The sequence below is a fragment of the Lysinibacillus sp. OF-1 genome (assembly GCF_028356935.1).
In the GTDB taxonomy this organism is placed as follows: Bacteria; Bacillota; Bacilli; order Bacillales_A; family Planococcaceae; genus Lysinibacillus; species Lysinibacillus fusiformis_D.
In genome coordinates this window covers 634185-691855 of record NZ_CP102798.1, presented here as the reverse complement: position 1 = coordinate 691855, position 57671 = coordinate 634185, and the positions used below count along the sequence as shown (strand labels likewise).

The following is a 57671-nucleotide window of genomic DNA, read 5'->3' as shown; positions in this document are numbered from 1 at the left end:
TTATACAATAGCTCCTCTTCTGCTCCAGTTGCTTCTACGATACGCTCAACTGTTGCTGCACGGTTCTCACGTTTACGAAGGAAGCGATAAACGATTTGATAAAGCTCTTCCTCTGATTGTGCACACTTATGACATACTTCTCGGACCCCTGTATAATTAAAAAATTCATTACATTTTGGACAATTACGAACCTCAGCCATCTGCTTTTCCTCCTCTTTCAAGAAATCTTATCTACGAATGCTATACCCATCATCTATTATACATAATACGTTGGAAAATTCATCCTTCAATTAATGTGAAGTATTGGACATTTTTAGCACCCGCCTGCATTAGCACATCTGCGGCATGCTGAATGGTTGTTCCTGTAGTTTTAATATCGTCAAAAAGAAGGTAATCTTTATGCTCTACTTGTGAGCCTACCTTTACACGAAAAAGAGGTGCTACATGTATGCGCTGCTCTCTATTTTTGGAGCTTTGTGTCTCTGTTGTTGTCTTTTCTAATAGCTGAATGTACGGAATAAAAGCTGCCTTTAATAGTTCCTCTGTGTGTGAGAAGGTACGCTCCTGTTGCTTGAGGGGATGCATGGGAATTGGTAGAATCATCGCTTTCTCTTTTCTAAATCGAGCATAAAGCTCCTGTCGAAATACTTTTGCAAGAGCTACATCCTGAAGAAATTTAAACTGATGTAAGTAATCTTTCATCGCGTCATTATACTGATAGAGTGCTGTAGCTGACTGTGAATGTTCAAAGCGAGCAGCACACCTATCACATATAGTCGGTGAAAACTGCTTTGTTAACAGAATTTTCCAGGATATGGTTGATGTCAACGGCTGCGAGCAAATTAAGCAATGCGATTCTATTTTATTCATTGGGGAAATCCTTTTCTATTATATAAAGCAATTTTTGCACATGCCTCATCCATCTCTATTGTGATGCCGTGATGAAAGAACAAGACCTCACCAGCAGGAAATTGTCTATCCCGCCCAACACGACCCGCAATTTGAATAAGAGCGCTGGCAGTAAAAATCAATGACTCTGCTCCGATTACTGCCACCTGTACATTGCTAATTGTAATGCCTCTTTCTAATATAGTTGTAGTTAATAAGCCTGGAACTTCTTTATTTCTTAGCTTCAGCACCTTTTCCTTTCGCTCCGAATCTGCTGCATGCACAGCTACTATCTTTTCATCTAGCAACTGAAAAAGGGGTTCTGCTCTATTCATTAAGGCGATTGTTGGAAAGAAGATTAAAAATGGCTGCTTTTGGCTAAGACGTTCCTCTGTCCATTTTTTTAACCTTTTGGGGATTGTACCTCGCTGGAAGCTTTTATCATAGCCCCATAAAGCACGCACTTGAGGAACTGGCAATGGATGATTGTGATAGCGTTTTGGAATAAAGGAGTAGCTTTCTTGCTGAAAGGCATGTAGTAATGATGGTGATGGGGTTGCTGTAACAAATACAATAGGAGCATGTTCTTTTTTAGCCTTTCCTACTGCTCTTTGTAGGGTTTCATCAAATGTATAAGGAAAAGCATCTGCTTCATCGACAATGATAACATCAAAAGCCTTGTCAAATCGGTAAAGCTGATGGGTCGTTGCTATAACCATCTGGGCATAGCCATGTTGTTGTAAGACACCACCGTATAATGCATGAATAATAGTTTCAGGGAATACTTGCTGGAAGCGTGGCGTCAATTCCAACACTACATCTGTGCGTGGTGTTGCAATACAAACACGTAGCCCTCGCTTTAGCGCATCATAAACCGTTGGAAAAAGCAGCTCGGTTTTTCCAGCACCACACACTGCATGAATTAAATGCGAACGCTTTGCTGTCACACTTGCTAAAGTTTCATTTGCAGCCTGTTGTTGAAGTTCCGTGAATTGCCCTGCCCATTTGAATAAATGCTTGTACGTCTTAATGGCTTTAGGACCAATCCAAACCATCAAATTCGTACAGCTGCTCACCCTCCCCATTTTGATACAATGCCGACAATATAAACATTGTTGCTGGCATTTTGAGCAATCAAATAGAGTGAATAATTGCGGGTTTGTATTGTGGCAGCGATTGCAACGAATAACTGGCTTCATTTGAATTCCTTCTATTAAATTAAAATATTTTCGCTCGATTGCGTTATCAATATGTGCTGATGAATATGGAGAATGATTTTTTAACCAAATGCGACCTTCATGGAAATCACGTAATGCTGGTGGTAACAGCCAACCTTTATATTTCATAATTTCTCTCCCTCCATAGAAAAAAGCCTCTACTTTGCTGTAGAGACCTTCTCATAGAAATTTTATTTTTTTGTCCAGCCTAAGCCCATCGATCCTTCACCTAAATGTGTGCCAATGACAGGGCCGAAATAGCTTAATTTAAAACTTACGTTCGGGTACGCTTCTGCTAATTGCTCTAGCCATTCTTGTGCTTCTGCTTGGCAATTGCCGTGTATGACAACAGCGTCCATAGCTTCATACTTTCTCGCATCCTCTGCTAGCAATTCCTCTACACGTTTTAATGCTTTTTTACGTGTTCGGATTTTTTCAAAAGGCACAATCACCTTGTCTACAAAATGTAGAACAGGCTTTACTTGTAATAAGCCGCCGATCAAGGCTGCCGCAGAAGACAAACGCCCACCACGTTGTAAATGAGCTAAGTCGTCTACAATGAAGTAAGCACGGATATACTGCTGCATGTCCGCTAATGCCGCCAGTATGTCTTGCGCTGAATGGCCCTCTTTCGCCATTTCAGCAGCTTTTAAAACATAAAAGCCCTGAACCGCACAGGAAATTTCACTGTCAAAGGCATGCACTTTTATGCCTTCTACCATTTCACCTGCCTGTACTGCCCCTTGATATGTTCCACTAATACCACTTGATAAATGGATCGAAATAACCTCGTCATAATCCTTCGCTAGCTCGTCAAAGAGAGCAACAAATTCTCCGATTGGAGGCTGTGTTGTTTTTGGGAATTCTTTTGCTCCACGCACCTTATCGTAAAACTCAGATGCTGTGATGTCTACTTCTTCTGCAAATAGTTCACCTGAGATATTAACACTTAAAGGTATCATGTGAATGTTTAAGCGTGCACGTTCCTCAGCTGAAAGATATGCAGTACTATCTGTTACGATTGCCGTCCTCATCCATGTCCACTCTCCTATGATTCTTAGTTTACAATCTATTTCTTCTTGGTGCAATTGTTGTTGTTTGTTCGCTGTCGCACAGGATACGGAATGAAAACAAAAAGAAATGAATGTAAAATGAATGACGAACGTGAGATTCACGTTTTCGTTATTCATTTCGCATTCATTTTCTATGTATAGTAGGCGTATCTTCACTCAATTCTTATATTGAATGAAGATAGCTCCTGTTAGTTGCCTGTACTAGACTGTGAGTCATCACCAATATAAAAGACACTTGTAACCTTCCAATCATCGTCTTCCTTCACAAAGACTGTTACTTGACGTCCTGCACTTTCGTGTTCAACATTTGTCTCAATCTGAAGAGAGTGCATTTTCATGTTGGCAAACACCTGAGCCTCTTCTGGTTCATATTTAGCAATCGTTACGTTTTCTACATCACGCTTAATATCAAATTGATCGAATACTTCTGTTGCATATGTTTTTTCTTCATCGTATTTAAAACCCTTTGGATTTTTCGAGATTGTCTTCATATAACGCTCGATTTCTTCAGCATTTAATGCAGCAATATACTCATCGAAAGATGCTAAAATTGCCTTTTCATCTGCTGCTGGCACATTTTCAGCTTTTTCCACATTACCACCCATCATCTCAAAGCCTACTGTACCATCTTCTATTACTTTTTCTCGATCCTCGTCACTCATCTTCTCTTCTTTATTACCACATGCAGTTAAAGTTAATACGAATAAGATTAACACTGCTAGAAAACTTTTCTTTAACATCAAAAAACCTCCCGCGCATATTGTAGCATATAAATGCTGTAGTAGGAATTTTGTTGTGCTTTTTCAACATTTAGGTGCTACATCTTTCTTATGACGCATTTGCTTGTAAAATGTTGCACGTTCTGTTAGTTTTCATGTTTATACGTATAAACAGTCCCGTTTAGCAATGTTACAAAATTGTGAATAGCCTCTTCATGATTTCGTAAACCTTTATAAATAATTACCAAAAAACAATAAAAAACTGTTTTAAAAACTACTTCAATAGAAAGTAGCCTTTAAAAACAGTTTTAGCACTTATCGTACTTCCACCCAACCATTTTTAATGGCTGTTACAACAGCTTGTGTACGGTCATTAACATTCATTTTTTGTAGAATACTTGAAACGTGGTTTTTAACCGTTTTTTCAGAGATAAACAATGTCTCACCAATTGTACGGTTTGATTGACCATCTGTTAATAGCTGTAATACTTCACATTCACGTTTAGTTAATAAATGGAATGGACGGCGAATTTCCGTTTGGTGGAAGTTCCCTTTATTTTCGTGTTCAGACAGGCGTTTGAACTCAGCTACTAGGTTTTTTGTTACTTTTGGATGTAAATAAGATCCACCATTAGCAACGACTTTGATCGCTTCAACGATTTCATCGGCATCCATCTCTTTTAACATATAGCCAAGAGCACCTGATTTTAATGCATGTGTGACATATGTTTCATCATCATGGATCGACAGCATAATCACTTTCGCATCAGGAAAATCATTGATTAACTCTGACGTTGCTTCTACTCCATTTTTACCTGGCATGTTAATATCCATTAATACAACATCTGGTTCGTTTTCAGCATATAACGTAACCACGTCAGTACCATCATCACCTTCAGCTACTACATCAAACGTATCTTCAAAATCTAAAATGCGTTTTACTCCTTCGCGGAATAGCTGGTGATCGTCTACAATTATAATCTTTGTCATTTGTCTTTACCCCCTAAATTTCTGCAACATTGCATCACTCTACTTCTAACGGTATTTTAAATAAAACCGTTGTCCCTCGATTGATTTCACTAGTAATCGTGATTGTACCATTTAAAATTTCGATACGTTCTTTCATTCCTAAAATCCCAAAGGAATGGTCTTTCACTACTTGTGGATCAAAGCCAATGCCATCATCTTTCACAACGATATTGACAGCTTCTTTTAACCACTCAAGCTTTACCCAAATGTCTTTACATTTTCCATGCTTCATGGCATTTGTTACGCATTCCTGCACTAATCGGAAAATGGATACCTCATAATTTGAAGGTATACGTTTTTCTGTACTTCTCGATTGGAAATGAACTTCAACACCTGGATTATATTCAGTTACTGTCGATAAATACTTCTTTAATGTCGGAACAATTCCCAAATCATCAAGTGCCATTGGTCGTAGATCATAAATAATACGTCGCACCTCAGATAAAGCATTTCGCACCGTTTTCTTTAAATCAGCAATTTCAGCCAATGCATTTTCAATACCCTTTTCACGATACGTTCTATCTATTAAATCAGTGCGCATTAGTACATTTGCAAGCATTTGAGCAGGTCCATCATGAATCTCTCTCGATAAACGCTTACGCTCTTCTTCTTGAGCTGCAATAATACGTATCCCAAAATCTTGCTTCATTTTTGCTTGTTCAAGCGCTAAACCAACATTTTTTAAATCTGAAGTTAAGTAATTCAAAATGACATTTACCTGATTGACAATATGATCAGCACGTTCAATCGTATCGAGTAATCCTCTTAATCTTCTCTCTAGATCATCTCTTTTATCGCGTAGCTGTTTTTCTTGCGTTCTAATAACGGAGAGCTTTACCTGGAAATCATGTGCAGTTTCATATGCTTCTCTAACTTGTTCTTCGGTATAATTATCAAAAGCTTTACTTACTAATACAAGTCTTTGCTTAGCAAGCTGCGTACTTTTTTCCAGAGCATCGCCTTCATCAATTACAATTGATATTTGTTTTCGAACAATTTCCAGCTCTTTTTGCATATCTTCAAAGCTTCTTCGGCTTTGTTCACTTATAATAAAGATGTCATCCTTTGAGCTCATGATTGTATCTAACATTCGATTGAAAATGTCATCAAGCGACTTTAAATCGAAGGTATCATTTGAAAACATAGTATACTCCCCAGTCTAATGTCTTATGATTACTCACTATTTTAATAGACCAATTTCATATATTCCATAGTCTACACCCATTATAGCATTACCATGCTAAAATTTAATGCTTTTTCTACACGAAAATTATAGAATAGAACTCTAATTAAAAGGAGATTGATACGGATGAGAGAAAACTATTTAACAGTAAAAGGATATGGTGAAAGCGAAATTGTTATTTCCAAATCCCGCTTTCTCACTTATATAGAACGTGCAGAAACGGAAGAGGATGCAATTTCCTTTATAGATCGTATAAAAAAAATGCATCATAATGCAACACATAACTGCTCAGCCTATATTATTGGTGAGCATGATCATATTCAAAAAGCGAATGATGACGGGGAACCTAGTGGTACGGCTGGCGTCCCTATGTTAGAGGTCTTAAAAAAACAAGGCTTAAAAGATACGGTCGTCGTAGTTACTCGCTATTTTGGAGGTATTAAGCTCGGTGGCGGTGGTCTCATTCGTGCTTACGGGAAAGCGACAACAGAGGGTCTCATTGCTGCACAAGTAGTTGAACGTAAACTTCATCATTTCATGAAGGTAGCCATTGATTACACATGGCTAGGGAAAGTCGAAAATGAAATAAGAGGTTCATCTTACTCTTTAGAGGAAATACGGTATTTAGAGGGTGTCGAAATCATTACTTCTGTGTTAAAAGAGGAAGAAGAGCAGTTCCGAAATTGGATTACAGAAATCACAAATGGACAAGCATCCATTACATTCGAAGATGCTCAATTTATAGAATTTATTGTCAAATAAATAGTTTTAATTGTCGAAACTAAATATGCATAGTATAATTTTTTTGTTAGGCTATTTTTATTGACCATTCGTTTGCTTTATTGTAATTGAATAAAATTTAGCTTTATCGCATTATTATTCCCAATAATTAGAGGAGAATATATCTAATATGAAAAAAAGATCTGTTAAACCGTACAAAAAAAGATCTTCTAAAGCTTCCTTAATTATAAAAGTTACACTACTATTAGTTGCCAGCTTGGTGATTTGTGTAACGGCTTATGGTGTTTACCTTACAAAACAGGTAGAGCATGCTGCAAACTCAGCATACGAGGAATTAGAAGGTCGACAGGTTTCTACTCAGCGAGAAGAAAAAGTAGAGCCAGTACATGATAATGTATCTATTTTATTTGTCGGGGTTGATGATAGTGATAATCGTGGACAGGGTTCTGAAAACTCACGTTCCGATGCACTTATTTTAGCTACGTTAAATAACAAAACACATACAATTAAAATGTTAAGTATTCCTCGTGATTCTTACGTTTATATTCCTAAGGTCGGTTATAAAGATAAAATTACTCATGCTCATGCCATGGGTGGAACACTTACTACTATTGAAACAGTAGAACAACTATTTGACATTCCAATCGACTATTATGTGCGTATGAACTTCAATGCCTTCATTGACGTTGTCGATGCACTCGGTGGTATTGAAGCAGAGGTACCTTATGCTTTACACGAATTAGATGAATTTGATAAATTCACAATCAATTTACAGCCAGGCTTACAGCATTTAAACGGTAGTGAGGCTCTTGCCCTTGCAAGAACACGTAAGCAAGATAGTGATATTGAGCGTGGTAAACGTCAACAAGAAATTCTTTCAGCTATTATCAAAAAAGTTGCTTCTGTTGGTTCCATCACAAAGTATGATGATGTCATTAAAGCCCTTGGTGATAACATGAAAACAGATATGACATTCACTGAAATGAAATCCTTCATATCTTATTTATCAAAAGGTGCTCCACGTATCGACTCTTTAACATTGGATGGTACAGATGACATGTCTACTGGTATATATTATTATCAGTTAAATCAGGATTCTGTAGATGAAGTGAAGGAAATCTTCAATAACCATCTTGGACGAAATGAAAGTTCATCAAGCCTAACAAGTGGCAATACTTCAGGAACAGACAGTGCTGCAAGCGATGATAATTCAGCCGTTGAATAACCAGTAATGACTTTCCAAAGCCCTTAGACAAGCCATCTTGTCTAGGGGCTTTTTATATTACTTCCCCAATGATTAAACTGCTCTTTTCATTTACCCTGTCATGAACTAGTTAAACAAGCCTATTTTAGCTTTCCTCCCTTTCTATTTCCTATACATTCTAATGGTAATGTCCGTCCGTAATAGTTCACTCAAAGTTGCTATTTATGCTTATCAATAAGAAAGACATTGAGAAGCGCTCTTTTAAGCTATACATCCAAGTAGCCAGTTTCTTTGGCAGCAAAAGTAAGCCTCACCTGCATGAACAATGTTTTTAGATCTCTTAAGGTTTTTCCATCACAATCCATGCTTTTGCTTCGCGTCCGCAAAGACACATTCAATCTTCTCTTTGCGCTTTGCATAAATTGGTTTGCTGTCATAGGAATGTCGTAAATGTTCAGCTTCCTCTAAATATAATTCCCAAATATGGTGTTGAATGAGTTATTTTCTGTACATTGTGATGCATGGTTATATTGGCAATACGCCATATTCGTTGCGATTTCTTTCATTTTCGTACTAAATGCTTCTTAGGTACTTATTAATCGATCGTTAACATCTCTAATCGTTCACGATGAAGTATTTTATGTAGAAGCTGATTGGTGCGAAGTAGTGGCAATAACAAAGCGAGGGAAGCAGCTCGCCCCCGCCTTTAGCATCAATCGACGGTTTTAATAAAAAAAGACTGTAGATAAACTCAATTTTTTTGAGTTTATCTACAGTCTGAGCAATCATACAAAATGTATGATTGCTTTCGTTTTATTTACTGAAAATCCGTACAAAGTTTAATAATGGTCTATAGTTTTTACCTGCTAGCCCAATGACCTCAACAAAGATTTCAATGGCTGTTAAAATAACAGCTACAAGTAAAATAGCTCCCCATAATTTTGCCATAGAGAAGATGATCGCTGCTAATCCAAACATCATCGCGATGCCATAAATAATTAATACAGTTTGACGATGTGTAAAGCCCATATCCAGTAAACGGTGGTGTAAGTGAGATTTATCTGGATCAGACCATTTCTTCTTCATGCGTACACGACGAACAATCGCAAAGAATGTATCAGAAATTGGTACACCAAGAATAATAATTGGAATGATTAAAGCTACGAATGCAACATTTTTAAAACCAAGTAATGCCAACACGGAAATCATAAATCCGAGGAACAATGCCCCTGTATCACCCATAAAAATTTTCGCTGGGTGGAAATTATAAAATAAGAAACCAAGTGAAGCTACAGCTAAAATGGCTGCTAGCGCTAAAACAAACATATTGCTCATAATAAACGCCATGATTGCTAATGTAATGAGTGCAATTGTAGAAACACCTGCTGCTAGGCCATCTAAGCCATCAATTAAATTAATAGCATTTGTAACCCCAACAATCCAAATAATTGTTAATGGGATACTTAGTAAACCAAAGTCTAATGTACCTAAGAATGGTAAATTAACCATTTCAATTTGAATTCCACCTACAAAAACAACAATTAGTGCGGCACCTAGCTGACCAATCATCTTTGCCTTGGCAGAAATCTCACGCATATCGTCAATAACACCAGTGGCAACGATAATACAAGCACCTATAATGATAGCTAACAAAGATTCGGGACTACCATGTTTAGTATGGATTAAAAATGAATATAAAATCGTCACACCAATTATAAACGCAAGGAAAATGGCTAAGCCGCCAAGTCTTGGCATAATTCGAGCATGTACTTTTCGGTAGTTTGGTGCATCAACAGCACCTATTCTAAACGCTAAACGTTTCACTAATGGAGTTAACAAAATGGATGCAACGAACGCTGCTATTAAAGACACGTAAAGCATGTCTCTCCTCCTCAAATAAATAATCTACATTGAAATCCAAATTGATTATAGCATGAACAAGCATTGAAATATACTTTTTCTAAACATTTTCCACGATTTCACAAATATTTTGTACATTTTAGCATTCATAGATTCCTATACAGTCAATTGTAGTCACCATTCGCAAAATTTGATAAAATAATGAAGTGTCTAGCATGTAGACAACTTTAAAGGAGCGTATATTTCATGTTCTCAATTTTCAAAAGTAACAAAGAGCAAACTAGTGCTCGTCAATTAAAGCGCTACTATAAAATAGTAGATCAAATTAATAATCTTGAAGAAACGTATGTTAACAAGTCAGATGCTGAATTAAGAGAAATGACTTTTATTTTCAAAAATCAATTAGAACAAGGTGAGCCTATTACATCAATCATCCCGGACGCCTTTGCAGTTGTACGCGAAGCCTCAAAGCGTGTATTAGGTATGCGTCATTTTGATGTACAGCTTATCGGTGGTCTTGTATTGACTGAAGGCAATATCGCTGAAATGCCTACAGGTGAAGGTAAAACACTCGTTGCTTCCCTTCCCTCTTATGTACGAGCATTAGAAGGTAAAGGCGTTCACGTTATCACAGTAAATGATTACCTTGCAAAACGAGACTATGAGTTAGTTGGTCAAATCCATCGGTTCCTTGGCTTAACTGTTGGTTTAAATGTACCGATGATGGAGCAAGATGAAAAAAAATTAGCTTACAACGCAGATATTACATACGGTGTTGGAACTGAATTCGGTTTCGATTACTTACGTGATAATATGGCCCATAGCTTAGCAGATAAGGTTCAACGACCATATCACTTTGCCATTATTGATGAAGTAGATAGTGTCCTGATTGATGAGGCCAAAACACCTCTCATTATCGCAGGTAAAATGGCATCGAATAACGAATTACATCAAATTGCTGCCATGCTAGCCAAACGTTTCAAAGTCGAGGAAGATTATGATTTTGATGAAGAAACAAAAGCTACTTCCTTAACAGACAAAGGTATTGAAAAGGTTGAGGCTGCCTTCAATATTGATAATCTGTATGATTTAGAACATCAAACACTTTTCCATTATGTGATTCAAGCAGTTCGTGCACACGTCATGTTTAAACGTGATGTAGATTACATCGTTAAAAACGACAAAATTGAGCTTGTTGATATGTTTACTGGCCGTATTTTAGAAGGTCGCTCACTCTCTGATGGCTTACATCAAGCAATTGAAGCCAAAGAGGGCGTTACCATCACGGATGAAAATAAATCAATGGCGCAAATTACAATTCAAAACTATTTCCGTATGTATCCGAGACTTTCTGGGATGACGGGTACAGCGAAAACACAGGAAAAGGAAATTCGAGAAGTGTACGGTATGGAAGTTGTGCAAATTCCAACCAACCGTCCACGTCAACGTGTCGATCAGCCTGATATTATTTTTAGCACCCAAGAGGCAAAATATAAATATGTTGCAGCTGAGACTAAAAAACGTCATGAAAAAGGTCAACCAATTCTCATTGGTACAACATCAATCTTACAGTCCGAAACGGTTGCTGATTATCTAAAAAAAGAAAAATTAACTTTCCAATTACTCAATGCAAAAACCGTAGAGCAAGAAGTAGAGCTTATTTCACAAGCAGGTCAAAAAGGTCGTATTACTGTAGCAACAAATATGGCTGGTCGTGGTACAGATATCGTGCTAGGGGAAGAAGTGCATGATCTTGGTGGTTTATATGTAATGGGTACAGAAAAGCATGAAAGTCGACGTGTAGATAATCAGTTACGTGGTCGTTCAGGTCGTCAAGGAGACATAGGCGAAAGCCGCTTCATTCTCTCTATTGAAGATGATATGTTCCGTCGTTACGCAAAAGAAGAAGTTGAAAAATTCTCTGCAAAAATGGTCACAGATGAAAATGGCATTATTCAAAACAAAGAGGTGCAGGAGCTTATAGATCGTACGCAGCGCATTGTGGAAGGTTCTCAATACGGCATGCGTGAATACAACTTAAAACTAGATGATGTTATTAATGATCAACGCACGGTTCTTTATGGATTACGTGACAAAATTTTAGCTGGTGAAGACTTAATGGGCGAGCTGAAAAAAATGCTACGTGAAACAGTTGATTTTGCTGTTCGTGATGCTGCACCAGAAGATGTTTCTTCTATCGAATGGGATTATGATCGTATGGAGCAAACATTAAACTCACTATTCATTACGCCTGTTACAATCGATCGTGAGGTCGGAAGAATTAAACAGATACTAGCAGATATCGAACCATCTGAACTAGAACTACTTAATAAAATCGAAAAATTCTCTGAAAATGAGCAAATACTTCAAGCTATCCCTCAAGTTATGCTTAGCTACATCGATAGTGGCTGGGTAAGACATTTGGAAGCCATGGCGCATTTAAAAGAAGGAATAGGCTTACGTCATTATCAACAAGAAGATCCGATGCGAATTTATCAACGTGAAGGACTGGAATTGTTCGGTAAAAATTTCCAAGAACTACGTCGTTCAATCATTATAGAAATTACAAGCTTCATGAAAACAATTGAAGCACAGCAGGAGGAACAATAATGGGCTTATTTTCATTCTTTAAAAAATCAGATAAAATCGTTCAAGAAAACACAATTGACTCAAAAGACTTGCTAGGTACTGTTTCTACAAATAAAGGTGAAAACCGTGATGTTGAAACAAAGCTTTCTTTCCATCCAGAATGGGACGTACCTCAGGAGCAAAAATATATCTTTAACTTCCTTGCTAATGAGCTAGAACCATTGAAACCAAATCAATTATCTCTATCTTCTATTAGTATTGAAGAAGGTCGTGGTGGAAAATGGTTAGTACGTGCATTTTTCCGTTCATCTTTACCACAAGCGATTGAGCTAGGTGAAATCGAACTATTCATTATGGATAAAAATGATGAGCTTGTAGCATCTAAAAAATTCGATTTTAAAGCACTTGGCACAATTCCAGCAGAAAGTGCTCGTCCATGGGTATTCGAATTTGACAAGTCTACCATCAAAGTTGATGAGGTTCCTGAAGAAGGCTGGAAAATTGCCTTTAACCTTGTTTCCCTTCGCGGACACCAATTAGAGCTTGATCCATCTTGGGAAAAGCAATTACCAGCAGCTCAAAAAGAGGAGCTTGAAAAAATCGTTAAAACATTACCAGAGCTAGGCGAAACAGAGGTAAACTTCACAGGTTTACAGGCAAAGCTAGCTGAAAATGGTAATTTAAATGTATCGATCTTTATCCGCAATGGCCACAATAAAGCAATTAATCTTGAACAATTGCCATTAGAAATTATTGATGCAACAGGCAAACAAATTGCCAAAGGTTCATTTAAAATGGACCCAATCTTAACTGTGCAACCAAACTCAACTAAGCCTTGGACATTTGTTTTCCCAGCAGAGCTTGTTGATGCAAATAATGCTGATCTCTCCCGTTGGACAGCGCGTGTTACACAATAACATCAAAACCCCCTTCTTTCGTTAAGAAGGGGGTTTGTTTATGTCATATAAAAAGTGATTTCTGCGTAAGCAAAAATCACTCCTTTTTTATTTCACACTATCAAAACGTTTATAAGCTACTAGTTTAGAAGACCAGTAAGTGTAAGTAACATCTGAAATTTCTACGCCATCTGTGCCCGCGTGGATGAATTTATTATCCCCAATATAAATGCCCATATGAGAAATACCTTCTTTATATGTATTTTCAAAGAAAACTAGATCTCCTGGTACTGGGTTTTCCACAAGTGTTGTGTTGCCATTAAAATACCCCTCACTACTTGTTCTTCCTATTTTTAATCCGCCTTGATTAAAGGCATAGAAAATAAATCCACTGCAGTCAAGACCCACTGGCGTATTACCACCGTATAGGTAGGGTGTCCCAACCAATGTATTTGCCACTTCAACTGTTTTTTTATAAATAGCTTGTCCATTTGCTGTAGGATCTTTATCTGTCACTTTGGATGGTGTGCCCGTATCTGAAGTCACATTATTATGTATAGATTCGCCCCCGGGTTTCACGGCTCCTGAAGAAATCTTTAGTACTTGTCCAATGTAAATTATGTCTTTCTCAAGCTTGTTCCATTCCTGTATATCTTTAATTGACACATTATATTGCTTTGCAATTTTTGATAATGTGTCACCTTTCGCTACTGTATGAGAGCCAGCAGTAGGTTTGACAGATGTTGATGGGGTTGAAGGTTTTGTCCCCTCACTCGTTGTTTGCTTTTGAATTTCAAGCTTTTGAGCTACAAAAATCGTATCTTTCGATAGATTATTCCACTTCATAATATCCTCAATCGTAACTTGATGATGTTGCGCGATTTTGGATAAAGTATCGCCTTTTTGTACGGTGTAAGTTGCTGCTTCTGCTGTTTGTAGTGCTAAAAATGAAGTTGCGATAGTACTTAAAACAAGAATTCTCCATTTTTTTGTCTTTTGCATACCAAATTGCCTCCGTTCGTGCTAGAATATTTCCTTGTGTGTCTATCATACTAGATAACTGCTTCATGAAAAATCGGAAATACTGACTATTTTTCAAACATTTTAGTAATCCTATAGAATACGACAAAATCCGACTATATTGCAATAATATATTCATTGCCAGATTCTTGTTCCTATGATAACATACACTTCTGTATTTAAAATTTTTAGAAAGTTTTATCTTTTCAATCTTAAAGGAGTTTTTATACTTATGAAAAACATCTTGCATTTCATCAAAGGAAATTTAGCAGTAGGATTGCTATTATTTGCCTTATTCTTGGGTGCTGGGAATATTATTTTTCCACCGTTATTAGGTCAACAAGCAGGTGAAAATATCACAGTTGCTATGATCGGTTTCTTAATAACAGGTGTCGGTTTACCACTATTAGCTATCGTTGCTGTCGCCAAAGCAGGAGGCGATTTACAGCTGCTTGCCAATCGTGTTAGCCCTGCTTTTGGCGTAATCTTTACATCCATTGTTTATTTAGCCATTGGACCGTTCTTCGCTGTACCGCGAACTGGATCTGTGTCCTATGAAATAGGGATTGCACCGTTCCTTCCTGAAGCGATGAAGGGGCATTGGGCGCCGCTTTTAATCACATCTATTTTATTTTTCGCCCTAATTCTTTATCTCTCTATTAACCCTTCGAAGCTTGTCGATCGAGTAGGAAAAATCTTAACACCTGCCCTGCTTCTAGTTATTTTATTGCTCGCTGTCAAAAGCTTTATCTCTCCAATGGGAGAACCAGGGGAAGCAGCAGGAAAATATATTAGCTCTCCTTTTGCTGAAGGCTTTGTACAAGGGTACTTAACAATGGATGTTCTAAGTGCACTTGTTTTCGGTATCGTTATTTTACAAGCTTTACGTGATATGGGCATGACAGATAAGAAAAAGCAAATCAATACGACGATTTTTGCCGGTGTGGTTGCGGCTATAGGTTTATCTTTCGTTTATATCTCACTCGGTCATATTGGGAATACAAGTATTACTGCAATTGGTGCCTCTGCCAATGGCGGAGATATTATTGCAAAATCAGCGGAAGTGCTTTTTGGTAGTCTTGGAAGTATTATTTTGTCTGCTACTATTTTACTAGCTTGTATATCAACGGCTGTCGGTTTATTAACTGCTAATGCCCAATATTTCCACAAGCTCTTCCCAAAAATCTCGTACAAGACATTTTTGATTGTCTTCACTATTATTAGTGCAGCTATTACAAATGTTGGTCTTTCAACAATTATTAGTGCATCTTTACCTGTACTGTTAATCATTTATCCACTGGCGATGGTATTGATGGTTTTATCATTAGCGGACCATTTCTTTAAAGGTGGACAAATTGTTTATATTTTAGCGCTCATTCCAACTTTCCTTGTTAGCCTTTACGGTGGCTTAAAAGAAATGAAGGTAGAAATCGCGCCGTATGAAAACATGCTAAAAGCATTGCCTCTGTATGAGCAAAATTTAGGATGGCTTTTACCAGCCATAGTTGGCGCATTTATTGGCATTATGATTCATAAGCTAACTAATAACGCCTCAGCGAAATAATTTATTGGAATCTGCTTGTTGTTCATAACAAGCAGATTCTTTTATCTTATTTAATCCCCCCACAATTCCTACAGCTCATGTATAATAAAAATAGAGACTCAATTGTAAAATGTATCCATCCATTAAACGCCTAATGAGCATGGTGCATTCCTTTTTCGAGTTCTAGAAAAGAGGTGTCCAATGAAAAAATTAATGTGGTCGTTTGTATTTGTTCTAGCCTTCTTTCTAATTCCTTTCACGGCTACTCATGCTGCAAGTAATGATCAACAGCTTATGAAGGAAATTAAGGAGATCATTAAAAATACTTATGTTGGAACAATCGATGGAAACTTAGAGAAAGCCACGTCCATCTCAGAAATCATGGAGATGCTTGATCCATATTCCACTTATTTTACAAAGCAAGAATTTGAGGATTATATGAATAGCATTAACCTATCAACAATTGGGATTGGTGTTATAATTGAAGAACACGAAGATGGGATTCATATTTTACAAGTAATTGAAGGTAGCGGCGCCTTTGAAGCTGGTATTAAGGCTGGAGATATCATCATTGCCGTTAATGGTGAATCTATTATTGGTCGCTCTACACAAGAAACCTCTTCCCTCTTAATCGGTAATGAAGGGACCCAAGTGAAGGTTACAATCAAGCATAATAATGAAACGACAACGACTAAAACTATTACACGAAAAAAATTCACATTACCAAATGTACAATCTGAATTACTGTTTGGGCATGTTGGCTATATTTCGTTGGCTTCCTTTTCTGAAGATGGCGCACAGCTTGTCAAAAAAGCGCTTATTGACTTAAAACAACGTGGTGCAACATCGTTCATATTGGATTTACAAAATAATGGTGGGGGTTATGTGACAACAGCGGAAGAAATGACAGGATTATTCCCATCTGCTAAAATCGCCTATTTATTAGAGGAAGCACACGCCTCCTACACAATACCAGCAGTTCACCAAGACACAAAGTTTCCTAAAAATACTCGTATTCTCGTGAATCGCTATAGTGCTAGTGCTTCTGAAATGCTCTCCGCCTCACTAAAAGACCAAAAGGCGGCTATATTATATGGTGAAACAACCTATGGAAAAGGTGCTATGCAAGGCTTTTATACCTTACATGATGGAAGTTATTTAAAGCTAACAGTCGGTAAATTTACAGGACCTGCTAGTCAGACTATTCACGAAGTAGGGGTTAAGCCAAATATACAAACAACATCAGCTCCTATTTTCCAAGCACATTTTGATGCTCTAAAGGAGCAGTATCCAAAATATAGAAAGTTATCTACTGCAAAGAGTAATGCAACAAAAGAAAAAGTAAGTGTGAAAATCCCTGCAGTTCTTTCTTCACAAATTGCTAAAGGTCACGTTCAACTAGTTGCTTTAGGGGCAAATGAAGTATCTATAACTGCTAAAGTTGAAGGGCAAACACTTGTCGTTACCCCAGCAAAACCTTTAATAGCAGATCAAGAATATATGCTACTTATTCATGCAAATAGCAAGAGTCAAAAAGGCTACTATCAGCATATAAAAATAAACCAGTAAAAAAATTCCTCTCATCGATAGACATTTTATCGTTGAGAGGATTTTTTATATCGTTTCTTTTGTTTTCCAAAAATATAATTGTATAATATCATTTGCCAGATCAGCAGGTAATTTTTTTTGCTCTAATAAATAAATTATGATGAGTCGCTCCATTGATCCGACTAAGCTGTCTATCATTATTTTCATATCCACACTATACATCTGCAAATCTTTGTCGCAATCATGAAGATAAATTAGGTGGATAATTTGCTGTGTCAGTTGTGTTTTCACTATATGGGATTGCTCTGATTCGATAAAACCGATTTTTGTCAATTTGGGATTTTCCGTAATATAAACGAACAAGTTTAATAACTTTTGCTCTAACAGTGTGACAAATCCTTTTAAGCCGTTTTCAACAATTTCAGTTGATTGACTTTCCAGCGCTTCCAAAAATCCACTTTGGAATTGTATATTTAAATCATTATAAAGGGCATCCTTGCTTTTAAAATACAGATAAAAAGTAGGCTGTGTTACATTGGCAGCCTTTACAATGTCACTAATTTTTGTCTGATAATAACCTTTATCAGAAAATAGCTCTATCGCTTTTTCAAGTAAGATTTGTTTGCTTCGCTCTCCATTTGAATTAAATTTTCTGCCTCTTGCCATACTTTCCACCTTATCTTAGTTTAAAGTAGTCATATTGCCTTCAGTATTACAAATCAAAAGTAACTATATCTTCACAAATTGTACATATTTTATCCATGATTATACACCATTCTATTATAATACACCCACTTTTTTTTTTACTATGAACTACTATTAATATGATATTTATAATGGAAATAAAAAAGTAATTATCTTAGAATTTCTTCTAAGAGATAATTACTTTTAACATTATATTAAAATACCAAAAGGACTCAAAAATCAATTGAGCACCTTAATTAAATATCAGAAAATTCTCTTAACAATTACATACTTTGTGTAATACACATACCTTTCAACATAATTCAAAACTATTATTTTGAAAAGTCCCTTTTATTGAAAAAAATTTTTTTATTTGTTTTTTTCACTTTCAAAAGTCAATCAATACAATAGTTTTCTCCCCTTATCGCTTCTTCAAAAAAATTTTTTCTAAAAATCTAGCCATTTTACTTTTCAAAAAAAGTGTTATAATCGCCAAGAATTTAAAATTTTCAATTTTGGAGGCATATGATGGTATTACGTGATTTTTTCATTTACTTATCAGAAAACAAATTATTAAATAGCGCTGCACAAAAATATGGTCTAAAAATGGGTGCTCAAAGTGTAGTTGCTGGAACAAGCTTACCTGAAGTTGTGCAATCGATTAGAGAATTAAACAATGCTAACATTTCATGTACAGTCGATAATCTAGGCGAATTCGTCTACGAAAAATCAGAAGCAACAGCTGCAAAAAATAATATTTTAGCTGTTGTTCAAGCTATTCATGATGAAAAGCTTGATGCTCACATCTCCCTTAAACCTTCTCAATTAGGTTTAGATATTGATTATGCATTTTGCTACGAAAACTTAAAAGAAATCGTGGCTCTGGCACATCAATATAACATTTTCGTAAATTTCGATATGGAAAACTACGAACGCTTACACAGCTCTTTTGAATTATTAGAGGAACTACACAAAGAGTTTGATAACGTAGGTACAGTTATTCAAGCTTACTTCTTCGAGTCAGAAGAAAATATTGAGAAATACAAAAACTTCCGATTACGAATCGTTAAAGGTGCCTACAAAGAGCCAGAAAATGTAGCATATCAATCAAAAGGTGATATTGATCGCAACTATTTAAAACTAATCGAGTATCATTTATTACATGGTAAATTTACTTCGATTGCTACACATGACCATAATGTTATTAACCATGTAAAACAATTTGTGAAACAACATAATATTCCAAATGAAAAATTCGAATTCCAAATGCTATATGGTTTCCGTAAAGAAATGCAGCTAGATCTTGCACGTGAAGGCTATAACTTCTGCACATACCTACCATTTGGTAACGATTGGTACGGTTACTTTATGCGCCGTTTAGCAGAACGCCCACAAAATGTGGCACTTGTGACAAAACAAGTGTTTAATAAAAAAACAAATATGGCAATCGGCTTAGGAGCTGCGGCATTTGCTCTTGGTCGCCTTTCAAAAAAAGGAAAATAATCATTACAATCTAGATGCTATCCATCAGTTAGATAGTTCTATCCATCAATTTAGTGATTCTATCCATCAGTTAGATAGTTCTATCCATCAATTTAGTGATTCTATCCATCAGTTAGATAGTTCTATCCGTCACTTTTGGGAGTCTATCCATCAAATCAACAATAAAAGCGAAAACATCGTTAATCAATGTTTTCGCTTTTTTTATTGAGCTTATAGTTTTTAACGCGATATTGTAAGCTTTGACGACGAATCCCCAATGCCGCAGCAGTTTTAGAAATATTCCCCTGATGAAAATCTAACGCCTTCGAAATATAGTACTCCTCTACCTCTTTCATGTAGACGTCTAACGGTCGGATATCCTGCTGATTTTTAATTACAAACAAGTCACTCGTAGATACTTCTTTTTCCGTTTCCTCACATGAGCTTTGGATTTTCCATTTGAAATGGACAGGCAACATATGTGACTCCACAATCATTTCATTGGTAATCAACGACGTAATTTCATCCAATAGAACTTCCAATTCCTTTAGATTACCTGGCCAATCATATTTTAAAAAGGTTTCACGCACTTCTTCTGAAAGCCCTTGAATTGATGAGCCAAAGCTATCACGATGCCGTTTGAAATAGTCATCGATAAAGGGCATGATATCCTCTTTTCTTTCTCGTAAAGGTGGTACATATATTGTGATGCCAGAAAAAAGTCGATACAGCTTTTTAGATAGCTCTTGCTTTTGAATTAAATCAATTGGGTCTTTGCCAACACTAGCGATTAGAACATGCTGATGATTTGGGTGATTATTAAAAAGCTCAACAATCTTTTCCTGTGCTTCAAGCGATAAATATTCGATACGCTCTGCAAAAAAAGTGATTTTTTCCTTTTCAATAATATATTTTTCAAATTGCTTTAAAACCGTTTTTTCGTCTCGACGGCAAATTAAAGCAATAAACATATCATTTTGAACCTTTAGATCATGATGAATTCCCTCAGCCACCATATCAATGCCTGTACCTGATTCCCCTATTAAGACAACAGGCATTCTACTTAGCGCTACAATCTTTGCTTTTTCAATAACATCCTTCATGACTGGTGATACAGCGGTGATAATATCAAATGTCAATGGTGCGCCATATCTTCTTAATGGCTGATACATCATATATTCAAGCTGTGTAATATCTCGCGCAAATTCCACAGCCCCCACTAAAGCACCTTCATAGTGCAACGGATAAATATTGCTTATATAGGTCACTTCTTGATTTTTTTTATTCCAATACGTTTTTTTGATATTGTAAATGGGTGTTTCAGAGCTGAGGACCTTATAAATATCACTTTTTTCAATCTCAAAATCAATAATCTCTAAGGCTCGCCTTTCCTCAAACTCATCTTCGTTAACACCCTCTAATTCCCTCATTTTTTTATTATATATGAGCAACTTACCATCCGTATCTACGACGCAAATTCCCATATCACCTTTTTCAATGACATATTTATAAATACTTTGTAGTACATTATTATCCATCTTGTCCTCCTGTATTCCATTAAGCTTATTCTAACACCAATACGAAAAACAGATGCAAAAATTGAAAAAATTTTAAGATTTGAGTTGATAAATGCCAAATTATATTGCATTATATAATTATCACAATCTTAAAAGGTGCATAATCATTTGGCATCACTTATCCATGGGGAGGAAACTGACATGATTCCATACAAACACGAACCATTCACAGATTTTTCACAAGAGGCAAACTACAATGCTTATGTGGAGGCTTTAAATAAAGTTGAAGGTTACTTAGGTCAAGACTACCCACTTATCATTGGTGGCGAGCGCATTACAACAGAAGATAAAATCGTTTCGTACAATCCTGCAAAGAAAACAGAAGTGATCGGCCGTGTGTCAAAAGCAAGCAAAGAGTTAGCTGAAAAAGCGATGCAAGCAGCGGATGAAACATTTAAAACATGGAAAAAAGTTGACCCTGCGATTCGTGCTGACGTTTTGTTCAAAGCAGCAGCTATTATTCGTCGTCGTAAACATGAATTCTCTGCATTATTAACAAAAGAAGCAGGGAAACCATGGGCAGAGGCAGATGCAGATACAGCGGAAGCAATCGACTTCTTGGAATACTATGGTCGCCAAATGCTACGCATTAAAGGCGGTCAACCAGTAGAAAGCCGTCCAGGCGAATACAACCGTTATGACTATATTCCATTAGGAATCGGTATCGTTATTTCTCCTTGGAACTTCCCATTTGCGATCATGGCTGGTACAACAGTGGCCGCTTTAGTAACAGGGAACACAGTCTTATTAAAACCAGCTTCTACAACACCAGTAGTGGCATATAAATTTATCGAAGTATTAGAAGAAGCAGGTCTTCCAGCAGGTGCCGTGAACTTCGTACCAGGTTCTGGTGCTGAAGTAGGCGACTACTTAGTCGATCATCCAAAAACACGCTTCATCAGCTTCACAGGTTCACGTGATGTTGGTTTACGTATCAACCAACGAGCTTCTGTATTAAATGATGGTCAAATTTGGATTAAACGTGTCATCGCTGAAATGGGCGGTAAAGATACAATCGTAGTTGATAAAGAAGCAGACTTAGAATTAGCTGCACAATCAATCGTCAAATCAGCATTTGGCTTCTCAGGTCAAAAATGTTCAGCATGTTCTCGTGCAGTCATCGTTGAAGATGTGTATGAGCAAGTTGTTAATCGTGTAGAAGAATTAACAAATGCTTTAACAGTTGGAGATCCAACAGATTTCAGCAACTTCATGGCAACAGTTATTGACCAAGCGGCATTCAACAAAATTACGGAATACATCGAAATCGGTAAAGGCGAAGGTCGTCTAGTGGCTGGTGGTACAGCAGATGATTCAGTTGGTTACTTCGTACAGCCAACTGTGTTCGCAGACGTAGAACCTTCTGCACGTATTATGAAAGAAGAAATCTTCGGGCCAGTGGTAGCAATCGCAAAAGCAAAAGATTTCGATCACGCTATTGAAATTGCGAACGATACAGAATACGGTTTAACAGGTGCAGTCATCACGAAAAACCGTGTGAACTTAGAAAAAGCACGTGAAGAATTCCATGTAGGAAACCTTTACTTCAACCGTGGCTGTACAGGTGCCATCGTTGGCTACCAACCATTTGGTGGCTTCAACATGTCAGGTACAGACTCAAAAGCAGGTGGACCAGACTACCTACAACTGCATATGCAAGCAAAAACAACTTCAGAAATGCTTTAATATTTTTCAAAAATGCCGTCCATTCCAAACAATGGGCGGCATTATTTTTTGGGCTAAACAGAAAACCACTATATAATAGAAGAAACTCATATGAATTTTGATTCACTCCCCCTCCCTTATTCCATACAAAATCTTTCTACAAAAACGAAAAGACTACTTATTTCCTAGAATTCGTTGGCATATTTTATGATATTTCTAACATTTGACCCTTAACTTGATTGTATAACTTTGTTAAAATGATATCAGTTTAGGAGGGTAAAACTATGAAAAAACGATCAATTTTTATGTTGCTTATGATGCTTATTAGTGTAGTCATTTGGCAACCACAATCGGCCAATGCTGATGAGCTATCAGGCCATATGCACGAAAGTGGCTTGCGTTATTTAATCTCTAAAGATGCATTGATTAAAGATGCAAACGGTAGCTATCGTCCAAATGACACGGTTACACGCGGTGAATTTGCCACATACATAGCAAAGGCTTTAGATTTAGGTACAAAAAGCGACATGACGTTTACAGATGTCTCAGACACCTATTTATATGCAAATGAAATTAAGCTTGCCGCTACTGCTGGAATTATCACAGGGTATACAGATGGCTCTTTTAAGCCTGACGCACGCATTTCAAGAGAGCATATGGCAGTTATGCTAATTAGAGCGGTGGATTATTTAAAAATACCAAAAGGTACTTCTTCTATTACATTTAAAGACAATGCCACTATTTTTAAAGATTTCCGTCAGGATATTGCCATTGGTGCACAATTAGGACTGATTAAAGGAAGCTCTAATGGCATGTTTTTACCTAGAGACAATGCCACTATCGGTGAAGCTTCAACATTCATTCTACGTTTAATTCTTCTTGCCGATCAAATGGATACTGAGAATAACGAAAACAACGGAAACTCAGAGAATAATGGCAATAATAATGGAAACGCTGGTAACAACGAAAATACTGGGAATAACGGTAATACTACAGCATATATCATCAAAGAAATTTCAAATGGCAATCTAGTAGACAAGCAAAGCCTTCCTACCTTTGAAGCAGCTGAAAAAGCGATGACAAGTAATTCGTTAGTGATTACTCAAAATAATAAAATTATAAAAATGACTTCGGGTTATGTTGTAACGAATAATTACGTTGCACTGAACTCTGAAACAATTAAGGATCAAATCGCTGTTGCTGGTAATACAGAAATGGAGTATCTAGGCAGTGATGCCACACAAGTAAAAGTACGCTTAGCTGGTCATGTAGGCTATTTAAAACAGGCTGACGTTAGCTTAATTCCTTCTGCATTAGTGAAGGGGCGTTCTTTCTATTCAAATGAAAATGGTGAAATCAAGCATACCCTATATGATTATAAAACGAATAAGTATTCCTCTAGTTACGTGTACGGTAAGGCTCCTAGCTTTATGAAGCAAGGCGAAAAATACTTTAGCTGGGATGGCATTAATTTTACAAATGCCAATGGTTCTTCAAAAGGAGAAGGCTATAATTACTATCAATTCCTACCCGCTCGTGCGACAACTCAATATACAGCAGAAGAGCTAGATCAATATATTTTGCAAAAATTAGCGGAAGTTGAAAGCTCAGGTGCTACCATTTATAAGGATGCAACAACAAAAAGTAAATTAATTGGCTTAGGCTCTGTGTTAAAGGAAGTAGAAGCAAATGCCCATATTAATGCTATGCTTATTTTATCTCTAGCACAGCATGAGAGCGCTTATGGGATGAGTGATCACGCACAAAACTTGAACAATCTATTTGGTTTATATGTCTATGACACAAACCCACTAAACAAAAAGTTTGATAGTGTTGGTGCAAACATTAATGAGCTTGTTGAAAGGTTCTTACAGCCAAATTATATTACACCAGGAGGACGTTATACGAATGGTGCAGTGGTTGGTTCTAAGGCTATCGGCTTCAATGTAAAATACGCTTCAGATCCATTCTGGGGCGCTAAAATTGCTGGACACTACTATCGTGCAGAAAAGGCTTTAGGCTTTAAAGATGCAAATAACCCTTATAAAATTGCCCTAACTACAACAGCTGGTCTAAATGTTCGTGCAGACGCATCAACAAGTCAAAGTCCATTGTTCACATTTAGCAAAAGTAATATGCCCGTCATTGTCACAGATACAGGAGCAAATGGTTGGTATCAAGTTGTTTCAGATAAATTACCCACTGAACCTGCCTATATAAGTAAGGATTATATTAAATTCATCAATACCGTGAAATAATAGTAAATGGCTGCCTCCTAAGGAACGAGGCAGCCATTTTTTTATAGATTTGTTTGTATTTTTCGAATGCGGGTATGTATAAAGTAAGAAAAACGATCCCAAAAGATAGCACCCCTTTGGAATCGTTCTTCAACTATTATTGTTTCTTGTAATATTGCAAAATACCATTGTAAATAGATTCTGCAAATAATTTAACGTATTGATCATTCGTCATTTTATTGTGATCCTCTGTATTCGTTAAGAATCCTAGCTCCACTAAAATAGATGGAATGACCATGTTACGAATGACGTAGTATTGCTCTTGCTTCACACCACGGTTTTTCATATTTAAATTGTTAACAATTTGGTTATTCACAAATGTAGCTAAATCGATGTCCTCTTGATACATATCTCCTGTAGATATTGCATAATATGTTTCAGTACCCTGTGCTGACGCATTGGCAGCAGAGTTAACATGGACACTAACGAAAATCTCACCATAGTTTGCTTGTGTAAAATCTACACGATCTTGTAATGATGGATACGTATCACCAGTACGTGTCATATAAACTTTTGCACCAGCATTCTCTAGTAATTGCTTAACTTGTGTGCTGACTTTTAATGTAATGCTTTTTTCAGAAACAGAACCTTTTACAGTACCTGGATCTTTACCACCGTGACCTGGGTCTAGGATGATAATACGATTTTGTAAAGGCTTAGCTGTTTGATTTAATAGTTTTAAATAGGATTTATGAACATATCCTGTTTGACCATTATAGGTGATTTCTGCCCAATAACCATTAATGCTATTAACTTGGACATACTCTCCCTTGTTCAGCTTAAATAGCACTGGCGAAGTTGAGTTACCTTGACTACGCACATTTAGGTTAGCAACCGTTACCTTACCTAATACATCTCCAGAAGCTGGTGGTGGTGTTGGATCCGGATTAGGTTTTACTTCTCCAGTAGCATCCGTAGTACTGTTTGCTACAATATAACCTGGCAAACCATTTACTTGTGTTAAATAATAGCCACCTATTGTTTTGTAAACTGGTAGTTTTTCGTTGGCTTTAACTGATGAAATTACTTTTGCGGAAGATGTTGGCTTCACATATAAGTTTACAGCACCATTTGTCGTAACTTCTTTTTCGACTGCTCCTAGCTCATTGCCATCTGCATCTAAAAATTCAGTGTATTGCTTAAAAACATAGGCAAATGCACCTTTATAAGTTACCTTTAACCAATTGCCTTCAACTGCATATACTGATAATTTACCGCCTGTATTGACTTTACCTACGATGTTAGTACTAGAAGAGGAATCCTTTGATTTACGGATGTTTAACCCCTCTGTAGTAACTTTTACTAAGCCAATCACTTGTGATGTATCTGGCACTTGTACACCTTTTACAGGTAATTCTAAGCGATATTTTTCACTTTTTGCACGTGCAACGAATAAAGAAAATTGTGAACGTGTTACAGTACTATTTGGTAAATACTTATCACCCGTTCCGTTCGTAATACCATTATAATAGATGGTATTAATGTATTTCACATATTCATGTGTAATCGCTACGTCCGTAAATGGTGAGTCAATTCCCTCATACTCACTAGTATCTAAATTGAATGCCTTTGTTAATACATAACTCATTTCTCCACGAGTTAGAGGCTTATTTGGTAGGAATTCACCTTTTATATTTTTGTCGAAAAATCCTAATTGGACAGCACGTTCTATGTAACCTGACATTTCAGTGCCTACTGTAACATCTGAAAAGCTTGATTTATTAACAACTAATGGTTTGTTACCTGAAGCAACTACAACCATCTTAGCAGCTTGTCCTCTTGTTACATTGTTATTTGGGCCAAATACTCTTTTACCATTGACAAAGTATCCTTGAATAACACCTAAACTTACTAAATAATTGATTTCTTCATAGGCTGGGTGTGTTTTAGTGACATCTTCAAATGTTATATTTGAATTGGTAGCTGCACTGACACTTGCACTATGTATCGTAAACATAGAAGCCGAAATCAATAAGACGCACAAGATAAGACTAATTTTTTTGATGTTCAATGTCTTATTTCCTCCCTTCTTGTTCTCTTAACGTGTCCATTTTAACAAAATTAGCTAAATAATGCATCAGACAATAGAACTGTTAAAATTTAATTTTCCAAGTCACACCCTTTCCTACAAAATTATCATAAAAATAGAAGAGTCTGCGATTGCAAACCCTTCTTCCATTATACGCTATTCAAAAGATCAATTCTTGCAATCTATAACACAATTAAAGTGTTAACTTTATGAACTTATTGTTGAATTCGTTTGATAAATACTTTTAGTTGGTCGATTTTAAGTAACTCATCTGAACCGAAGCTACCTTCTCCATCGCCATTTGTAATACCATTTGATGCTAAAGTCGAAATATATCCATTAGCCCAGCTATTTTGAGGTACATCGCTAAATGCTACACTTCCACCATTGTTTTCAAGGCCAAATGCTACCACTAATACTTTAGCAATTTGTGCGCGTGTAATTGGTGAAGACGGGTTGAATTTACCATTCGCATCGCCTTCAAAGATGCCTAGTTTTGCCACAGCTGCGATTGCACCTGCATGGGCACTGGATGGTTTTACGTCTACAAAACCAGCATTTGTATCAGATGTATCTAAGTTCAAAGCTTTCGCAATTTGGACAGCTACCTCTGCGCGAGAAGCATATACTGAAAAGTCAATTGCTGCTTGTTTAACTTCTGCTTGCTGTTGTGTATCAAATGTCGCAACTCGTTTAGCACCTACATAACGAGAGCTCCAATAGTATGGATCATTCACACTTGAATAACTTACGCCTTGACCAGTTTGAGAGTGGATCATTTTACCGTCACCTATGTATATAGCCACATGTGAAATACCACTACCACTTGTATTGAAAAATAGTAAATCGCCAACTTGCAAATCGCTTTTCGCTACTGCAGTACCTTGTTGATACTGTGAGCCAGATGTGCGATTTAATTGAATGCCTAAATCTGAAAATACTTTAGAAGTAAAGCCAGAGCAATCAAAACCACTTGTTGTTGTACCGCCGTATTTATATGGAATACCTACGTATTTAGAAGCTGTATCAGTTACATCTGCTTTAGTCGCTGCCTCAGCAGTGTTTATATGAGCTGTTGAAAATAACATAAAAGATGCAAAAATCGGTAATAACCATTTCTTATTCATACTTTTGTTATACCCCTCTCAAAACTTTTTTGCCTATACATAGACTATCACAAAAAAAGCGATTGTTATTTTTCAATTGTGTAACGGTTTTAGACAGCAAAAAAACGCTGTAATACCAACGTTTGGTGGTATTTCCAGCGTTCAAAAGGAAATTTTTTTATCGTATTTTGGATCTTTCGTAACATTCCTGTAATATTAGAGACTCTTTGTTACACAACAACTTATTGACTAGAGAACATTTGAACCCAATAGTAATTTCCTTTGATGTCCTGTGCTATCGCAACACCTGTATTTGTATAATGTTCTTTTAAAATATTCTCTCGATGACTAGGGGAAGCCATCCACGCCTTTACAGCAATTTCAGGTGTTTTTATATTTCTGGCAATATTCTCGCCAAAGCTTGTGTAATCGTAATCAAATAATGTCGCTAAATCCCAAGGTGCACCATAAAATGGAGAAACATGTTCAAAATAATGGCGATTCACCATGTCCTGTGCTTTGATAATCGCGATTTGTGTCAGCTCTGGATCATAGACAACCGTTTCTAGCTTATTCTTTTTTCTTTCCACATTGATTAATTCAATGACCTTTTTAGACCATTCTGTAGAAAGGTTTTTTGTTGGGATATATTCCTTCGCTAAATAATCATAGGCTACTTCCAGCTTCTTTATCTTTTGCTGAAAATTTATGCTGCGCTCAACAAAAACAGCAAACTGTGCACGCGTCACCAATTGGTCCGGTGCAAAATGTTTTGTATCCACTCCACTAACAATGCCTATATCTGCTAAGGATTCGATATAATCCTTTGCCCAATGTGTGCTAGCAATATCTGCAAACTGGCTGTTGTTTTTGCTATCTACTTTAAACTGATAGGCAAGTGTTAGCATTTTCGCTACCTGCATTCGCTTCAAAGGCTCTTCTGGATGAAATTCATCACCTTTTTGAATAACACCTAGCTTAACGAGCTGACAAATTTCCTTGTAATATGGATGTGTTGCAGGAACATCCTTAAATTTTGTGGAATTCGCAATGTCTACATTTACCTGGAGAGAACGAGCAATGGTAGCTGCAGCCTCAGCCCTCGTAATAGCTTGCTCAGGCTTAAATGTATGATCGTTATATGTAGTCATATATTGTTTAGTGAGCATATGTTGAATGGAAGCATTTGCCCAATATGAACTAGTCACATCTACAGCTTTTGCAGATGCAGCTTCTACCTGACTTGAATTAGTTAAACTTCCTATGGTTGCAGCTATTGAAAGGACCACTATACAAAGTATTTTTTTCAACAGGGCTACCTCCTCACTCTGTCAAATGAATATGTATCCATGATGCAATAAAAATAAGTAAGCACATTATAAGATACGAATTTCATCTGATATAGTTTCACTTTTTTGGAAATTTATAAGTAGATCCATTATTTTCTCGTTATAAAAGGAGTTTTCCCGCAATCTTCATTGGGGAAACTCCTTTTTCGTCAGACTATTGTATCATTTTTAGATATTCTTCTAAAATGCGGAAATTATAAACTAACCCCTGTTGCTCAATCGATAAATTACTATAATCTTTTTGAGCAGCTAATACTTTTTTCTCGAAGGATGAGCTTTCTGGATCAATGCCGCCAATGGCTTGGACAACTTTCAAAACAGCTGCCACATCTTTTTCAGCCTGCTTTAATACATCCTCATTGATGACTTGTCCTCGTACTTTAGAATCCAGCGCTTTATAAGCAGCAACTGCATTAGCCACATCTTCAATATAGGTTGGCGAGCTTGGTGAAAGTCCCGCTATTAACTCAACCACTTTCTTGACATCAGCCATGCTTTTCTCTGCCTCTAATAAAATAGAGTAGTTGGAAATACGCTGTTTATCTATTGTATTCAAGCTATCATACTCTCTACGCACCGCTTCGATCATACCAAAGTAGAACTTATCCTTCGGGTTCAAGTTAGCAATGCTATTATAAACTTTTATCACGTTGTCTAATGACAGCAATAGCTGGTCGTTATAGACATAGCGTCTTTGATCGGCATTGAGCTTATCATAGGCTTTTAAAATCTTTTGATACTGGCTGTTCATATCCTTGGCTGTTAATAGTCGGTCAATATCCTCTACCACACTAATAACAGGCTTAATTAGCTTCTCTTGATCTTGTAGCACTCTGTAATTTTGTACAGCTCGCTGCTGATCCTTTGGTAAAGCATTATAAGCCGCACGAATCTCTTGAATACGTTTCACATATTGCTTTGGATCAATAGATGGTAAGTCATTGATCATCTGCATTACATTCCCAGCACCTAAAATACTAGACTCAGCTGCTTGCAATAAATAATAGTTTGTCACATATTGCTGCAAATCAGCAGGCAGTGCATCGTACAATGAACGGGCTCGTGATGTATCCTGAAGGAATGTACTATTAGAAGATTTTAGTTTGCTAATCAATTCCATCACATTGGAAACGGGCTCAAATTTTAAGAGTATATCAATATTATCAATATATTTCTTCTGACCCTTTGATAGTTTGTCATAGGCCTTACGTGCGGCGTTAAACTTACTAACAAAGTTTTGTGCTTCTGGATCTAGCTCATTAATTTGAACCATCACACTTAAAATCGGTTTAACCGCTTTTTCACGTGTTGTTAAATCTTTAATATTTGTCACTAATTTCTTTTGATTCGATGACAGCTTATCATAGGCTATTCGTGCATTCATCAGCTTCGTTAAATAGTCTGCATCTTGTTCTTCTGTTAAATTAATAAGCTCAATCACGCTCTGCGCTAAGCCCTGTTCATTTTCTGCTGCCACCAGAGCATCATAGTTGATGATAGCTTGTTGTTTCGCTTCAGGTAGTGAATCATAAAGCTCACGAGCTGTTTTCATATCCTGATAGAATGTTTTACTCGTTGGCTTTAATGAAGCAATAAGACCAATCAAAGAAGCTACATCCTCAACTGCTGTCAGATTATCATAGTTCGTCACTCGTTTTTGAGATACTGTATCAAGTGCATTATAGGCTTTGCGAGCAGCAAGTACCTTTTTCGTATAATCCTTACTTGTTGGATTTAAGGCATCAATCATTTGAATAACCTTTACTACAGCCTTATTGTTTTTTTCATACGCACTTAACGTTTTGTACTCTTCCACCAGCTTTTTCACATTTTTATCCATCGTCTTATATTCTGCAGCTAGGTCGGCTACCTTTTTGACAAATGTGTCAGGATTCTCATTCGCCAATGCTGCGACACGGGCATCAAAGTTTTTGGCTGTATCGATATACCCCTGTGCTTTTATTAGGTCAGCATAATTGACAACCTTCCCTTGAAGTGTTGCATCTGCTAATGCTGCGTATGTCTCCGTTGCTTTTGTTACATCCACTTTATACGTTTTTTTAGAAGGATTTAAAGCATTAATTTGAACAATGACATCTACAACTGGTACTATATCTTTTAAATTCTTGTAATTTTTTACATATACTTTATTATTGTCATCTAGCTTTGCATAAGCAGTAAAAGCTGACTTCGCTTTGGAAATATAGCTTTTAGAAGATGGATCAAGTTTTTCAAAGAGTGAGATGACATTCACAACAGCTTTATGTGATTTTTCAAAATCTGTTAAAACTTTAATGTTCGTTACACGACTTTTTGCTGCTGATGGTAGAGCATTATAAGCTGAACGAGCATCTAGCATATCCTGTACGAGATTAGATGATGTATTTAAACTGTCTATCTTGCTCATAACATCTGTTACTGCTGATGCTTCGTTTGTAAGAGCTGTTAATTTTTCATTGAGTTTATCTTTGATATTATCAAGCGCTGCTGCATATTCACTGCCCGAAGCATCTAAAGCAGCAACTGCAGTTTTCAATGTTTCAAGCTGTGCGTTGTAGTCAGACACAGAAGAATTCAGTGCATTCACTTTTTTCGATACATCCGCATATTTGAAAAACAGAGTTAGTTTATTTGTGCCTTGAACTAACGTCTTTTCACTTTCTCCAAGTTTATCGAAAGCAGCCTGTGCAGCTAATGTCTTGCTTTCAAAAGTAGAAGCTGTTGGATCAATACTATCGATTAATTTATCCACAGTTAAAGACGCGTTATAAACCTTTTCCCACTTCGTTAACTCTGCTAGATTATTAACAATTTTTTTGACATTTGCCGCATTGATTGTTGTTCCAGATGGTGCTGGAGGAGCATCATAAGCAGTTCGAGCATCTTTAATTGCTTGTACTTTATCTGAAGCACCTGCAATTGCCAAGATGAGTCCTTCAATCTGTTGTGCAGAAGCAATATTCGCGACCGCTATTTCAAAATCAGCCGCATTCTTTATATATCCCTTTTCTAGGGTTAATTGATTATCATAAATATCTTTAATTGAAGCTACTTCTGTACGATAAGCAGCATCACTTGATACACGTAGTGCTGAAATTCGCTTGGAAATTTCAGCCGCTTTTTTATACTCTTCAAGTATAGAAGCGTTTGTCACCAAATTTTTTGATGCCGTATCAAGGCTGTTATATGCTTTTTCAACAGACGATACCGCACTAATGAAATTTGTTGCTGATGTGAATTCAGATGGTTGTTTTGCTTTCAGCTGATTAATACTTAAAATAACTTTTTCTACAGCAGACTGACTCGTTAGAGCGTCCTTATATTTTTTGAAGGGCGTTACGGAAGCATCGTTTGGATTATAAGCTTCAACCACCTTCTTTTGATCTGCAGTTAAGGTATTATATCCAGTTGTAAAACTGTTTAGTGCAGTCGAAATATCTTCAAAATTTGCAGAACTCTCCAATAAATTAACTAAATCCACTAGCTCGCTAGCAATCAATTCAGTAGCTTCTACATCCTTACCTAATTTTGATAGTTTTCCAACGTCCAGTCCTTTTTTGCCAAAATACGCATCACGTGCTGCCTTATCATAACCATATTGCAACACCGAGTTACGCATAGTAGGAGCAATACTACTTGCGTTATTTATAAGCGCTGTATCAACGGCCTGTTTAAATTGAGCTTGTACATATAGATAGGATGTTGTATCTGTTGGTTCTTTTTCTCCTAAAAATTTAACATATTCGTCATTTACAGCTTCAACTTCTTCAAAAAACGTTTTACTTGAATACAAAATTCCATTAACTTTATTGCCCATTCCTTTAAGCTTTGTTAATAGCTCGCGATGTTTTACTACATATTCATACTTCGCTTTTATAATTGCTTTTTCATCAGCATTAAAATCTCCAGAATTTTGTACAACAATGAGATTTCCTTCTGCAATCACCATCTCATCACCTGAAGAAATTTCAGATAACTTACCAAATTCTGCAATGAGCTGCTCTCTTGTCGTAGCAGCTGCTACCACGTTGGCATAGCCAACTTGCTCTGTCTGTGGTGTCACACGAGTTTGCGCATCATTTTCCTGTGCATTCGCTATAGCCGTAGGTGCAAGTAAAAGACTTGTTATGACCCCTGCTGTCAATTTTCGATTCAATCGAACCACCCTTTCATCTTTTATGTATGGGAAAATGATTATGTTCATTTTCAATTATCTTGATTCAGAATTTATCCCCTTCCACTATACAGAGTTAAATTCTTGTTTTACTTTTTTCATCGATTAATTAAATGCCCACCGAAATAAGGGAACACCGTCTAAATGTGCCACGTCTTGTAGTAATGAAGGTCTGTGACCAGCATCAAGTAGCCCCAATACCTCTGGCGGATGTCACAGATTTTGAAATAAAACGTTTCGGGCAAGCTCGAAAAAATCCGGACGTAATTACAGCAAAGTGTAATTGATAATCATTACTTTAGTATCGGTATAAATATCATGTTTTCAAGACATTCTAGTATATTTACAAAATTATGAGTATCAAAAATAATTTTTCAAATTTACTAGCTAGAAAAACAGGAAGTTATTTCAATTATACTATACAATAGATTTATGTGATGTTTACATCAACCGACATGTAGTGACGGCATATGATTTTTTCTACGAAATTAATGAAAAAAAACAGCTAATTTCATATGTCATAATCTTTTTACAAGGTGTATACTACAACTTTGAAATCCTATTTTGGAAGAAAGGACGCTGTTTATGTTTTACCATTATAAGTTCTGGCATAGCTTAAAAAATCCTACCTACTTTACAAACATAGTAGAGGAAGGTGAGGTCATCGGATATAAGAAACGCGTATTATCAGTGTTTATTTTATTTATCCTGTTGTATGCTGTACGCGAATATTGGGGAATGGGGACGGAAAATTTAACGACCCTATTCGCAATGGATCAACAAAATGATTATTTTGTAGCACGCGTACTTTCCATGCTCGGTGCTGTATTAGGGGCAATCGTCTATTTTTGCTTCCATTATTATGGGGTTACCTATCTATTACATCTATTAACGGACATTCCTTACTCTTGGATTAAAAAAGTCCAGCTTTATGTTGTTGCCTTCTTATTAATCGAAAAAGCAATTCTCTTTGCTGTTTTCTACGCAGTAGGCTATACAACAATGTTTTCATTCTTCTCATTAGCTCCAGCTGCCCTACAGGTGATTGAAACAGATTTCGTCTTATTTAGCATCAACCAATTGACAGTAACGACCGTTTTAATCATTATTGTGCAGTATCTATTCCTATCTAAATGGGAGGAAGCAGCTAGTAGAAAAATATTAGTAGTCAAATTGATTGGTGTACAACTATTTATGGCCTTATTTGTTGGGATGATTAGTGTGCTACCAATAAAAGAATGGATTGCTAGGGGGTTAGGATGATGGCATTTATCAAAGCAAGACCATGGACAAGTATGACCATTGTGTTGGCGATGCTAGTAATCGGTATAAATGCTTATTTAGTGTTCAAGAATGATAGCAACATCACACGATCCTACTTTATCAACGAGTTTCAAAAAGCTTATATCGGCACAAATACTGAGCGTGTCAATAAAGAAACGATTGTAGCACCTGCTGAAACATTTACGATTACGGCTGATGCAACTAGCTTATCGGCTGTGAATGTAAAGCGTGGTCAGGAAGTGATGATGAATGATTTGCTTGCTACCTATCAAACGGATGAGGTAGATGAAGAGATAACAAAGCTTGAATCAGAACGTACTGCCTATGAAACAGAATTAAGTGATTTACAGGATGCACTCGACCAAATTGAGGATGAATATGGAGATGGCTCTAATCCGAAAAGCTCGATTAATACGGACCAAATCAATGATAAACTATCTGTTACGCTAAAATTAGAGCTTGCTCAACAAAATTCAGCATCGACAGCCGTTGCACTGTTAAATCGACATATTGCCGAAACAAATCGTCAAATTGCGCTAATTGAAGCACAAATTACACAAATTCAATCTCGACAAGGCATTGTCAGCCCTATTGACGGTATCATATCTGCCATTAAAGAAGAAGCTGGTACAGTAACGTTTGAAATCTATTCTAATGAAAAAGCAATGTATGCCTATTTATCAGAAAAGGAATGGCAAAAGGTACAGGAAGGCCAAACCGTTGATTTTAAAGTCAAACATGTTAAAGATGCCTTATCAGGTGTGGTTTTAGAAAAACAAATGATCGCTACAGATGATCATACATTTTGGGCAAATGAGCTAGCCAAAACAGCAGCTTTACCACAGCCAACAAATTATGAAGTAACGTTACAGCAAGTTGCTCCATTAGAGGACATCCCATTTTCAACTACAGGCAAGGCATCCATTATTGTCAATGAAGCATTCGATTCTTACAAAGTCGATAAATCGTGGCTAGCGACGACTAAAAAAGGAAATAAAAAGCTTTATATTATCAATCAGGAGGGCAAAATCCAGCTGATCGATATCAATGTGCAATTTAACACAGCGAAATCCGCTATTTTTATGGACTATGTAGAGGAAGGCACGCCAATGCTCTCTAATGAGAAACGTAATATTACAGCCTATACCTTCCGCACATTGCCTGTTGAGAAAATACAATGGAGCCATTTTAAAGATTTAACTTGGAAACAATATGTGAAATACATTGTATTCTAAATAAAAAATCCGCTTCGCTCTCTTATGAGCTAAGCGGATTTTTTTGCTACGAACGAATCCCCTGTAGTAGCTACAGGGGATTCATCAATATTATTTGAATGATAAGCATCTATTTAAGAAGCTTGCAAATTGAGCACGTGTAATTTGTGCATCTGGTCTAAATGTATTGTCTGGGAAACCTCCAGTTAAATTATTCGCCACAAGTGCTTGGATATTGCTATATGCCCAATGTGTTGATTTAACATCTGTGAAGCTTACCTTACTTGTACCTGTTAATTTGTACGCTCTTGTTAAAATCGCAGCCATTTCTGCACGTGAAAGCTGTCCATTTGGATTAAACTTCCCTGCTTCTTGCCCTTTAATAATACCAGCCTGCTCTACGGCAGCAATGGCACTGTAAGCATAGTGACCTTTACTCACATCTTTAAAGCTTGAATCCTTCGTCGTTGTTAGATTTAAAGCTCTAGCAATGATTGTTGCTGCCTCTGCACGAGTAATCGATGCTTCTGGCTTAAATGTTCCATTGGCATACCCTTTAATAAGCGATTTATTGTTTAGGCTTTGGATTTCAGAAAATGCCCAATGTCCTTTTGCAACATCTGTATAAATTAATTCCTCATGATTATCTTTATAGACAGCCTGTAATTGATCGAAGTATAGCTGCCCTTTCTTTTGAAGAGACGCTGTTGGTTGAGCAACATATAAACGTTCAAATTTCAATGGCTGCGCTAAATCACTCGGAATATTCGCCGTAACGTACTTCCAGCCATTCCAGTCTAAACCGCCCTGACTTGTGAAATCAATCGTATGCTTAGCGCCAGAACCATCAACAACTACACCTCTTAGCCAATGCTTACCGCCATCACCAAATACCCAAAGACCGATGTTTTTAGGCTGACCTGTCATAGCAATTGGTGTCTTAGCAACCATATAGGCCGCTTTTGTGCCTGTGCCTGCTGTCGTAAAATCATAGTTTAATTGTAAGCTAGCAGTTCCCTGTCTAGCATACTCTTTAGAGTTTGCTAATGAAGCATTGGCTTTTGCCACTTCAGTTGTCCAAGATGACGCATTATCGAAGCTATCTAGTACAATAGGTTTTTCTGCTAAGTCTATTACTTTTACAGGTGTAGACGTACGGATTCCTTCATATTCTGCGATAATTTTCCCTTCACCTTTTTGTGTAGCGGTAAAGGTTGCCCCATCCATTTTTCCGATATTTCCTTCCACAGTCCATTTCATATTGGCTGGGTTGATCGTCATCGGATTCAAGTATTGATCATAGGCACTTGCTACCTGCATATCTACAGACGAACCTTTCATTACTTGACTTACACTACTTAATGTAATCGATTTTGCTTGTCCTGGTGGCGCTGTATTCACAACCTGCAAAATGGCTGATACACGACGTTCACTGCCCTCTGATGGTCTGTTCACTAGGTTGGCAAAATAGCCACCTGGATTACGCACGACCATCGCTGTAGAGCCGCCTCCATCTAAGTTAATAGCCGAAGAAGCGCCCATTGAAATTAAATGAGAAGCTAAATCTGATAAATTCACACCATTACTGTGACCGCTTATGCGACCATCAATTGTTACAAGAGATACCTTCGTACCAGTGGCATCCACTGCAACTGCTGTACGTGGACTACGTGTTGAAGCAAAACCAGAATTCGTCGGCATCGAAATATCTACTTTGCCGTTTCGCACTAGCATTGGTCCAGCAGCTAAAATGAATTGAGCATCCATCCATTTTTGATCAATGGATAAGCTTACATCCACATTCGTGCCTGAAGTAATTGTACTTAATTCAGCAGCTAACTCTTTATTTTGAACAGAAATAACAAAGCCATCCGCTGGTACAGATGAGTTACCTTCTGCCCCATAGGCTGTTACATGCGAAACTGTGCCTGAAAACTGATCGCCAAAATGCAAGACATTTGTATCTTGGCTAGCACCTGTCACCACTAATTCTACACCCCATGTATTGGTACCTGTCGTTCTTTTTTCAGGTGTATATAAAACTGTTTTATTCGTTCCTCGTTCACTATTAATGAGATCAATAGGATAGCTTTTGCCATTCACTTGGAACGTTAGATTTGTTGTATAATAATCTGCTATCGCTTTCCCTGATTTTGATAAACCAAACGCAACTGGTTTTTGTGTTGGGCTATCATACGTATCTCCTAAAATACCATAGTTCACTATTTCATTTTTTTCCGCTAACAAGTTCGCGGGCATACCATTACCTAAAAAGTAAGAAGCATTGACAGCTCCCACAACACGATGTCCATCATACGTATTTTGCTTTGCCATCGCTGATGTTGTTTTTAATGAATTAATAGGATTGGGCATACCGATTTCTAATTTTGTATATGTATTATTTAAATTAACATCTAAAACATTTACAAACTCACGAATAGAACCTGAAGTATAGCTTTGCTGTATATGTGTTACCTGTGGTGAAACCTCCGTTTTAACTTCACTGACTTTATTGCCTAAACCAGCTGCTTGTCCATTGATTGGGCTAACTGTTAGTATAAGCACAAATAGGGCTACAATAATTGTTACTAGTTTTCTTGCCAATTTCTTCACTCCGAATATATTCAAAGTATGGCACGATCTCATGTCACATGACCCGTGCCAGTGACTTTTTTATTTTGTTCCTACATAGATAGCTACTGGAAGATTGACACCACCAGCATGCATTAGTTCTAATTCAATTGTTCCTGATGAACCATCAATTGTGTACTCTGGCAGCTCAACATATTCTGTTCCTACTCGTAAAGAAGGCACTAAATATACTTTGCCATTGACCTTAATAGCACCACTATATAAACCACCACGACCAGCTAATTTCATCTTAATCGTTTTTGATGTGCCAGATGAATTCACCACTGGAATCGACACCTTATAGTTCATGCCAAAATGACCTGGATTCCCTATTGCTCCATTGATTTGCGAGAAGGAATTTTCAGCCGTTTGTAAATGATCTGTACGGCCGTTAGAAATGTTATAGCCTACCTCTGGAGAATCTACTGTATAAGCTGGTAGCTCTGCTAGAATTGTAGCACTTGGCCAAGCACCCCTTGGATGTTTAGCATATTCATCAACAGCAACCTGCTCTGATTGAATCGTTCTTAAGTCACTATTATCCTTTGTAAGCACTGTACGAATTGTATACTCTGGCTTTCCACCGTTAGCCGCTTGGATATCTAAATCATGTAAAAAACCAATGATATAGTCGTATTCTAAATCGTATGTTTCAATAACCTTTGTTTCTCCTGGTTCAATCACAGTACCTTTACTTGTTGATCTTTGAAGCTTGTTATTTAAAACAGCATCAGCAATCGTTAAACCAATATCGTGGCCTACCCAGCTGTTCCCAGTTTTTTGGTTAATGCCCTTCGATTCTGTTACCTTAATACTCTCTGTAGTAGATTTATTTTGAACCGTAATCCCAAGCTTCACATCTGTCCCTAATGTGTTATAATGCCAACCAAAGATACGGTGCTTATTCGTTGCTGCTGTTGCATTAACATCATATTGTGCAAGCGTAGCATTTGATTTAGGAACTAATTTACGTGTTAAAGTTTCTGGGTTGTCACTAATAAATAAATCACGATCTCCCTCTAAACGAGCAGAAGGAACGGCTTCTGGATAAGCTGTTGAGCCAAATGATTTTTCAAGGAAAGAGCTTGTATACATATAATGATAGACATATAAATACATTTCTCGTTTTTCACTTATATAACGCAAGTTTCCGCCTAATGCATTCACTACAAAGGTAATAGGAACGTACATCTTCCCTTTTTGAACAAAAGGAACCTCTTCTAAAGTGACAACTTCATTATTCACTAAAACTTGATTACTGTTATCCTTAAAAACAAAGCTCATGCCAGCTATTTGTAATTCAAAAGAGTTATCTGGTAGCCACATACCTGTTGAATCATCAAGGTATTCATATATATAATTCGCTGGGATGTAGGATCTTGATTGCTTCATCACAATTGGATCTTTCATCACAATGCGATGATTATTAATATGTAAAATATATGGGTTTTCTTGAGGTTGCTCTGGTGTTTCATCAGATAGCGTAATATCTACACTTTGAGTATCGGGGTCCCAATTCACAGTGCCATCAAAGTTTTCACTGACAAAGCGTAATGGCATATAAGTTCGGTCCTTATACATAAACGGTGCGACATCCATCGCCACCTCTTCCCCATCTACTAATGCGTTCATAGAGTCAATCGTTAAATCGACAAGCTTACCATTTCGAGTAGCTGACGCTGTCAATGTATCCTTATTCCACTCCACATTCGCACCAATCGCTTCATATAATGCACGCATCGGTAATAATAAGAAATCCGATTTATTTAAGATAGGGTCATTGACACTAATCGTCTCTCCATTAATCGTAATCGAAACATTGTTTTTTATCTGAATTCCATCTTTACTAATAGCTGTTGCAGATGCTTGTCCAGGCAAAATAGTAGCCAAAGCAACTGCCGATACAATACATGTATTCCTAAGTTTCTTAAACATGCTAATCTCCTTTTTCACATTCCATAGTCTTTAACATCTTAACACGAAAAAACCCTAAAATGTGGGATTTTTATCGAAAAGAGTTGAATTCGGTACTAGAGTGCTAACCCCTCTCCTTCAAAAGCTTCATAGAAAGAAAAGGCTATTTCCAAATCTCCATGAACATTTTCTATCAAACTCATTGCTACTTGATAAATCCTTATGTATAACCCCCATCGTACTGTATTTTAAAGGTAATGAAGTCAGCTTTTTATCAAATTATATGTGCATAATATTTGATAAGTAACTTCATTACTATTAGAACTTCCAGTAAAGTTATATTTTCTTAATTAGACTTGTTTTATAAAAAAAAGTTACATACTTTTGGGTAATCACCATAGAAAATGAAGTATTTGAGGATTACTACATTCAAAACATCTCTAGGTTGGACGATGCTTGATTGGACAGATGTGAACACTATAAATATAGCTGATTTTCGTTAATGATACTTAGTTAGATGATATCGAATTCGTTTTTTGTAGTGTATTAATTTCACTTGTGCAATATATAAATAATGTTTTTCTAATCTTATTTTTATATTTATTATAACTTTCAATCACTTAAAAATTTATTAGGGATAGATGAATGAGGGGAGTAACAAAATTCAAAAAAACTCTGTGGAGAGGGCTCCACAGAGTTTAAAACATCGATTATTAATAATATTATGATAAATAAATATTATTTTAGAGTAATTGCTACAGAAGCTGTAACGTTACCAGCTAAATCAGCAACATTTGTAACAGTCACATCATTAGTAAATGTTAAAGAAGTTGCAGCATGGTTATTAGTAATAGTTAATTTACCATTTGCATCCCAAGAGAAGCTCACATCAGTTGAAGCAGGACCTGAAATTTCAGCTTTGATAGCTGTTTCAATTGCTGTTTTTGATGCATCTGCTAAAGCTTCAGCAAAATCAATTGTTGCAGTTCCAGCTGCTGCGATTGAAGTAGTAGAAATAGTGAATGCATTACCCACTTTTACTCCATCAACAACGATTGTTTTATTAGCTCCTAGTGAACCAGTAGCTCCTGGAGCAACAAGAGTTAATACACCGTTGTTTCCAGACGAGTCTTTAATAGTTCCACCATTAAGTTGAAGTGCAGTTGTTCCAGTTACATCAAGCTTAGAAGCAGTATGGTTTGTAACAACAGTATAGTTAAATACAAGTTTGTTAGTACCTGAACCAGATGCATATGTTGCATTAGCACCAGTATTCAGTGCTAAAGTTGGTGCACCAGATACTACTACAGCTTCACTAAATGTAATTTCTACTGGAATAACATCGTCAATTTTGTATGATCCATTATTAGCAGTTGATGTAACATTTACAACTGTTGGAGCAACTGTATCAATAGCACCTACAGCAGTTGAATATTCAGCAGATGATACTGCTTTGTTACCAGCAACATCCCCAATGAATGAAGCATCTTTCTTCACACTTACTTTATATTCATCGTTTGTTGAAGTTGTTAATTCAATTTCAATAATATTCGCTTTTCCAGATTTAAGAGTTGTTTTGTATTCTGCTGGAGATACAACTTTTCCAGTTCTTACATTAGTAACTACTAAATCATATTTGAAGTTAGCCACATCATCAGCTTTTAAGTTCTCACTGAATGGTAATTCAATCTTATTGCTATCTACTACTAAACGATGTTGATCCTTAGCTAATTCTACTTGTGGCTTAACAGCATCTTTTACATTTACAGTAGCACCAGTAACATTGTTACCAGAAGTAGTTGTAATTTTGTTATCAGTTTTTACTGTTAATCCTAAATCAACTAATGAAGTATTTGTAAATCCTGTGCTACCTACATCACCAGATAACTTAATTGTTACAAGATCTGAACTATCAGTTTCAACTGAAGCAATAGATACACCTGAACCAGTTAAAGTAAAGTCAGAAGCTACAGCTTTACCAATTGGTTGATTGAAGCGAACTTTCACAATACCTTTTTCTGTTAATTTTGCATTTTCAATAGTATTTTTATCATAAGCAGTTAATGTTGCAGCTGCAGTATTTGGAAGAATATCGTTTCCACCAAATTGCTCAACAATATTACCAGCAACATCTTTAAGTGCTAATAATTTAAATGATGTTACATTAGCAGCTTTAGTAGGATCGTTGATTCCCACTAGGTCATTACCAATGTATTCTGGGAAGATGATACGAACAGCTTTGCCACCTTGTACAGGAGTTACTTCTGTACCTGAAGGAAGTTGTTGTTGTTTTCCACTAATTGTAACAAGGTAGTTTTTAGCATCAGCAAGTGTTGCTAAATCCATTTCTTCGTTAAAGTTGATGATGATTGTACGAGTTTTGCTATTTGCTGAGTTAGATACGTATTTTGGTGCTACAGTATCTTTACCAGTAATAGTAACTGTTACATCATTCATTGTGTTTTGAAGTTTTGTAGTATCACGTACTCCAACAACTTTTAGTTTGTAGCCTTCTGTTAATTCATCATAAGCTTCAAGTGTAAATACTTTGTTCACACCTGTACCAGTTTCGTCAGTAACAGTTTTAAGTGGAACAACTTTACCATCTTTATCTGTTAATGTGAAGTACTTAGTATCACCAACAGCAATTTTAACTTGCTTGTTAAATTTAAGAGTGATTTTTTTGTTATCCACTTTGTTAATAGAAGCTTCAGTAACTTCTGGACGAGTTTGATCTACTTCAGCTTTTACTTTAACTTGAGTTTCAGTAATTTGGTTACCTGAGTAGTCTTTAACTCCTTCTACAAACAATGTCATTTCATATCCAGGTAGTGCATTTGCAGAGAAGTCAAATTCATAAACATCTCCAGCAATTTTCTTCACTGAACCTGCAGCTTTTTTATCTGAACCTGACATCCAGTAAATGTTAGATTTAGAAACTGTATCTGCATCAACTTCTTCACTGAAAGTAATAGTTACTTTTTCAAGAGTAGCACTTACACTCTTAACAGTAGGAGCAACTTTATCTTCAGCCACTTCAAATTCAACTTCTTTAGTTAAAGCTTTGAAGCCTGCGAAATCTTCAACACCTGAGATTTCTAATTTGTGTTTACCAACTGATAAATCTGCAGAAGAATAAGGTTTTAAAATTAACTCACGAGAACCTTCATCAACAGTACCAAAGAATGATTTACCATCTAGTTTAAAGTTTGTTGTAGAAGCTTTTTTAATTGGCTCAGAGAAAGTTACTTTAATAGCTTTTGTTCCAAGAGATTTCACTTCTGCAACTTCTGGCAATGTGTTATCAACTGGAGTGAAAGCTACATTAGTAGCATCAATAGTTTTTTCTCCTGCTTTAACATTTTTCACTGAAAGTTTGTAAGATTTTTGGTTTTCTAAAACTTTACCGTTTACTTCTTTAACTGCTAAACGGACAGTTTTTCCATCTTCTAATAATGTAGCTGAATCTAACTCAATTGAGCTATCAACAGTGTATTTATCAACATCTTCAGCAGATGTTTTGTCAACTTTACCGTCGAACTCTACAGTGATTTCTTTAAGGTTAGTTGCAGATACAGATTTAACTGCAGTAGCTGTAGTTACAACATAAGTAACTTTAGCTGTGTACTCAACGTCTTTGATTTTGAAAGTAACTTCTGTTTCTTTGTTAGGCTCTAGAGCTTTTTCTAAAGTAACAGTTTCTTTAGTACCATCAGTTAAAGTAACGTTTAAAGTTTTAGCGTCAACTACTTCGATTTTGTCAACTTTTGGAGTTGCATCTACAGTATCAAGTGTACGTGAGAATACAACTGCGAAGTCTTGGCGAGTAATTGCAGCATTTGGGTTTAAGTTTGTTTTACCATTTGCTTCAGAACCTTTGATAACGCCGTTTGCTACTGCGATTTCAAGGTAAGATTTAGCCCATGATTTAACAGTTGAAGCGTCAGCGAATTGACCTAGATCTGCTTCACCTTCTAATTCGAAAGCTTCAACAAGAATTTTAGCTGCTTCTGAACGAGTTAATTGTTTGTTAGGAGCAAATTCAGTTGCGCTTACACCTTCAAAGATTCCGTATTCTACAGTTGCAGCGATTGCATCGTAGTACCAAGCGTCAGCTTTTACGTCTTTGAAGTCTACAGAACCTTCAGCTTCTAATTCTAGAGCATTTGCGAAGATTGTTGCAGCTTGTGCACGAGTGATTGTGCTAGTTGGGTTGAAGTTGCCGTTAGCATCTCCTTGAATTACACCACTGTCAACTAAAGCTTGAACTGCCTCTTTAGCGTACCCTGAAACTTTATCGAAATCATTTAATTGTGCTGCAGATGCTACAGGAACGATTGCTGATGCAACTAATGCAGCTGTTGCAGATGCCGCGAAAAACTTACGGCCTTTGTTTTGCTTTGCCATTATTTGTATTCCTCCCTAATATTCCTAAAAATTGATATTATTCCAATGAAAACTATAGTACCACCATAATTAGTTGCCTAAATTTATGTATTATAGCTTTCCTGAATAATTCAAAACTAAAGCAAATTTTCTTAGTAAAGTTACTAGAAAAAGAGTAGTAGAATACCATTCTAGTAAGCTTATTCACTTTCTACAATAATATAACACTCTTTTTTCCATAATTCAAGCACTGGGACATAAATTTAGTTATAGAAGATTTTTTTACCATACCTAGTGTGGTATTTTATAGCAGTAGGAAATCTCCCATCTATTTATCCCCTTATTTGGATTGGTAACATATAGTTCCGTTACCTATTATACCTGACTCTCCTTAATAACCAAGTGTTTTCTAGAATGGTTACTAAATTGTCAAAAATTAAAGACTCCCGTAATAATTTAGTAATAATTGTAAAGATACAGTAATACTGTTTGTACTTTTCTGTAAAATCCAGACTTTTCAAGAGTTTCTACTATATTAATGAAAAGCAGTCTCTATCTGTCCTCATGTTGTAATGATAGATTGGCTATTTTTATGCTACACTTTTGATAGTTTGATAGAACATCATCAGCTATTGAAGGGAGCTAAAAAAATGAAACGTAAATTTCCTCTTTACGGGGCCGTGCTTGCCGGAATGTTATATCTGGCGCCTACTTCCGCTTCAGCAGAAGATCTTTCGAAGCACTGGGCCTACCATGAAATGAACTATCTTATTACCAACGATTTAATGAAAGGTGATGAATTCGGCAATTATCGTCCGAATGATGCTGTCACTCGTGCTGAGTTTGCTGCATTTCTAGTTAGAACACTTAATCTGCCAGCTGCTTCTAGTAATGCAACCTTCTCAGATGTTAAGAAGGGTGACTGGTATTACGGGGTCATCGAACAGGCAAGCTATCACGGACTGATCAAAGGTGATGAGCAAGGTAAGTTTAACCCCAATGATCATATTAACCGTCAGGAAATGGCGGCTATGTTAAAAAGGGCTCTCCATTATCAAAACATCAACACAACTTCCTCCCCTATTACGTTTAGTGATAATGCTCGTATTGCCAAATGGGCCTATGCAGATGTACAAGCTGTCGTCACGACAGGACTACTTGTCGGGAAGCCTAATAATCAATTTGCACCTCTTGCCCAAACAACTCGTGCCGAGGCAGCTACTGTGCTCTATCGTTTAATCCATTTGGAAGCACCTGAAACAGGTGGTAAGCAATACACTACGACGAACTACTCACACGATTACTCAACGGTGGTACGTAATCAGGCGAAGAATAATCCAAAGGTCGATGGTGCAGGCATTTTCACGGCTAGCGAGGCACTAGTGTCATACTATGTGCACCCAAAAAGCTTTATGCAGGATAGCCCATCTTATTATCAATTTTTAAAATTATCTACTGTGGTGAATAACCTTAGTGCAAAGGAACTGAATGATAAGGTACTTGCGAATAAAGGAAGCTTAGCGAATACAGCTGATGCCTTTATAAAGGCGGGTGTCGATAACAATGTCAATGCCATTTATTTGGTGTCCCATGCCTTACATGAAACAGCCAATGGTGGCTCTTCACTCATTAAAGGTATCGAGGTTGGTTTGGATACTAATGGTAAACCGATGATGGTGACCGCAGAAAATCGTGAAAAATTAACAGCGATTAAGAAAACTTACAATGCTTATGGTATTGGTGCTATTGATGCAGATGCTAATAAGTATGGTGCTGAGCGTGCCTATGCAAATGGTTGGTTTACTGTTGAGGATGCTATTATTGGTGGTGCTCAATTTGTAAAGGATCAGTATATTAGCAAGGGGCAAGACACATTGTATAAAATGCGTTGGAATCCTGAAAATCCAACCGTTCACCAATATGCTACGCATGTGATGTGGGCAGTCATTCAGGCGAAAAAGATTTATGACATCTACGAATTAATTGGTGCTCATACAACAACTAATTTGGTGTTTGATGTACCTGCTTATCAAAGTCAGTCTTCCGCGCCATCATTACCAAGCCCAACGAAGCAATATGCGTTGGATTTAGGTTTAGCTGGAGCAACAGGCAAGGCTACGATTAATCTCAATATGAGAACATACCCGACTACAACTGATAATGCTTCAATCATTACGAATTTACCAAAGGATTCATCCTTTAAAGTCCTTGGCGAAAATGGTGGCTGGTTCAAAGTAAGTGTTAATGGACAAGAAGGCTGGGTATTTGATGATTATGTCATGCTTGAAAATGGTCTACAGATTGTTAACATGAATATCACCCTCAATGTCAGAAGTGAACCTTCCACTACAAGCGCTATTTTAGGAACAGTGAAACCGAATGGCTTTATTATTGGTGAAGTCGATGACAAAGGTGAGTTCATAAAAAATGGTGCCTGGTATCAGGTAATCTACAACGGCAAAACAGGCTGGGTGCATGGTGATTATATTGTAAAAAAATGATTCGATTGCGATCATCTAAAAAAGAGTGCGACATTGCTGCGCACTCTTTTTATTGTTCATTTTTGTCCTACTATTTGATCGCTATATAATAGAAGAAACTCGAAATTATATGTTAGGATTATGAAAAAATTCTCCTAAAATTTAGTACAATTTTATGCTTATTCAGCTGTTTCATCGATCATGCTAAGTAATAGGCGCTACTCGACTATGACTATCGACATCCCTTTCCGCTTTCATTCCCTTGTCTGAGATATACCCTCTTCCATAACGACTAAACCCCTATCCCCTATACGAAAATTTCCTGTCAATATTGCTTTTATGGTATGATAGATTGCAGTGAAAAAGGAATTACAGAAAGGTTTGAACACTATATGAGGCATGTAACAATTATGGGCGTACCCTTTTTACATATTAATCAGCAAGGGTTTGTTGATTTACTCGTTCATCGTATTGAACAGCAAGAAAAGACTTTCGTTGTAACAGCCAATCCAGAAGTTGTTATGCAGGCAAACGAAAATGCCACTGTAATGAATTATTTACAGCAGGCGACCTACATTTGTGCGGATGGCATTGGTGTCGTTAAAGCTGCACAAATCCTTGGTGAATCACTGCCAGAGCGTGTAACAGGCTATGATACGATGGTACGACTGCTGGAAGTAGGTCAGCAGAAGCGTTTTAAAATTTATTTATTAGGTGCACAAAAAGAAACAATCGAAAAGACGGTTGCGAATATTCATAAAAACTACCCAAATGTTGATATCGTTGGCTATCATGATGGTTACTTCGACTGGAATAATAATGATTTTGCAAATGAAATTGCGACATTACAGCCTGATCTCGTGTTTGTAGCATTAGGTGTTCCAAGACAGGAAAAATGGATTACAGAAAATCTGGATAAGTTTTCAAAGGGTGTATTTATCGGTGTAGGTGGTTCCTTCGATGTGATCGCTGGCACTGTAAAGCGTGCACCAGTCATTTGGCAAAAGTTAAACTTGGAGTGGCTCTACCGAGTGCTGCGTCAGCCAAGTCGTTTTGGCAGAATGCTCGTTCTCCCTCGCTTTGCTTTAAAGGTTTTTGCATTAAAGCTTAAAGGTCAGGGCAAAACAAAATGAGTCAGTCAACCTTTGTCAAAAGTACGCTTATCTTAACAATTGCAACATTACTTTCTAAAGTAATCGGTAGTATTTTCCGTATACCGCTGCAAAATATTGCTGGTGATGAAGTACTCGGTATCTTTAGTCTTGTTTATCCTGTCTATATGGTGGCACTGTATTTATCCGTTGCTGGTATCCCTATCGCTATTTCTAAGCTGATTGCGGAAGCTAGGACTAGTATGGATACTGCCAAAATTAAGAAAATTTATGTGACTGCAAGAATCCTTGCATTATCCTTTGGCGTCATTAGTTTTACAATCATTTACGGCTTTTCAGAGCAGATAGCGAATGCACTTGGTGGCCCTTCAACGGAGATTGCATTAATCATTGTAGCCCTAACACTACTCGTTGCTCCCTATATGGCTGTCTATCGAGGATTTTTCCAAGGCTTTGGGGATATGCGACCTACTGCCATCTCACAAGTGATTGAGCAATTAGTACGTGTCGCTTTAATTTTAATTGTTGCGTATTTCTTAGTTGCGATGGATTATTCCAATGATATCGTAGCTGGTGGTATTATGGCAGGTTCTGTATTAGGTGCACTTGGATCACTTTTCTATTTACTCTTTAAATATTTCCGTTCTTCGGTAAAAGTGACGAGCAAGGAGAAATATTCTAGTAAGGATTTTTCCACATACAGTAAAACCATTTTAAAAATCTCCATACCCATTGCAATTGGTTCTGTAACAATGGCACTTTTTAATTTCGTTGACTCCTTCACGGTCACATATGGCTTAAGAAATGCTGGAGCAGATGCAAGTGAGATTAGCTTCCTTTACGGAATTTATGGTCGAGGACTGACATTAGTTCAAATCACAACGGTTTTCGCTTCTTCAATTATCTTACCACTTGTGCCGCTGATTACAACGAAGCTAGCAGAACGTAAATTGAATGAAACACGCAGTATTATTGAACGAACACATCGTATGACACATCTTATTTCTTGGCCAGCTGCTATCGGGTTGCTAGCCTTAACCTTGCCTTTAAATCTAGCTCTTTTCAAAGACTTAGAGGGAAGCTTAATGTTAGCCATCATTAACCTTAGCTCCGTCTTTACATCCCTGACACTACTTGGAACAGGTATTTTACAGGGCATGAATGCTGCCAAAACAGGAGCCATCATTATTTTGAGTGGAGTTGTCCTTAAGGTGTTTTCGAACATCTTCTTTATTCAAGAATTCGGTTTAGATGGTGCTGCGTATGCAACGTTGTTGGTGTACTTAGTGTTATTTATTGTGAATTCTGTCTTTATTTATCGTATGATTCGCTTCACTGTTCTTGGAAAAGATACTCTAAAAATGATTGTGTCTTCCATTGTAATGGGGGCAGCCGTTGGTTTACCAACGCTTTGGCTTGATTTTACACATTGGTCTCGAATGTTGGCGATGGGTTATCTAACTGTTGCAATCATAGTGGGAGGAGCTCTTTATTTCCTTCTTCTATGGATGATGAAAGCAATCCATAAACAAGATTTAAAGAAAATCCCTGTTATCGGAAAAAGATTTTCATAATTAAGAGAGGTAGGACACTTATGTCGAAACAGAAATGGCTTTGGGGAATCATTGTTCTTTTACTCATCGTTTCCTCCACAGGTATGATGATGAGATGGAATGCTGAGCAATCGAATAATGCTTATGAAATTGTCATTCCCTATCATGAAATACAAACCGCAGAAAAAAATAGCGATTTAACAATGGATGAAATTCTTTCCTCCTTAAAGGATGCTGGACTGAATACGGTAAGTCTAGAGCCTTTAACATTAAAGGAAATGGAAAAGCAAAACTTAATTACGGTTTATAAAGAAAGCGAATTAGCAGCGCAATTATTATTTACACCTTATAAAGATGCTGTTGATATCACTAAGGGTGGCTATTATATTCGAGTGCCTGAAAATGAAAGTTATCAGAAGCTTATCATGGAAAGCATGGAACCAGAGGAAGTACTAATAGGAGAAGAAGCTTTTTATTTCCTTCCTGCTTCTAACCACAATTTTGATTTAAAAACACCAATTGGTTACGATCAGCCTGCGATTGATATGATTAGTAAGCATGGACTAGCCCACATCTTTAAAGTGGAAAATGCAGATAATGAAGTAGCTAATGAAAAAATAGTAAATCAATTACTAGCGTTAAAAGATGCTTCTGCTGGTCGTTTGCTTGGCCAAGGCGATGAAGCCATTGGATTTGGACAAGAAGATGGCAATCAATTAGTTGAAAAATTAAGTGGTGCTGGCTATTACTTCTACACAATTGAAAGCAACCCGCTCAAAGGCGAAAGTAAAATCGCTCAAATGACGGATTATCATATGATTCGTTTGCATAGTATCAATGTCAACAGAGAAACAAAATTAAAGTTAAATGCAAGTATTGACCGTACAACACGAGCTGTCAAAGAGCGTAATATTCGCTCCATCTTCTATCATATTAAAACAACAGGCAATGCCAAAGATAATATAGAAGACACGATTGAATACTTAAATGGTGTTCATGAGACAATGCCCGATCATTTCCAACCAGGTGAACCAAAGCTATTTGATAAAGTTGCCGTTCCAGCATGGGTCACAGCAACCGTATTATTAGCAGGTATTTTATTTACCTTTATCGTTTCAGAGTTAGTAAAATGGATGCCTCTTCGTTTAGCGGCAGTTGGCTTTATGGCGTTACTAGCTATTGCGTACTTTATTCTAAAAAGTACTCTATTCTTACAAGCTTTTGCACTAATTATTGCAGTCCTTGCACCAACCTATGCAGTCATCAAATCGGCGCAAGGCTCTACGAAAATGTCTAAAATCTTGGTGCAATATGTGAAGGCCGTAGCGATTAGCCTTATTGGGATTATCATTGTCATTGGCTTATTAAATGGTAATGCCTTTATGACAGGCTTTGCCGTATTTAAAGGAGTTAAGCTTGTTTATCTCATTCCAATTATGGGTGTATTATTATTTACTGTAATTGAGATCAACCGACTAGCTGAGCAAAACATCAAAAAATCTTTATCGAATACCGTCACATTATTAAACAAAGAACTAAAATATTGGCATGTGCTATTACTAGTAGTTGTCGCAGGTATCGGTTTATTTTACATTAGCCGTACAGGTAACTCTGGTTCTGTCAGTGATATGGAATTAGCCTTTAGACAATGGCTCGAAAATACATTGTATGTTCGACCAAGAACGAAGGAATTTTTAATTGGTTTCCCATTCTTTATTTTAGCGTTATATGTAATGGGGATTAATCGCAAATGGGGTAGTATCCTACTTGTACCAGGTGTTATCGGATTCCTATCTATCGTCAATACATTTACCCACCTACACATTCCAGTAGCTGTTTCTGTCTTGCGTACACTATACAGCGTATCTCTTGGCCTTGTAGTAGGATTAGTGTTTATCCTCATCTTCAAAATTGGTTATCGTTGGGTTTCTAAGGCAATCGCGAGGTGGTCATAATGCACGTTGTTTTATCTGGCTATTATGGATTTGATAATGTTGGCGATGATGCCATCCTGCTGTCCATTATCCACTCTCTAAAAAAGTGGCAGCATGATATAGAAATCACGGTATTATCCAATAATCCAGCAGCTACTGAGCAAACGTATGGTGTCAAAGCCGTGAATCGTTGGAAAATGAAAGAAATACGCCAATTGCTTAAAAGGGCAGATGGACTTATCAGCGGTGGCGGTAGCCTTATGCAGGATCAAACAGGAATGAAAACCATTCCTTACTATGCGGGCGTTATCCAAATAGCAAAATGGTTGAAAAAACCAGTATTTGTTTACGCCCAAGGCATGGGCCCGATTAATCACTCTCTAAGTAAATTCATTGTTCGCTCTGTCTTTAATAAGGTAGAGCAAATTACAGTCCGAGATAAAGCCTCTCAAGCTCTTCTAACAGAGATTGGTGTGCGAAAAGAGGCTAAGCTTGTGCCAGACCCTGTTATGGGGCTTAACGGCAGTGACTTTCATAGTGAATGGCTCGAAAGTGTCACATTATCAGCAGATAGCTATATCTCTGTAAGTGTGCGTGACTGGCCATCCGCCATAGCGTACAAAGAAAAAATTGCGCATAGCCTAGACGAATTAGTACGTCAAGGTGAGCAAATTGTCTTCTTACCTATGCATGGTGAGCATGATTTACAAACATCACAGGAAGTAGCTGCACTAATGAAGGAGAAAAGTTTGATTGCGCCAGCCGATTTATCCATAGAGGAGAAAATCGCAGTAATTGGACAATCTCAATTATTAATTGGGATGCGACTACATTCTCTCATTTTTTCTGCAATCTATGCGACTCCTTTTATCGCCATCTCGTACGATCCAAAAATCGATGCGTTTGCTGACATTGTCAGTCAGCCAGTTATTGGACATGTCGAAGCAGATGATTGGAACGGTGTGATATTGTTTGAACAAGCCGTCACAATCCTTGAATCGTTTACGACGGTTCAAGAAAATATGCGTCAGGCTATCATACCCTTACAAAATGAAGCAACAGCAACGGCGAAATTAGCCATTGAGGTTTTTTCACAATAAACATGAAAAAATGATGAATTTCAATTAATATTGAAATTCATCATTTTTTTCCGATTTCTAATAATTTTAAAACAGACTGTGCTTGCTGCATATGCATAGCTAAAACATATTGACTGGCCTGCATCAAAATTTGAGCCTTCACCATATTCATCATCTCTTTTGCGATATCTGCATCTCGAATACGAGACTCTGCTGCTTGTAAATTTTCTGCGGTGTTAACATTAGCATTATAAGCATGTTCCAAACGGTTTTGGTACGCTCCTAGACGAGAACGCTCATTAGATACACGTTTTAAAGCCTCATCCATTGAAGAAATGGCTTTATCCGCATCCTCACGAGTAGCAATGGACACATCCTTCAAACCGAGTGCTTCAGAGCCCATACCATTGATAAATAATTCTATATGCTGCCCTGCATTGGCCCCTGCCTGAATTTTAATGCTATTTGTCTCATGATCTCCATTGAGTAATGTCTTCGTATTAAATTCTGTATCCGTAGAGAGTCGCTGAATTTCCTTCTTTAATTCTTGGAACTCCAGCTCTAATTTTTCACGATCATCATCGGTTAATGTGTCATTGGCTGCCTCCACTGCTAATTCACGCATGCGCTGAATCATCGCATGTGTCTCATTCAGTGCCCCCTCTGCTGTCTGCACGAGAGAAATGCCGTCCTGTATATTTTTAGCCGCCATATTCAATCCCCGAATTTGAGAACGCATTTTTTCAGAAATCGCCAATCCAGCTGGATCATCCGCTGCACTATTGATTCGATACCCCGACGAAATGCGTAGCATAGCTTTACTCATCGCACTTTGATGCCGATTCATATTATTCAGGATCGACATCCCCGTAGCTGACCACTTACCAAGCATGCTTTCACCACCTTCTTAATATGTATATCGGCCTATTCTCTATTCTATTAATCACCATTATGGGAATCGTTGCTAATTTTTTATGTATTATTAACAATTTATAGGCACATGACTCCTTTTAGCTTACTGGTGTCCAGATTTTTTAGTGAACCTATAGTCATTACGAGCGATGATGATTAGCTGACTTGCAAGTCGCTCATTCAGCTTTGTGGCAATATAATAGTAGCAGACGTTTAATGAAGGTGTTCTCCTATCGTAGCTTGTGCTGGAATACAATTCTTCTCCTTCTGGAGGTACATGCTAAATTTTAGTAAAAGCACCTGCTTATCATTTCTGAAAAGTAGGTGCTTACTGGGCATTCCAACTATTCAATTGTTAAACCTCCAAGTTGATGGCTCTTTTGCTGTAGCAATTCGAAAAAGAGTTCTTTATCGTTCTCCAATAATGTTTGATCAATTAAATAATCAAAATTTTTCTCCTCTAGTTCTGCGATAAGCTGATCGATTTCGCCAACCGTCACAGATGAAACAAGTGGAATTTGTTTCTTCGGTGTTGCGCTTTCAAGTATTGGTGCTAAATGCTCATGAACATTCGTAATAAGCAGTAGTTGATAAAGTGGTAATCGGATAAAACGATTTCCTTTTTGGAAAACAAAAACCTCAGATAAATTTTCAATTTGCTGTGTCTTCATGTTGATAATCATCTCTTTACCTTCTATGGGAATGAAATGGAAAATCTCATTCTCTTTTAAAATAGAGAAATATTGATAAGCAAATACGAGACGTAATTTGTCTCCAGTAACTTTTGTGTAAAACGGCTTCATGTATTGAACTTGCATCATCCTTCATCCCTCCCTAGTTATCTGATTATTCAGATTTTAACACAAATCAATTGGCTTGTTAACTATCTTTGACTTCATTTTTTTCTTTCTGATCATTCAGCTTATCATTACTGCATTTTAATCGTATAATGGAAGGACAGTCTTTTTTTCATTCTTACAATTAACAATGTTAAACATAGCCATACATGATGAAAGGAGTGAGGTTATGGCATTGTCTATATCGCAAATAGCTAAAGAACATCAAGCATTTGTGCTGACTAAATTAAAAGAAGCTGAACAAGGGCTACATCCTTCCTCTACGGAAGATGAAGAACTAGTGCGTCGTGCTGTCTTTTCTGTAAGAAATAAATCCATTGTTTTTGAACGTTTTAATGGAACAAGTTCTATATTATATGCAAGTGTTCAGGATGTCAGACCCGCTTCTGTTGAAATTGATTTTTACAAGGAAGAGCTACATTGTAACTGTCCACAACCTAAATGGTGTCGACATCAAGTAGGTGCTTTACTCGCTCTCTACCAATACTTTGACTCCGTGCAAAATTGGTCGAGTGCTTGGCGTGCTCAAAAATCGGTCCAGCTAAAAACCTTAGCAGAAGAACGTAGACCACAAAGCTGGTCGATGATGGTTGATGAAGTAATGAAGCGCTTATTACCATCTGGCCGAGTATTAGAGGGCTATGGGCTTTCTGCTGTAAGAACAGATGCATTGGAGCGTCTTCGCCGGCATATGCCCTTTGAACGTGAATGGCAGCCCCTTTATAAGCTCTATATGGAATTAGCTATTTTTAATACTATATGGCGGCATTTAAATGCAACAGCTGGGCATTCATTAGATTCTCCATATATGAAATACTTTATCGATCAAAGCATGCAATCCTTTGAAAGCATTCTTACTGAGTTAACGAATCGGTCACGTCTTTTTGCGACTGATCCTTTTTATGATGCCATTCAAGAGCTAGTAAGGGAATTTTTATTAGAACGACAAGGGCTGTTTGCCCATCGACTTCGTCTATATATGCTGCTTTGGGCAGTGCTTTTTTATGAAAAGCCTCGACGCGAGCAGGAATTAACTTATTTAAATAATCTAGAAAACCCTTCCGAAGAAATTTCTTTGCAATCATTAAAGCTATTATTTTATGTGTTATTACAAAAGGAGGATCTGCTGCTCGAAAATTTGGCACAGATTGATTTACCCCAAATGCAGGATTTATTTGAACTGGCTACTTTTGCTCAACGTGCTGGTGAGTCCTATTCATTAGCTGTCATTTTACGAGCTATATTACCTTTGACTGAAGCCTTCCTACAGGAAGTCGTACCAGTCGTTCAAAGAGCCCAGTACGTAAGGCAATTTCAGCTTTTATTTGATGACATACAGCTTACTGAGGAAGAGGAAGCAATGTTATACAGTGCATTTGGTGTGTATGGGCTTCAGCCATTTTCATCGTTTTTAATAAAAAAAGGACGTTACCGTGAATGGGCTGCTCTCCATCAATTAAATCCTTCATCTCTATCCTATTTAGAAATGTGTGGATTAAAGGACGTCTTACAGATTGAACCAGCTACTGTCTTACCTTTATACCATGTCTATGCAATGGCTGAAATTTCACAAAAATCACGTATGAATTATAAGCAAGCTGTGCGTATTTGGAAAAGTATGCGTAGTGCCGCAAAACGAGCTGGCAAAACAGCTTATTTTGAAACATATATGCAAACCATTCGTGCAGAATATAAACGATTACGTGCGTTACAAGAAGAAATTGAGAAAGGAAACTTAGTATGATGACAATAAATGCTCCTTCCCCCTTTTCCCAAACTCAACAGCTTCGTATTGATGTAGCACGGGAAGGATATTTTACATTGCAGGGTTTTACTGCAAATGGTACGACAATCGACGCTGATACATTAATTTCTTCATTATTCTTTACCTATGAAGCAAATGTCTATGGCTTATTAACCAATCGGACTGATTTCACGATTGAGGTTTCTACTGCTGAATTACTTGATATTTTTTCATCAAGCTTCCAACATCCCTTTATTAATTGGCTTGGTGCAAATGATGAAAGTAAGGAATGGCTCGGAAAAGTACTGGCGTTACAGGAATACTGGCAGGAGCCCTCACTTTGGTCATACGCTGTCATTGCGGAAGATTTTTCTTCGCTAACTTTTCCTATTGATCACATCGATACAGCATTATTAGAAATAGCTGTTCAGCAAAAGCTTTCACAAGTTGGTCTAATACTAGCTGATTTACCAAAACTTCTACCCTTTTTCTTACGTGGTGGCTGGCCATTGGATCAAGCTCGTCAAGCCGGTGCAGTTTCAGTTTCTTTACGGTTAAGTGAGCCAGAAGATGAAGCCGATGTCTGGTTATTAGAAACAGTGCTCAGCACTGCTACGACAAAAAACTACTGGACTCCTGCTATTCGTAAGCAATCCTTACCAATTGAAGAGGCGCTTCCTACGAAATGGCGAATGTTC

General features: G+C 37.1%; 38 protein-coding genes and 1 pseudogene (2 of these 39 cut by a window edge). 18 read left to right on the top strand and 21 right to left on the bottom strand.

The features are described 5' to 3' along the window. The 7 genes from NV349_RS03185 to NV349_RS03155 form a co-directional block, all read right to left on the bottom strand. On the bottom strand, positions 1–200 hold the beginning of the coding sequence (locus tag NV349_RS03185; RefSeq protein WP_271912391.1) for a TIGR03826 family flagellar region protein. The gene continues 214 nt to the left of window position 1, outside the view; only the first 200 of its 414 coding nucleotides appear in the window; the start codon lies at positions 198–200; its stop codon lies off the left edge, out of view. A 79-nt stretch (positions 201–279) separates the two neighbouring features. Continuing rightward, on the bottom strand, positions 280–870 hold the full coding sequence (locus NV349_RS03180; RefSeq protein ID WP_271912390.1) for a ComF family protein: 591 nt from the start codon (positions 868–870) through the stop codon (positions 280–282). Beyond that, complete coding sequence (locus tag NV349_RS03175) at positions 867–2234, bottom strand: ATP-dependent helicase ComFA (RefSeq protein ID WP_271912389.1); 1368 nt, start codon at positions 2232–2234, stop codon at positions 867–869. Before NV349_RS03175 ends, NV349_RS03180 begins: the two co-directional genes overlap by 4 nt. A 62-nt stretch (positions 2235–2296) precedes the next feature. After that, positions 2297–3139 (bottom strand): DegV family protein, encoded by an 843-nt coding sequence (locus NV349_RS03170; RefSeq protein ID WP_058843856.1) that lies wholly within the window; start codon positions 3137–3139, stop codon positions 2297–2299. A gap of 227 nt (positions 3140–3366) precedes the next feature. Continuing rightward, positions 3367–3918, bottom strand: a complete 552-nt coding sequence (locus tag NV349_RS03165) for a DUF3225 domain-containing protein (protein ID WP_036121101.1) — start codon at positions 3916–3918, stop codon at positions 3367–3369. Between the two features lie 294 nt (positions 3919–4212). Further along, the gene (locus tag NV349_RS03160; protein WP_036121104.1) at positions 4213–4887 is read right to left on the bottom strand and encodes a response regulator transcription factor; all 675 of its coding nucleotides are present in this window, start codon (positions 4885–4887) and stop codon (positions 4213–4215) included. A 34-nt stretch (positions 4888–4921) separates the two neighbouring features. Continuing rightward, a complete protein-coding gene (locus tag NV349_RS03155; protein WP_036121108.1) occupies positions 4922–6070 on the bottom strand; it encodes a sensor histidine kinase in 1149 nt (382 codons plus the stop codon). 165 nt (positions 6071–6235) lie between these two features. Between NV349_RS03155 and NV349_RS03150 the strand changes: the two genes are divergently transcribed. Beyond that, entirely contained in the window at positions 6236–6871 is a 636-nt protein-coding gene (locus NV349_RS03150) for a YigZ family protein (protein WP_036121111.1), read from the top strand. A gap of 148 nt (positions 6872–7019) precedes the next feature. Next, complete coding sequence (locus NV349_RS03145) at positions 7020–8075, top strand: LCP family protein (protein WP_036121114.1); 1056 nt, start codon at positions 7020–7022, stop codon at positions 8073–8075. Positions 8076–8259: 184 nt separating this feature from the next. Here NV349_RS03145 and NV349_RS03140 read toward each other — a convergent pair. Together NV349_RS03140 and NV349_RS03135 are read right to left on the bottom strand one after the other, a co-directional pair. Continuing rightward, positions 8260–8552 (bottom strand): annotated as a pseudogene (locus tag NV349_RS03140) (transposase); the annotation flags it as partial. Positions 8553–8867: 315 nt separating this feature from the next. Next, entirely contained in the window at positions 8868–9935 is a 1068-nt protein-coding gene (locus NV349_RS03135) for a glycosyltransferase family 4 protein (RefSeq protein ID WP_036121117.1), read from the bottom strand. 225 nt (positions 9936–10160) lie between these two features. On the opposite strand from NV349_RS03135, the gene secA2 reads away from it, so the two are divergent. Together secA2 and NV349_RS03125 are read left to right on the top strand one after the other, a co-directional pair. Next, a complete protein-coding gene (gene secA2 / locus NV349_RS03130) occupies positions 10161–12524 on the top strand; it encodes an accessory Sec system translocase SecA2 (RefSeq protein WP_036121120.1) in 2364 nt (787 codons plus the stop codon). Next, positions 12524–13420, top strand: coding sequence for an accessory Sec system S-layer assembly protein (locus NV349_RS03125; protein WP_271912387.1), 897 nt, complete (start codon positions 12524–12526; stop codon positions 13418–13420). The genes secA2 and NV349_RS03125 overlap by 1 nt, the downstream gene beginning before the upstream one ends. An 87-nt stretch (positions 13421–13507) precedes the next feature. On the opposite strand, the gene NV349_RS03120 is transcribed toward NV349_RS03125, so the two are convergent. After that, a complete protein-coding gene (locus NV349_RS03120) occupies positions 13508–14401 on the bottom strand; it encodes a C40 family peptidase (protein ID WP_036121127.1) in 894 nt (297 codons plus the stop codon). 250 nt (positions 14402–14651) lie between these two features. Between NV349_RS03120 and brnQ the strand changes: the two genes are divergently transcribed. Beyond that, positions 14652–15983, top strand: coding sequence for a branched-chain amino acid transport system II carrier protein (gene brnQ, locus NV349_RS03115; protein ID WP_058843860.1), 1332 nt, complete (start codon positions 14652–14654; stop codon positions 15981–15983). Positions 15984–16163: 180 nt separating this feature from the next. Then, entirely contained in the window at positions 16164–17531 is a 1368-nt protein-coding gene (locus NV349_RS03110; protein ID WP_271912386.1) for a S41 family peptidase, read from the top strand. Positions 17532–17576: 45 nt separating this feature from the next. Here NV349_RS03110 and NV349_RS03105 read toward each other — a convergent pair whose 3' ends face one another. Beyond that, the gene (locus NV349_RS03105; RefSeq protein ID WP_089934763.1) at positions 17577–18176 is read right to left on the bottom strand and encodes a TetR/AcrR family transcriptional regulator; all 600 of its coding nucleotides are present in this window, start codon (positions 18174–18176) and stop codon (positions 17577–17579) included. Positions 18177–18722: 546 nt separating this feature from the next. Here NV349_RS03105 and NV349_RS03100 point away from each other — a divergent pair. Then, positions 18723–19697 (top strand): proline dehydrogenase family protein, encoded by a 975-nt coding sequence (locus tag NV349_RS03100; protein ID WP_058843863.1) that lies wholly within the window; start codon positions 18723–18725, stop codon positions 19695–19697. Positions 19698–19876: 179 nt separating this feature from the next. Here the strand turns inward: NV349_RS03100 and NV349_RS03095 are convergent, their stop codons facing one another. Continuing rightward, positions 19877–21214: an AAA-type ATPase lid domain-containing protein gene (locus NV349_RS03095; protein ID WP_036121141.1), complete on the bottom strand. Its 1338-nt coding sequence runs from the start codon at positions 21212–21214 to the stop codon at positions 19877–19879. Between the two features lie 180 nt (positions 21215–21394). On the opposite strand from NV349_RS03095, the gene pruA reads away from it, so the two are divergent. Together pruA and NV349_RS03085 are read left to right on the top strand one after the other, a co-directional pair. Next, positions 21395–22939: an L-glutamate gamma-semialdehyde dehydrogenase gene (gene pruA / locus NV349_RS03090; RefSeq protein ID WP_036119871.1), complete on the top strand. Its 1545-nt coding sequence runs from the start codon at positions 21395–21397 to the stop codon at positions 22937–22939. 263 nt (positions 22940–23202) lie between these two features. Continuing rightward, the gene (locus tag NV349_RS03085) at positions 23203–25176 is read left to right on the top strand and encodes an S-layer homology domain-containing protein (RefSeq protein ID WP_271912385.1); all 1974 of its coding nucleotides are present in this window, start codon (positions 23203–23205) and stop codon (positions 25174–25176) included. 136 nt (positions 25177–25312) lie between these two features. Here the strand turns inward: NV349_RS03085 and NV349_RS03080 are convergent, their stop codons facing one another. The 4 genes from NV349_RS03080 to NV349_RS03065 form a co-directional block, all read right to left on the bottom strand. After that, positions 25313–27226 (bottom strand): N-acetylmuramoyl-L-alanine amidase, encoded by a 1914-nt coding sequence (locus NV349_RS03080; RefSeq protein WP_089932944.1) that lies wholly within the window; start codon positions 27224–27226, stop codon positions 25313–25315. 233 nt (positions 27227–27459) lie between these two features. Then, complete coding sequence (locus NV349_RS03075) at positions 27460–28371, bottom strand: C40 family peptidase (RefSeq protein WP_271912384.1); 912 nt, start codon at positions 28369–28371, stop codon at positions 27460–27462. A gap of 221 nt (positions 28372–28592) precedes the next feature. Next, on the bottom strand, positions 28593–29660 hold the full coding sequence (locus NV349_RS03070) for a CAP and S-layer homology domain-containing protein (protein WP_271912383.1): 1068 nt from the start codon (positions 29658–29660) through the stop codon (positions 28593–28595). Positions 29661–29853: 193 nt separating this feature from the next. Further along, positions 29854–33864, bottom strand: coding sequence for a cell wall-binding protein (locus NV349_RS03065; RefSeq protein WP_271913527.1), 4011 nt, complete (start codon positions 33862–33864; stop codon positions 29854–29856). Between the two features lie 594 nt (positions 33865–34458). Between NV349_RS03065 and NV349_RS03060 the strand changes: the two genes are divergently transcribed. Beyond that, complete coding sequence (locus tag NV349_RS03060; protein ID WP_271912382.1) at positions 34459–35136, top strand: hypothetical protein; 678 nt, start codon at positions 34459–34461, stop codon at positions 35134–35136. After that, entirely contained in the window at positions 35133–36392 is a 1260-nt protein-coding gene (locus NV349_RS03055; protein ID WP_271912380.1) for an HlyD family secretion protein, read from the top strand. Before NV349_RS03060 ends, NV349_RS03055 begins: the two co-directional genes overlap by 4 nt. A 90-nt stretch (positions 36393–36482) precedes the next feature. On the opposite strand, the gene NV349_RS03050 is transcribed toward NV349_RS03055, so the two are convergent. The 3 genes from NV349_RS03050 to NV349_RS03040 form a co-directional block, all read right to left on the bottom strand. Further along, positions 36483–38984 (bottom strand): S-layer homology domain-containing protein, encoded by a 2502-nt coding sequence (locus NV349_RS03050; RefSeq protein ID WP_271913525.1) that lies wholly within the window; start codon positions 38982–38984, stop codon positions 36483–36485. Positions 38985–39044: 60 nt separating this feature from the next. Then, positions 39045–40937 carry a stalk domain-containing protein gene (locus NV349_RS03045; protein ID WP_271912378.1) on the bottom strand — a complete coding sequence of 631 codons (1893 nt, stop codon included), beginning with the start codon at positions 40935–40937 and terminating at the stop codon, positions 39045–39047. Positions 40938–41654: 717 nt separating this feature from the next. Further along, positions 41655–45323, bottom strand: a complete 3669-nt coding sequence (locus tag NV349_RS03040; protein ID WP_271912377.1) for an S-layer homology domain-containing protein — start codon at positions 45321–45323, stop codon at positions 41655–41657. A 629-nt stretch (positions 45324–45952) separates the two neighbouring features. Between NV349_RS03040 and NV349_RS03035 the strand changes: the two genes are divergently transcribed. From NV349_RS03035 to csaB, 5 genes are all read left to right on the top strand, one after another. After that, positions 45953–47803 carry an S-layer homology domain-containing protein gene (locus NV349_RS03035; protein WP_271912375.1) on the top strand — a complete coding sequence of 617 codons (1851 nt, stop codon included), beginning with the start codon at positions 45953–45955 and terminating at the stop codon, positions 47801–47803. Positions 47804–48174: 371 nt separating this feature from the next. Beyond that, entirely contained in the window at positions 48175–48915 is a 741-nt protein-coding gene (locus tag NV349_RS03030) for a WecB/TagA/CpsF family glycosyltransferase (RefSeq protein ID WP_231745119.1), read from the top strand. Next, positions 48912–50468: a putative polysaccharide biosynthesis protein gene (locus NV349_RS03025; RefSeq protein ID WP_271912373.1), complete on the top strand. Its 1557-nt coding sequence runs from the start codon at positions 48912–48914 to the stop codon at positions 50466–50468. The genes NV349_RS03030 and NV349_RS03025 overlap by 4 nt, the downstream gene beginning before the upstream one ends. Before the next feature lie 20 nt (positions 50469–50488). Further along, positions 50489–52402, top strand: coding sequence for a DUF5693 family protein (locus NV349_RS03020; RefSeq protein WP_271912371.1), 1914 nt, complete (start codon positions 50489–50491; stop codon positions 52400–52402). Beyond that, complete coding sequence (gene csaB, locus NV349_RS03015; RefSeq protein WP_271912370.1) at positions 52402–53481, top strand: polysaccharide pyruvyl transferase CsaB; 1080 nt, start codon at positions 52402–52404, stop codon at positions 53479–53481. Before NV349_RS03020 ends, csaB begins: the two co-directional genes overlap by 1 nt. Before the next feature lie 40 nt (positions 53482–53521). Here csaB and NV349_RS03010 read toward each other — a convergent pair whose 3' ends face one another. Further along, positions 53522–54352: a flagellin N-terminal helical domain-containing protein gene (locus tag NV349_RS03010; protein WP_036124319.1), complete on the bottom strand. Its 831-nt coding sequence runs from the start codon at positions 54350–54352 to the stop codon at positions 53522–53524. 364 nt (positions 54353–54716) lie between these two features. Continuing rightward, complete coding sequence (locus NV349_RS03005; RefSeq protein WP_036124322.1) at positions 54717–55193, bottom strand: transcriptional regulator; 477 nt, start codon at positions 55191–55193, stop codon at positions 54717–54719. Between the two features lie 205 nt (positions 55194–55398). On the opposite strand from NV349_RS03005, the gene NV349_RS03000 reads away from it, so the two are divergent. Further along, a complete protein-coding gene (locus NV349_RS03000; RefSeq protein ID WP_058844993.1) occupies positions 55399–56973 on the top strand; it encodes a hypothetical protein in 1575 nt (524 codons plus the stop codon). Further along, positions 56970–57671, top strand: the 5' end (the start) of a protein-coding gene (locus tag NV349_RS02995) for a DEAD/DEAH box helicase (RefSeq protein WP_271912368.1). The gene runs 2061 nt beyond the window's last position; only the first 702 of its 2763 coding nucleotides appear in the window; its start codon is at positions 56970–56972; its stop codon lies off the right edge, out of view. Before NV349_RS03000 ends, NV349_RS02995 begins: the two co-directional genes overlap by 4 nt.

Bases quoted from the DNA above. Each gene is read 5' to 3' on its own strand.
- NV349_RS03180 (WP_271912390.1), bottom strand. From the start codon at position 870: ATGAATAAAATAGAATCGCATTGCTTAATTTGCTCGCAGCCGTTGACA.
- NV349_RS03175 (WP_271912389.1), bottom strand. From the start codon at position 2,234: ATGAAATATAAAGGTTGGCTGTTACCACCAGCATTACGTGATTTCCAT.
- NV349_RS03170 (WP_058843856.1), bottom strand. From the start codon at position 3,139: ATGAGGACGGCAATCGTAACAGATAGTACTGCATATCTTTCAGCTGAG.
- NV349_RS03165 (WP_036121101.1), bottom strand. From the start codon at position 3,918: ATGTTAAAGAAAAGTTTTCTAGCAGTGTTAATCTTATTCGTATTAACT.
- NV349_RS03160 (WP_036121104.1), bottom strand. From the start codon at position 4,887: ATGACAAAGATTATAATTGTAGACGATCACCAGCTATTCCGCGAAGGA.
- NV349_RS03155 (WP_036121108.1), bottom strand. From the start codon at position 6,070: ATGTTTTCAAATGATACCTTCGATTTAAAGTCGCTTGATGACATTTTC.
- NV349_RS03150 (WP_036121111.1), top strand. From the start codon at position 6,236: ATGAGAGAAAACTATTTAACAGTAAAAGGATATGGTGAAAGCGAAATT.
- NV349_RS03145 (WP_036121114.1), top strand. From the start codon at position 7,020: ATGAAAAAAAGATCTGTTAAACCGTACAAAAAAAGATCTTCTAAAGCT.
- NV349_RS03135 (WP_036121117.1), bottom strand. From the start codon at position 9,935: ATGCTTTACGTGTCTTTAATAGCAGCGTTCGTTGCATCCATTTTGTTA.
- secA2 (WP_036121120.1), top strand. From the start codon at position 10,161: ATGTTCTCAATTTTCAAAAGTAACAAAGAGCAAACTAGTGCTCGTCAA.
- NV349_RS03125 (WP_271912387.1), top strand. From the start codon at position 12,524: ATGGGCTTATTTTCATTCTTTAAAAAATCAGATAAAATCGTTCAAGAA.
- NV349_RS03120 (WP_036121127.1), bottom strand. From the start codon at position 14,401: ATGCAAAAGACAAAAAAATGGAGAATTCTTGTTTTAAGTACTATCGCA.
- brnQ (WP_058843860.1), top strand. From the start codon at position 14,652: ATGAAAAACATCTTGCATTTCATCAAAGGAAATTTAGCAGTAGGATTG.
- NV349_RS03110 (WP_271912386.1), top strand. From the start codon at position 16,164: ATGAAAAAATTAATGTGGTCGTTTGTATTTGTTCTAGCCTTCTTTCTA.
- NV349_RS03105 (WP_089934763.1), bottom strand. From the start codon at position 18,176: ATGGCAAGAGGCAGAAAATTTAATTCAAATGGAGAGCGAAGCAAACAA.
- NV349_RS03100 (WP_058843863.1), top strand. From the start codon at position 18,723: ATGGTATTACGTGATTTTTTCATTTACTTATCAGAAAACAAATTATTA.
- NV349_RS03095 (WP_036121141.1), bottom strand. From the start codon at position 21,214: ATGGATAATAATGTACTACAAAGTATTTATAAATATGTCATTGAAAAA.
- pruA (WP_036119871.1), top strand. From the start codon at position 21,395: ATGATTCCATACAAACACGAACCATTCACAGATTTTTCACAAGAGGCA.
- NV349_RS03085 (WP_271912385.1), top strand. From the start codon at position 23,203: ATGAAAAAACGATCAATTTTTATGTTGCTTATGATGCTTATTAGTGTA.
- NV349_RS03075 (WP_271912384.1), bottom strand. From the start codon at position 28,371: ATGAATAAGAAATGGTTATTACCGATTTTTGCATCTTTTATGTTATTT.
- NV349_RS03060 (WP_271912382.1), top strand. From the start codon at position 34,459: ATGTTTTACCATTATAAGTTCTGGCATAGCTTAAAAAATCCTACCTAC.
- NV349_RS03055 (WP_271912380.1), top strand. From the start codon at position 35,133: ATGATGGCATTTATCAAAGCAAGACCATGGACAAGTATGACCATTGTG.
- NV349_RS03045 (WP_271912378.1), bottom strand. From the start codon at position 40,937: ATGTTTAAGAAACTTAGGAATACATGTATTGTATCGGCAGTTGCTTTG.
- NV349_RS03040 (WP_271912377.1), bottom strand. From the start codon at position 45,323: ATGGCAAAGCAAAACAAAGGCCGTAAGTTTTTCGCGGCATCTGCAACA.
- NV349_RS03035 (WP_271912375.1), top strand. From the start codon at position 45,953: ATGAAACGTAAATTTCCTCTTTACGGGGCCGTGCTTGCCGGAATGTTA.
- NV349_RS03030 (WP_231745119.1), top strand. From the start codon at position 48,175: ATGAGGCATGTAACAATTATGGGCGTACCCTTTTTACATATTAATCAG.
- NV349_RS03025 (WP_271912373.1), top strand. From the start codon at position 48,912: ATGAGTCAGTCAACCTTTGTCAAAAGTACGCTTATCTTAACAATTGCA.
- NV349_RS03020 (WP_271912371.1), top strand. From the start codon at position 50,489: ATGTCGAAACAGAAATGGCTTTGGGGAATCATTGTTCTTTTACTCATC.
- csaB (WP_271912370.1), top strand. From the start codon at position 52,402: ATGCACGTTGTTTTATCTGGCTATTATGGATTTGATAATGTTGGCGAT.
- NV349_RS03010 (WP_036124319.1), bottom strand. From the start codon at position 54,352: ATGCTTGGTAAGTGGTCAGCTACGGGGATGTCGATCCTGAATAATATG.
- NV349_RS03005 (WP_036124322.1), bottom strand. From the start codon at position 55,193: ATGATGCAAGTTCAATACATGAAGCCGTTTTACACAAAAGTTACTGGA.
- NV349_RS03000 (WP_058844993.1), top strand. From the start codon at position 55,399: ATGGCATTGTCTATATCGCAAATAGCTAAAGAACATCAAGCATTTGTG.